Source organism: Streptomyces abyssomicinicus, assembly GCF_008974245.1.
GTDB lineage: Bacteria > Actinomycetota > Actinomycetes > Streptomycetales > Streptomycetaceae > Streptomyces > Streptomyces abyssomicinicus.
Map to the genome: position 1 here is coordinate 115,343 of NZ_BBZI01000008.1, position 56,591 is coordinate 171,933.

Consider the following 56,591-nt stretch of genomic DNA (forward strand, 5'->3'; position numbering starts at 1 on the left):
CTCGGGCAGCTGCGGATGCAGAACGTGCTGTTCCGGCTCTCCGCGACACCCGGCGCGGTCCGCTGGGCGGGGCGGCCGCACGGGGCCGACACGGAGGCGGTGCTGGGCGAGGCGGGGCTGGATGCGGACGAGATCGCCGCGCTGCGGCGGGAGGGGGTCGTATGAGCGCCGCGAGGCCGCCGCTGACCTGGCTCTACGCACCCGGTGACCGGCCCGCGGTGGTCGCCAAGGCGCTGCGGGCCGGGGCGGACGTGGTGATCGTCGACCTGGAGGACGCGGTCGCGCCGGAGCGCAAGGAGTACGCGCGGGACGCCACCGCGGAGCTGCTCGCGCAGCGGCAGGCCGTCCCCCTGCACGTGCGGGTGAACGCCCTGTCCTCGCCGGAGGGCGTCGCCGACCTGAAGACGCTGCTGCCCTGCGACGGGCCGTCGGGGGTGCGGCTGCCCAAGGTCGTCTCCCCGCGGGAGGTGGTGCGGGTGGCCCGGCAGGCCGCGGCCCTCGGCCGGGCGGGCCTGCGGCTGTACCCACTGCTGGAGAGCGCGCTGGGCATCGAGGAGGCGTTCCGTATCGCCCGCGCGGACCCGTCGGTGGGCGGGCTCGCGCTGGGCGAGGCGGACCTGCGGGCCGACCTCGGGGTGCGGGTGGACGCGGGGCTGGACTGGTGCCGGTCGCGCGTGGTGGTGGCCGCGCGGGCGGCGGGGCTGGCGCCGCCGGCGCAGTCGGTGCACCCGGACGTGCGGGACCTGGACGGGCTGGCGGCGGGGTGCGCGCGGGGGCGGGCGCTGGGGTTCCTGGGGCGCGCGGCGATCCATCCGCGGCAGCTGCCGGTGATCGAGCGGGCGTATCTCCCCACGGCGCGGGAGGTCGAGGAGGCCGAGGAGGTCGTCGAGGCGGCCCGTCGCTCCGGGCCCGGGGCGCAGGCCCTGCCCGACGGCCGCTTCGTCGACGCCGCCGTCCTCACCGCCGCCCACCGCACCCTCGCCCTCGCCACCCCCCGCTGACCCGCGGCACCCAGGCACCCCCTGCGGACGCGCACGCCACCCGCCCCGCGGACGGGCACACCCCACCGTCCCGCGGGCGACACGCCCCACCGCTCTGCGGGCGCGGCACGCCCCGCCGTTCTGCGGGCGGCTGGGCCGCCCAGAGGGCGATGGGGGTCCTCCACCAGACTCCGTCCGGGGGCACCCCCACCTGCTCGAGCGAAGCCGAGAGCTTGAGGGAGGGCGGGCGCAGGGCGGCGCCCTCGCGGCAAGCGGTCCGCTCCACCGTCCCGCGGGCGGCACGCCCCGCCGCTCTGCAGGCGCCACGCCCCGCCGTTCTGCGGGCGCGGCACGCCCCGCCGGTCTGCGGGCGCGGCACGCCCCGCCGTTCTGCGGGCGCGGCACGCCCCGCCGTTCTGCGGGCGCGGCACGCCCCGCCGTTCTGCGGGCGGCTGGGCCGCCCAGAGGGCGGCACGGGCGGGCGCAGGGCGGCGCCCTCGCGGCAAGCGGTCCGCTCCACCAGGCCCGAGCAGGCTGCACCTTACGCACGTGACCTCACTGCGGCGCGCCCAAGCCCCGCCCCGGGCGGACAGCACTGTTCATCCCCCGACCCGCCCCCTTCCCAGAGGGGCTCAACTTCCGCGGAGCGAGCCGTCACGTGCGTACGTGAGGCCTGCGCCCACCCGTGCCGCCCTTAGCGGCACGATTGCCCGCAGAGGTACGGGCCGGGCCTGGCCGGGCCGGGCCAGGACCGCAAGGGGTGCCAGGGCCGCGGGGGGACATGCGACGGCGCCGCGCCCCGGGGATACGGGACGCGGCGCCGTGCCGCATGGTGCCTTCGCGAGGTGAGGTTACTTGCCCTTGGCGTCCGTCCGGCCCGCCGCCTCGGCGGACCCACTCCCGCCGCCCGGCCCCGCGCCCTCACCGGAGCCGGAGTCCGCATCGGAATCGGCGTCCGAGCCGGCGTCGGAGCCGGAGTCGGAGCCCGCACCGGAGTCGGAGCCGGAGTCGGAGTCGGAGTCGTCGTCCCCCGCTCCCGGCTCGACGACCGCCTCCCGCCCCGGCCGCTTCCGCGCCGACAGCACGAAATACAGCACGGCCAGCAGGAACACCACCACGGCCGTCCAGTTGTTCAGCCGCAGGCCGAGGATCTCGTGGGCCTCGTCGACCCGCATGTACTCGATCCAGAACCGCCCGGCGCAGTACGCGGCGACGTACAGCGCGAACGCCCGCCCGTGCCCGAGCTTGAACCTGCGGTCCGCCCAGATGACCAGCAGCGCGACGCCGACGCACCACAGCGACTCGTAGAGGAAGGTCGGGTGGTAGTAGCCCGGCACGCGGCCGTCCAGCGAGGAGGTGATGTGGACGGCCCACGGAAGGTCCGTCTCGCGCCCGTACAGCTCCTGGTTGAACCAGTTGCCCCAGCGGCCGATGGCCTGGGCGAGGGCGATGCCCGGCGCGACCGCGTCGGCGTACGCCGGCAGCGGGATGCCCCGGCGGCGCGCGCCGATCCAGGCGCCGACCGCGCCGAAGGCGATCGCGCCCCAGATGCCGAGACCGCCCTCCCATACCTTGAAGGCGTCCACCCAGTCACGGCCCGCGCCGAAGTACAGCTGGTAGTCCGTGATCACGTGGTAGAGGCGGCCGCCGACCAGGCCGAACGGCACGGCCCACACCGCGACGTCGGCGACCGTGCCCGGCCGTCCGCCACGGGCGACCCAGCGCCGGTTGCCGAGCCAGATGGCGACGAAGACGCCGATGATGATGCAGAACGCATAGCCGCGCAGCGGGACGGGACCGAGGTACAGCACCCCGCGCGACGGGCTGGGAATGTAGGCAAGTTCCATGGCAGGGTCGACGCTACCGTGCCGGGCCACCGGGAAGGCGGGCGGCCCGGCAACGGCTCCATAACGGGGCGCGGCCGCGAGGACGGCTAACGGCCGGCCTTCGCCTCCACCATCTGCTGGAACTTGGCCGGTGTCATCGAACGGTCCTGGTAGATGTTCTTGCCGTTGAGCAGGACCGTCGGCGTACCGCTGAAGCCGCCGGATCGGAAGGCCTCGTTGGATTCGCGGACCCAGCTGTCGTGGGTGCCGTCGTTGACGCAGGCGCGGAAGGCGGGGGTGTCGAGGCCCTGGACCTTGCCGGCCAGTTCGATCAGCTTCCCGTTGTCGGCGAGGGCGTCGTCCGTCTCCGCGGGCTGGGCGTCGAAGAGGACGTCGTGGTAGGCGGGGAACTTACCGGCGTCCTGCGCGCAGGCGGCGGCGTTCGCCGAGCGCAGGGAGCCGCTGCCGCCGAGGTTGCCGTCGATCAGCGTGACCAGGTGGTACTCGGCCTTGAGGGAGCCCGCCTCGGTCAGTTCGTTGATCGTGGACCGGTAGGCCGTCTCGAATGCCTTGCAGGCCGGGCAGCGGAAGTCCTCCCAGACCACGAGCGTGGAGGGGGCGTCGGGGCTGCCGACGGGCACGGCCAGTTTCTTCTCGCCGCCCGCGCCGGAGGGGGCCACGGCCGGGCCCTCGGCGTCGCTGGTGTCCCCGCCGGAGTTGGCGGCCAGCACGCCGACGACAGCCGCGAGACCGAGGACGCAGACCACGGCCCCGCCGACGATCAGGGCACGGCGGCGTTTCTCCGCTGCCTTCTGCTTCTCGCGCTCCACCGCCAGGCGCTGGCGGGCGCTGCGCTTTCCGTCTCGGTTCTTCTCACTCACATGGGGCAGAACGAACCGGGGAGGCGCAACGCGCCTCCCCGGTCCCATGTCCACCCGTTCGAGTGAGCGGCCCTGTTCCCCTGACCCTCCGCGGGGCCGGGTACGGGGCCTGGCGGGCCTACGCCCGCCCGCGCACGCCTTCCGCCAGGTCGGCGGCGAGCGCCCGGACCGCCTCGCGGCGGGCGTCCGCGTCGTCGCCCGCGTCGAGCATCCCCTGCACGAAGGCCGAGCCGACGATCACGCCGTCGGCGAAGCCCGCCACCTCGGCCGCCTGGGCGCGGTTGGAGACGCCGAGACCCACGCAGACCGGCAGGTCGGTGGTGGCGCGGGTGCGCCGCACCAGTTCCTGGGCCTGCTCGCCGACGGACGCGCGGGTGCCGGTGACGCCCATCAGCGAGGCCGCGTAGACGAAGCCGCTGCCCGCCTCGGTGATCTCCGCGAGCCGCGCGTCCTGGCTGGACGGGGCGACCACGAAGACGGTGGCCAGGTCGTGCTTCTCAGCGTGCTCACGCCACAGCGCGGATTCCTGGACCGGAAGGTCGGGCAGGATGCAGCCCGCGCCGCCGGCCTCGGCGAGCTCCGCGGTGAACCGCTCGACGCCGTAGCGGTCGATCGGGTTCCAGTAGGTCATCACCAGCACCGGCTTCCCGGTGGCCTCGTGTGCCTCGCGGACCGTGCGCATCACGTCGGCGATCTTCACCCCGCCGCGCAGCGCGATGTCGTCGGCGGTCTGGATGACCGGGCCGTCCAGCACCGGGTCGCTGTGCGGAAGGCCCACCTCGACGACGTCGGCGCCGCCGTCGAAGGCCGCCTTGATCGCGTCGATGCCGCCCTCGACGGTCGGGAAGCCCGCCGGAAGATAAGCGATGAGCGCGGACCGGCCCTCGGCCTTCGTGGCCGCGAGAGTGTCGCTCAACAGCTGTCGGTTACCGGTCACTTGGCGTCCCCCTCGATCTCCGCGACGTCGCCGGCCTGGTCGGCGGCGACCGACGCGTCGGCATCATACAACCCGAAGTAACGGGCTGCCGTGTCCATGTCCTTGTCCCCCCGGCCGGAGAGATTGACCACGATCAGGCCCTCCGGGCCCAGCTCGCGGCCGACCTCGAGCGCGCCGGCCAGGGCGTGCGCCGACTCGATCGCCGGGATGATGCCCTCGGTGCGCGACAGCAGGCGCAGCGCCTGCATGGCGGCGTCGTCGGTGACCGCGCGGTACTCGCCGCGGCCGCTGTCCTTGAGGTAGGCGTGCTCCGGGCCGATGCCCGGGTAGTCCAGACCCGCGGAGATGGAGTAGGGCTCGGTGATCTGGCCCTCCTCGTCCTGGAGGACGTAGGAGCGGGAGCCGTGCAGGATGCCGGGCTCGCCGACGGTGAGGGTGGCGGCGTGCTCGCCGGTCTCCAGGCCGTGGCCGGCCGGCTCGCAGCCGATCAGGCGGACGCCCTCGTCGGGGATGAAGGCGTGGAAGAGGCCGATGGCGTTGGAGCCGCCGCCGACGCAGGCGACCGCCGCGTCGGGCAGCCGGCCGGCGCTCTCCAGCAGCTGCCTGCGCGCCTCGACACCGATGACGCGGTGGAAGTCGCGCACCATCGCCGGGAAGGGGTGCGGGCCGGCGACCGTGCCGAACAGGTAGTGGGTGTCGTCCACGTTGGCGACCCAGTCGCGGAACGCCTCGTTGATGGCGTCCTTGAGGGTGCGGCTGCCGGACTTCACCGCGACCACCTCGGCGCCCAGCATGCGCATCCGGGCGACGTTGAGGGCCTGGCGCTGGGTGTCGATCTCGCCCATGTAGATGGTGCAGTCGAGGCCGAACAGCGCGCAGGCGGTGGCGGTGGCCACGCCGTGCTGTCCGGCGCCGGTCTCGGCGATGACGCGGGTCTTGCCCATCCGCCGGGTCAGCAGGGCCTGGCCCAGCACGTTGTTGATCTTGTGCGAGCCGGTGTGGTTGAGGTCCTCGCGCTTGAGGAAGATCCGCGCGCCGCCGGCGTGCCCGGCGAAGCGGGGCACCTCGGTCAGGGCGCTGGGACGGCCGGTGTAGTGCACCAGCAGGGCCTCGAGCTCGCGGGCGAACTCGGGGTCCGACTTGGCCTTGTCGTACTCGACGGCGACCTCGTCGACGGCGGCGACGAGCGCCTCCGGGATGAACTTGCCGCCGAAGGCGCCGAAGTAGCCGGCGGCGCTGGGGACGTGCCCGTCCGGATCGGGCACGAAGAACTGACTGGACATGCGAAGAGTCACCTCACAGGTGGTCACGGGTGATGTCGGATCGGCGTGGGGCTTCGCCCCCGCGCCATCGCATCCCGTTCACCTGTCCCGGCTCGTCCCCTATGACGTACCGGACCCTGCGGCCCCGCACCCGCCGGGCCGGCGCCCTGCACCCGCGCGGCTTGCAGCCGCGCGCCAGTCGCGCGAAGCGCTCCTCGGCGGGCTCCGCCGGGCACGCCTGACCCGCGCACGGCTCCGGGGTGCGGGCCGTTCGGCACGCACCCGCGGATCCGCGGCACTCGGCGGGCTGCGGCTCGGCGGACATCACCTCAGGCTACCCGGCCTCAGGCGCGCCCGTGCCGGATTGCGGGGTGTTCCCCCGCGGCCACCAGGTCGGCCACGGCCGTTCTGGGGTCCTTGCCGGTCACCAGCGACTCGCCGACCAGGACGGCGTCCGCCCCGGCGTTGGCGTAGGCGATCAGGTCGTGCGGCCCGCGGACACCGGACTCGGCGACCTTGACGATGTGCGGCGGGATCTCCGGCAGCACCCGCTCGATGGTGGAGCGGTCCACCTCGAGCGTCTTGAGGTTCCGCGCGTTGACGCCGACGACCTTGGCGCCCGCGTCCAGCGCGCGCTCCACCTCGTCCTCGTCGTGCGCCTCGACCAGGGCGGTGAGCCCGATGGACTCGGCCCGCTCGATCAGCGACTCCAGGGCCGGCTGCTCGAGGGCGGCGACGATCAGGAGGGCGAGGTCGGCGCCGTGGGCCCGCGCCTCCCAGAGCTGGTAGGAGGAGACGATGAAGTCCTTGCGCAGCACCGGGATGTCCACCCGGGCCCGGACCGCCTCGAGGTCGTCCAGCGATCCGCCGAACCGGTGCTTCTCGGTCAGCACGGAGATTACCGCGGCGCCGCCCGCCTCGTAGTCGGCGGCGAGGGCCGCCGGGTCGGCGATGGCGGCCAGCGCGCCCTTGGAGGGGCTGGACCGCTTGACCTCGCAGATGACCTTGACGCCGTCACCGCGCAGTGCGGCGGCGCCGTCCTTGGCGGCGGGGGCCTTGGCCGCGCGCTCCTTGAGCTCGTCGAGGCCGACGCGCGCCTGCCGCTCCGCGAGGTCGGCCCGCACTCCGTCGATGATCTCGTCGAGCACACTCACGCGAGCGGCCCCCTTCCGTGACGGTGGTCGGTTCCGTTCGATACCGATGGTCACTGGCGATGGTATCCGCAGGCGGCCCCCGCTCCCGCATCCGGCGCCGCCGGTCCCACTACCTGGACGTTTCCGTGCGGGAGGCATCAGGTGTGCGCGAAGGGCCTCATGGGTGCAGCCAGTGACCGAACGGGAGGTTCCTGACGACGGTGAACACGGCCAGCACCGCGCCGAACGTCCACAGCTGGGCCGGGCGTGGCTCGAACCGCACGGGCAGCCCCCGGGCCGCCCGCACCGCCCAGACGGCCCACAGGACGGCGAAGAGCAGGTAGCCCACGACGGCCGGCGCGTTGGAATGGAGCGCGGCGGCCAGGTCGCCGTGGACGAAGGCGTGGGCGCTGCGCAGGCCGCCGCAGCCGGGGCAGTAGAGGCCGGTCACGCTGAGCAGCGGGCAGGCCGGGTAGTGCCCGGGTTCGTTGGGGTCCACGGCGCCGACGTAGGCGAAGGCGCCCGCGACCGCGGCGAGCACCGCGACGGGGGCGGCCAGCCGCCGCCACGCCGAGCGCGCCGGCGCCCGCAGGAGCCCCGGCCCGCGGCCCGCGGGCCCGGGAGACACAAGCTGGGCCGCCTGGCCACCGGAGGCGTCCGGGGCTGCCGAGGCGTCGGGGACGGCGAGGGCGTCCGGGGAGGCCGGGTCTGTCGGGGCCGCAGGGCCGCCAGAGGCGTCTGAAGCTGCCAGGGCGTCCGGGGTGGCCAGGGCCGCTGGGACTGCCGAGACGTCCGGGGAGGCCAGAACAGTGGGGGCCGCAGGGCCGCCAGAGGCGTCTGAAGCTGCCGAGGCGTCCGGGGTGGCCAGGGCGTCCGCGACTGCCGAGGCGTCCGGGATTGCCAGGGCGTCCGGGGAGGCCAGGACTGTTGGAGCCGCCGGGCCGCCAGAGGTGTCTGGGGCTGCCGAGGCGTCGGAGGTGGCCAGGGCCGCCGGGACGGCCAAGGATGCCAAGGCGTCCGGGGCTGCCGGGGATGCCGAGGTGACTGGGGCTGCCGGGGCTGCCGAGGTGTCTGGGGCGTCCGGGGCTGCCGGGTTGCCCCGGGTGGCGGCGGAGGGCCGGGGCGGCGGGGGTGGTGTGGTGGGGGGCGGGGTCCCGGTGGTCACCCCCGCATTGTGCCCGGTGCGGAGGACGCGCGCGGCCCGGGGACGCGTCAGGGGCGGCCCGGTGCTTCCGGGCCGCCCCTGGACGGCGGTGTCGACGAGGCGTGCCGACGGGCGCCGCGGCGCCCGGTGGCGGCTCAGGCGTTCTCGGTGACCTTGTGGACCGGGTGCACGTTCTCCGCCTGGCCGAGGCCCGCGCGCCGCATCAGCCCGCCGACGACCGCGCCGAGCAGCGTCAGACCGATGCCGACCCAGAAGCCGACCGGCTCGGCCATCACGATGAAGACGGATGCTACGCAGAACCCGACGAAGGCGATGATGACGCCGGTCCAGGCGGCCGGGGTGTGACCGTGGTTGCTGCCCGCCATGACTTGCTCCTCGTTGACGCGTGTACGTGTGGTGAGCGGGGCGCTCACGTCACATTCTTCCCCACCCGTGCCACGGGGCGCGTCCCGGGGTGGCCGGGATCAGGCCCCGGTGGGGTCCTCGCCGCGGTCGAGCGCCTTCCACATGTCCTCCGGACGCTCGGGGCCGGCGGGCGCGGCGCCCTCGGCCCGCCGGGGGCGGGGGACGCCGGCGCCGCGCTCGTAGCGGGCCGACATGCCGGGCCAGCGGCTGCCGCGCCACAGCGCCAGCAGGCCGGCGGTGAGGATCAGCGCGCCGCCGAAGGCGGCGGCGTACGGCCAGGAGGTGTGGGACAGGCCGGTCACCGCGGCGGAGGCGTCGCCGGAGACCTGGGCGGCCTTCTCGTCGAGCGCGGCCCGGTCTGCCACGCCGAACAGCGCGGCGGCCACCGTGCCCGCGCCGCACAGCGCGAGCAGGGCGGCGACCAGGACGCGCCCGGCGCGGCGGACGGCGAAGACGGCGACCAGGGAGGCCAGGCCCACTATGGCGAGGGCGGCCGGCGCGCCGGTGACGTCGCTGCCGGTGGCGGTCAGCGGGAACGCGCCGCCGGCCACCTCCGCGGAACCCTCGGCCCAGGTCTGCCGGCTGGCGAGCAGCGCGACGGCGGCGCCCAGGGCCCCGCTGAGCAGGGCGACGGCGAGACTGCGGCGGCCCGTGCGGGCGGGTGCGGCGGTGTCGGGACGGGAGTCAGCACTGGAGGTCACCCCTCCACTATGGCCCCGCACCCGCCGCCGCGAGGACCCGGGCGGGCCGCACGAGGGGCAGGTGAGAGCGACATCACGCCTGCGCGCCCGGCCGTTCGGCGGCCCTCAGCCGGTTGGCGCTGTGGACGGCCCGGAGGACGGCGGCGGCCTTGTTGCGGCACTCGGTGTCCTCGGCCACCGGGTCGGAGTCGGCGACCACACCGGCCCCGGCCTGCACGTAGGCGGTTCCGCCGCGCAGCAGCGCGGTGCGGATGGCGATGGCCGTGTCGGAATCCCCGGCGAAGTCGAGGTAGCCCACGCAGCCGCCGTACAGGCCGCGCCGGGAGGGCTCGAGTTCGTCGATGATCCGCAGCGCGCTCGGCTTGGGCGCGCCGGACAGGGTGCCGGCCGGGAAGCAGGCGGTGAGCACGTCGAAGGCGGTGCGGCCGGGGGCGACGCGGCCGGTGACGGTGGAGACGATGTGCATCACGTGCGAGTACCGCTCGATCGACATGAAGTCGACGACCTCCACCGAGCCCGGCTCGCAGACCCGGCCCAGGTCGTTGCGGCCGAGGTCGACGAGCATCAGGTGCTCGGCCCGCTCCTTGGGGTCGGCCATCAGCTCCTCGGCGAGCGCCTGGTCCTCCTGCGGTGTGGCGCCGCGGTGCCGGGTCCCGGCGATGGGGTGGAGGACGGCCCGGCCGTCCTCCACCTTGACCAGCGCCTCGGGGCTGGAGCCCACCACGTCGAAGCCGTCGAACCGGAAGAGGTACATGTACGGCGACGGGTTGGTGGCGCGCAGCACCCGGTAGACGTCCAGCGCGCTCGCCGTGCAGGGCGTCTCGAACCGCTGCGAGGGGACCACCTGGAAGGCGTCGCCGGCCCGGATGCGCTCCTTGATGTCCTCGACGGCCTTCTGGTAGTCGGCGCCGCCCCACAGCGCGGTGTACTCGGGCAGCTCGGCGTCGGGCAGGGCGACCGGCGGCTGGGCGAGCGGGCGGGCGAGGTCGGCCTCCATGGCGTCGAGCCGGGTGACCGCGTCGGCGTACGCCTCGTCGACGCCGGTGTCGAGGTCGTTGTGGTTGATCGCGTTGGCGATCAGCAGGACCGTGCCGTCCCAGTGGTCGAGGACGGCGAGGTCGCTGGTGAGGAGCATGGTCAGCTCGGGCAGCTTGAGGTCGTCGCGCTCGCCGGGGCCGATCTTCTCCAGGCGGCGCACGATGTCGTAGCCGAGGTAGCCGACCATGCCGCCGGTGAACGGCGGCAGCCCTTCCTGGCGGGGGGTGTGCAGGGTCTCCACGGTGGCCCGCAGCGCGGCCAGCGGGTCGCCCTCCTCGGGGACGCCGACGGGCGGGGCGCCGGTCCAGTGCGCCTGGCCGCCGCGTTCGGTCAGGGTGGCGTCGCTGCGGACGCCGACGAAGGAGTAGCGGGACCAGGAGCGGCCGTTCTCGGCGGATTCCAGCAGGAAGGTGCCGGTGCGCTCGGCGGCGAGTTTGCGGTAGAGCGCGAGCGGGGTGTCTCCGTCGGCGAGCAGCTTGCGGGTGACCGGGATGACACGCCGGTCTGCGGCGAGGGTGCGGAACGTCTCGAGGTCCATGGCCGTGGACCCTACTGATCCGCGGAGGTCCCCGCCCGCGCGTCTTCCTCCTTGAGCAGCGCGTCGGCCTCCTCGAGCAGCACGTCGGCGTCGAAGCAGGTGCGGTCGCCGGTGTGGCAGGCGGCGCCGGTCTGGTCGACGCGGACCAGCAGGGTGTCGCCGTCGCAGTCGAGGGCGACGGACCTGACGTGCTGGACGTGGCCGGAGGTGTCGCCCTTGACCCAGTACTCCTGGCGGCTGCGCGACCAGTAGGTGCAGCGGCCGGTGGTGAGGGTGCGGTGCAGGGCCTCGTCGTCCATCCAGCCGAGCATCAGCACCTCGCCCGTGTCGTACTGCTGGGCGATGGCGGGGACCAGGCCGTCGGCGGTGCGCTTGAGGCGGGCGGCGACGGCGGGGTCGAGGCCGGCGGAGGGTGCGGGGGTGGCGCTGCTGCTCATGGTGTCCATTCTGCCGCGCCCGCCGGGTGGCCCCGGGCGGGTGTCCACGGGGCGGACCCGTGACGTCTTCGGGTGTGCGGCGTCCTGTGCGGTGGGGCCGGTCGGTCGTAGGGTGGGGGCATGTCGACGTTTGCCAAGCGTGAACGGCTGCTTCTGGCCGACCTGTTGGAGACGGCGGGCCCGGAGGCGGCCACGTTGTGCGGGGAATGGACGGCCCGCGACCTGGCGGCGCACGTGGTCGTGCGCGAGCGCCGGGCGGACGCGGCGGGCGGCATCCTGATCAAGGCGCTGGCCGAGCGGCTGGAGCGGGTGCGGGCGGAGTTCGCCGCGAAGCCGTACGAGGAGCTGATCCAGCTGATCCGTACCGGGCCGCCGCGGATGTCGCCGTTCTCGCTGAAGCAGGTGGACGAGGCCTCGAACACGGTGGAGTTCTACGTCCACACCGAGGACGTGCGGCGGGCGGCGCCCGACTGGACGCCGCGGGAGCTGGATCCCGTCTTCCAGGACGCGCTCTGGAGCCGGCTGGAGCGGATGGCCCGGCTGCTGGGGCGGCGGTCGCCGGCGGGGCTGGTGCTGCGGCGGCCGGACGGCCGAACGGCGGTGGCGAACCGGGGGGCGCCGGTGGTGACGGTCACCGGTGAGCCGTCCGAGCTGCTGCTCTTCGCCTTCGGGCGCCAGCGTGTCGCCGACGTCACCCTCGACGGCGACCCCGACGCCATCGCCAAGACGCAGGACTCCCCGCACCTCGGGCTCTGATCCACGGCGGTCCCGGTCCCTCGGACGGCCCGCCCGAGGGAGCGGGCCGAAGTCCGGGCCGAGGGCCGGGCCGCCGCCACCCGGTCGCCTCCGGGCGGGGTCAGCGGACGGGGTGGCCGGCGGAGCGCAGGGCGGACTTGACCTCGCCGATGCGGAGGTCGCCGAAGTGGAAGACGGAGGCGGCCAGCACCGCGTCCGCGCCCGCCCGCACCGCGGGGGCGAAGTCGTCGAGCCGCCCCGCACCGCCGGAGGCGATGACCGGCACGGTCACGTGCTTGCGCACCGCGGCGATCATCTCCAGGTCGTAGCCGTCCTTCGTCCCGTCGGCGTCCATGGAGTTGAGCAGGATCTCCCCCGCGCCCAGCTCCGCCGCCCGGTGGGCCCACTCGACGGCGTCGATGCCGGTCCCGCGTCGCCCGCCGTGCGTGGTGACCTCGAAGGACCCGCCCTCCGTGCGGCGCGCGTCGACCGACAGCACCAGGACCTGACGCCCGAACCGCTCGGCGATCTCCCGGATCAGCTCGGGCCGCGCGATGGCCGCCGTGTTGACGCCCACCTTGTCGGCCCCGGCCCGCAGCAGCTTGTCCACGTCGTCGGCCGTGCGCACGCCGCCGCCGACGGTCAGCGGGATGAACACCTGCTCCGCCGTGCGCCGGACCACGTCGTAGGTGGTCTCCCGGTCGCCGGAGGATGCGGTGATGTCCAGGAAGGTCAACTCGTCGGCGCCCTCGGCGTCGTAGACCTTCGCCATCTCCACCGGGTCCCCGGCGTCGCGCAGGTTCTGGAAGTTGACGCCCTTGACGACCCGGCCGTTGTCGACGTCCAGGCAGGGGATGACTCGGACCGCCAGGGTCATGAATCCACGGCTCCTCGAAGAATCGGAAAAAGGGAAAAGCTACTGGGCTCGGTATGCCTCGAGTTCGACCTCGACCAGGATCCGCGGATCGACGAACCCCTCGACGACCACCAGCGTCGTCACCGGCCGTACCGGGCCGAAGACCTCCTGATGGGCGCGGCCCACCGCCTCCACGTCGCGGCGGTGGGTCAGGTAGAGGCGCGTGCGGATCACCGACTGCGCGCCGAGCCCGAACTCCTCGAGGGCGCGCAGCGCGTTGCCGATGGCGGCACGGGTCTGCTGGTAGGGGTCACCTTCGCCGGTGAGCACCCCGCCCCGGAAGGCGGTGGTGCCGCCCACCAGAACCCGGTCGCCCGCCGCGACGGCGCGGGCGAAGCCGATCTCCTCCTCCCAGGGGGTGGGTTCCGGACTCTGCACGCGCCGCACGGCCTCGGTCATCGGGAAACGGCCTCCAGTGCCTCTTCCAGGGTGAACGCCTTGGCGTAGAGCGCCTTGCCCACGATGGAGCCCTCGACGCCGAGCGGGACCAGCTCCGCGATGGCGCGCAGGTCGTCCAGCGAGGAGACGCCGCCGGAGGCGACCACCGGCCGGTCGGTGCGGGCGCAGACGTCCTTGAGCAGCTCCAGGTTGGGGCCCTGCAGCGTGCCGTCCTTGGCGATGTCGGTCACGACGTACCGGGCGCAGCCCTCGGAGTCCAGGCGGGCCAGGGTCTCCCAGAGGTCGCCGCCGTCGCGGGTCCAGCCGCGGCCGCGCAGCGTGGTGCCGCGCACGTCCAGGCCGACGGCGATCTTGTCGCCGTGCTCCGCGATGATCTTGGCGACCCACTCGGGGTCCTCCATCGCGGCGGTGCCGATGTTGACGCGGGTGGCGCCGGTGGCGAGGGCGGCGGCGAGCGAGGCGTCGTCGCGGATGCCGCCGGAGAGCTCCACCTTGATGTCCATGGCGCGCGCCACCTCGGAGATCAGCTCCCGGTTGTCGCCGGTGCCGAAGGCGGCGTCCAGGTCGACCAGGTGGAGCCACTCGGCGCCGGCCGACTGCCAGGCGAGGGCGGCCTGGAGCGGGGAGCCGTAGGAGGTCTCGGTGCCGGACTCGCCGTGGACGAGGCGGACGGCCTGGCCGTCGCGCACGTCGACGGCGGGGAGCAGTTCGAGCTTGGCCATGTCTACAGGGTTCCGATCCAGTTGGTGAGCAGCTGCGCTCCGGCGTCGCCGGACTTCTCGGGGTGGAACTGGGTGGCCCACAGCGCGCCGTTCTCGACGGCGGCGACGAACGGCCTGCCGTGGGTGGACCAGGTCACCCTGGGGGCGGCGATCGACGGGTTGTGCGACTCGAGCGACCAGTCGTGGACGGCGTACGAGTGGACGAAGTAGAACCGCTCCGCGGGGTCGACCCCGGCGAACAGTTCGGTGTCCTCGGGCGCCTGGACGGTGTTCCAGCCCATGTGGGGGACGACCTCGGCCTGGAGCGGCTCGACGGTGCCGGGCCACTCGTCGAGGCCCTCGGCCTCGACGCCGTGCTCGATGCCGCGGGCGAAGAGGATCTGCATGCCGACGCAGATACCCATGACGGGGCGGCCGCCGGAGAGCCGGCGGCCCACGATCCAGTCGCCGCGGGCCTCCTTGAGGCCCTTCATGCAGGCGGCGAAGGCGCCGACGCCGGGGACCAGCAGGCCGTCGGCGTTCATGGCCCTGTCGTAGTCGCGGGTGATCTCGACGTCCGCTCCGGTCCGGGCGAGCGCCCGCTCGGCGGAGCGGACGTTGCCGAACCCGTAGTCGAAGACGACGACCTTCTTGGGGCTGCTCATGCTCCTACTTCCAGTACATGACGCCGGCGACGATGCTCATGGCGGCGCCTATGGAGAGGACGGCGATCAGGTTCTTCGGCATCTTCTGCTTGGCGAAGGAGATCACTCCGCCGAGCAGGAAGAGGCCGAGGATGATCAGTGCGGTGGAGAGACCGTTCATCGGGGTTACAGCGCGCCCTTCGTGGACGGCAGGATGCCCTCGGCGCGCGGGTCGCGCTCGGAGGCGTAGCGCAGGGCCCGGGCCAGGGCCTTGAACTGGCACTCCACGATGTGGTGGGCGTTGCGCCCGTACGGCACGTGGACGTGGAGCGCGATCTGCGCCTGGGCGACGAAGGACTCCAGGATGTGGCGGGTCATCGTGGTGTCGTAGGAGCCGATCATCGGCGCCATGTTCTCCGGCTCGGTGTGCACCAGGTAGGGGCGGCCGGAGAGGTCCACGGTGACCTGGGCGAGCGACTCGTCCAGCGGCACGGTGCAGTTGCCGAACCGGTAGATGCCGACCTTGTCGCCGAGCGCCTGCTTGAAGGCGGCGCCGAGGGCGAGGGCGGTGTCCTCGATGGTGTGGTGCGAGTCGATGTGGAGGTCGCCCTCGGTCTTCACGGTCAGGTCGAAGAGGCCGTGCCGGCCGAGCTGGTCCAGCATGTGGTCCCAGAAGCCGACGCCGGTGGAGATCTCCGTGCGTCCGGTCCCGTCGAGGTCGATCTCGACCAGGACGGAGGTCTCCTTGGTGGTGCGCTCCACGCGTCCGCGGCGGCTCATGCGTTGTGCTCCTCGTTCTTCTTCACGTTGTTCCTGGCGAGCCCGGGGTCCTTGGCGAGCGTGCGTACCGCTTCGAGGAACGCGTCGTTCTCCGCGGGCGTGCCCGCGGTCACCCGCAGCCATCCGGGGACGCCGTTGTCCCTGACCAGCACGCCCTGGTCGAGGATGCGGCGCCAGGCGGCGTGCGTGTCCTCGAACCGGCCGAACTGGACGAAGTTGGCGTCGGAGTCGGTCACCTCGTAACCGAGTCCGCGGAGTTCGGCGACCAGGCGGTCGCGCTCGTCCTTGAGCTGCTCGACGTAGCCGAGCAGGGTGGCGGTGTGTTCCAGGGCGGCGAGCGCCGTGGCCTGGGTGACCGCCGACAGGTGGTAGGGCAGCCGGACCAGCTGCACGGCGTCGACCACGGCCGGGTGGGCGGCGAGGTAGCCGAGCCGCAGGCCCGCGGCGCCGAACGCCTTCGACATGGTCCGGGAGATCACCAGGTGCGGGCGGCCCTCCAGCAACGGCAGCAGCGAGGCGCCGTGGCTGAACTCGACGTAGGCCTCGTCGACCACCACGATCGACGGCTTGGCGGCCTGCGCCGCGTCGTAGAGGGTGAGCACGGCCTCGGCGGGCACCGCGTTGCCGGTGGGGTTGTTGGGGGTCGTCACGAAGACGACGTCGGGCCGGTGCTCGGCGATGGCCTTCTCGGCGGCCTCGACGTCGATGGTGAAGTCGTCGTGGCGCGGCCCGGAGATCCAGCCGGTGCCGGTGCCGCGGGCGATCAGGGCGTGCATCGAGTACGAGGGCTCGAAGCCGATCGCGGTGCGGCCGGGCCCGCCGAAGGTCTGCAGCAGCTGCTGGAGGACCTCGTTGGAGCCGTTGGCGGCCCAGACGTTCTCCTTGCCGATCCACTGCCCGGCGGCGCCGGCCGTGTCGTTCAGGTACGCGGCGAGGCGGGTGCGCAGCTCGACCGCGTCCCGGTCGGGGTAGCGGTTGAGGTGGCGGGCGGCCTCGCGGACGCGCTCGGCGATGCGCTCGACCAGCGCGTCGGGCAGCGGGTAGGGGTTCTCGTTGGTGTTCAGGCGCACCGGCACGTCGAGCTGGGGCGCGCCGTAGGGGGACTTGCCCCGCAGCTCCTCGCGTACGGGCAGGTCGTCAATGCGGATCTCGCTCACTTGCTGTCCGGCACCTTCCAGTCGAACCGCGCCTTGATCGCCGCGCCGTGCGCCGGGAGGTCCTCGGCCTCGGCGAGGGTGACCACGGTGCGCGCCACGTCGGCCAGCGCGTCGCGGCTGTAGTCGACAATGTGGATGCCGCGCAGGAAGGACTGCACGGACAGGCCGGAGGAGTGGCAGGCGCAGCCGCCGGTGGGCAGCACGTGGTTGGAGCCGGCCGCGTAGTCGCCCAGCGAGACCGGGGACCAGGGGCCGACGAAGACGGCGCCCGCGTTCGTTACGCGGTCGGCGACGGCGGCGGCGTCGGCGGTCTGGATCTCCAGGTGCTCGGCGCCGTAGGCGTCGACCACCCTCAGGCCCTCCTCCAGGCCGTCGGTCAGGACGATCGCGGACTGCCGGCCGGCCAGCGCCGGGGTGATCCGCTCGGTGACGTGCTTGCTCGCCTCGACCTGCGGCTTGAGTTCGCGCTCGACGGCCTCGGCCAGCGCCTCGGAGTCGGTGACCAGCACGGCGGCGGCCAGCGGGTCGTGCTCGGCCTGGCTGATCAGGTCGGCGGCGACGTGGACCGGGTCGGCGGTGTCGTCGGCGAGGATGGCGATCTCGGTCGGGCCGGCCTCGGCGTCGATGCCGATCTTTCCGGTGAAGTACCGCTTGGCGGCGGCGACCCAGATGTTGCCGGGGCCGGTGACCATGTCGGCGGGCGGGCAGGACTCGGTGCCGTACGCGAACATCGCGACGGCGGTGGCGCCGCCGGCCGCGTACACCTCGTCGACGCCGAGCAGGGCGCAGGCGGCGAGGATGGTCGGGTGCGGCAGGCCGCCGAACTCCTTCTGGGCGGGCGAGGCGACGGCGAGCGAGGGCACGCCGGCCTCCTGCGCGGGCACCACGTTCATCACCACGGACGACGGGTACACCGAGCGTCCGCCGGGCACGTAGAGACCGACCCGCTGGACCGGCACCCACTTCTCGGTGACCGAGCCGCCGGGGACGACCTGGGTGGTGTGCGTGGTGCGGCGCTGGGCGCGGTGCACCATGCGGGAGCGGCGGATCGACTCCTCGAGGGCGGCGCGGACCTCGGGGTCCAGCTCCCGCAACGCCTCGGTGAGCGCGGCGGCCGGGACGCGCACGGTCTCCAGGCGCACCCCGTCGAACTTCTCGGCGAAGTCGATCAGTGCCGCGTCGCCACGATGATGCACGTCCTCGCAGATCGGCCGCACCTTCTCCAGGGCGACGGACACGTCGAAGTCGGCTCGGGGCAGCAGGGCGCGCAGGGCGGGACCCTCGGGGAGGGCGTCGCCGCGCAGATCGATTCGGGAGATCACGCCCCCAATTCTCTCAGACCCGCGGAGGGACCGGCGTCACGTATCAGCGGCTGATACGGGCGCGCGCGGGGCGGCGGTCCGCGCGCCGTCGCGCGGCGGACCCCCTCGGGACCCCCTCGGCCGTCCGGCGGACAAAGTTCACCGTCACCCAAGGTGTTCATATGGTCACGTTCGGGCATGACCCGCAGTAACACCGATGAACGCGGGTCCATCAGCGTGTGTCCGGAGGAGGGTGTGAGTGCCGTGACCGAGAATGGCGCCGTCTTCCCCGACGGAGGGATCCGGGCCGACGGACTGCCCGGGGACCTCACGGCGGCCGAGTCGGGGATGTGGCAGGCCTTCCGCGACGGCAGCGTCTACGACCTGCGTCACGGAGACCCGGTGGTGGACGATCCGCACGGGCGCCACCCCTGGGGTCCGGAGCGCTCCGTCCGTGCCCGCATCGTCTGCTGGCTGCTGCTGGACGGCCCGCCGGCGCTGGCGGGCCGGGTGTCGGCGCTGAAGCTGGTGGGGGTGCGGGTCACCGGCCCGCTCGACCTGGCGGGCGGCACGGTCGAGCCGTACGTGCAGATGGAGGACTGCCGGTTCGACCAGGAGATCCTGCTCCCGGAGGCCAGGTTCACCACCGTGCGGCTGGAGAACTGCGCGGTCCCCCGGCTGGAGGCGGCCCGCCTGCACACCGAGGGCGACCTGCACCTGCCGCGCTGCCGCTTCGCCCGCGGGATCCGCCTCTCCGACGCCCGCATCGGCACCGACCTGCTGCTCAGCCAGGCGGTGGTGCGCCACGACCGGCACGGGCGCTCGCTGTCCGCGGACGGCATGACGGTGGGGCAGGACCTCCAGGCCGACCTGCTGGAGTCGCACGGCGAGCTGGGCATGCGTTCAGCGGAGGTGGGCGCCTCGCTGAGCCTGCGCGGCGCCCGGCTGGCCAACCCCTACGCCCGGCTCGCCCTCAACGCCCCCCAGCTGACCGTGGGCCGCGCCCTCTACCTGACGCCCGCGGGGGTCGGCGCGGGGCAGCCGGGCGGGGTCACCCCGGCGCGCGGCACCCGGGTCCAGCCCTTCGAGTGCCTGGGCGGGGTGCGGCTGGACGACGGGCGGTTCGGCGACTCGGTGGACCTGCGGGCCGCCCGGTTCGACCTCACCGCCGAACAGGAGCTGTCGCTGCGCCGGGTGCAGACGCCGGAGCTGCGCTTCCTCCCGGTGCGGCCGCGGCGGGGACGGGTGGTGCTGTCCGGGGCCCGGGTGGGCAATCTGGTCGACCGGGCGGAGAGCTGGCCAGGGCCGGGCCGCCTGCACATGGGCGGGTTCGCCTACGAGAACCTGGTCCCGCAGGGCCCGTTCACCCTGGAGCAGCGTCTGGAGTGGCTGGCCGCGGCGACCCCCGAGTACAGCCCGGAGCCGTACGAACTGCTGGCCACGGTGCTGCGCGGCGGCGGCGAGGACGAGGACGCCCGGGAGGTGCTGCTGGCCAAGCAGCGCCGCCGCCGGGAGACGCTGCCACCGGCGGCCAAGGTCTGGGGGTACGCGCAGGACATCACCGTCGCCTACGGCTACCGCCCGGCCCGGGCGGCGGTGTGGATGGCCGTCCTGTGGGCGGCGAGCACGGTGCTGTTCTCCCAGGCCGATCCGACACCGGCCCGGCTCGACGAGCACCCGCCCTGGAGCGCGGCGCTCTTCTCCCTGGACCTGCTGCTGCCGGTGATCGACCTCGGACACGCCACGGCCTGGCACCTGCAGGGGGTGTGGCAGTGGATGGCCTCCGTGCTGATCCTGCTGGGCTGGGGTCTGGCCACGGCGGTGGCGGCCGGGGCCACCCGCCTGCTGGGCCGGCACTGACCGCCTCCCGCCCGCGGGCCTGCGACCGCGGCGCGGGTCCGGCGGCCGCGCGCATTAGGCTTTTGCGCCGTGACCACCCTGCGGCTGCCGCTGTTTCCCCTGAACATGGTCCTGTTCCCCGGGCTCGTGCTTCCTCTGAACGTCTTCGAGGAGCGGTACCGGGCCATGATGCGCGATCTGCTCCTGGTGCCCGAGGAGGCGCCGCGCCGGTTCGCCGTGGTCGCCATCCGGGACGGCCACGAGGTGGCGCCGAGCGCTCCCGGCATGCCGGACCCGACGGCGCTCCCCGAGCGCGGCCCGGCCGCGGGCTTCGCCGCGGACCCGGCGAACTCCTTCCACTCGGTGTGCTGCGTGGCCGACGTGGCGACGATCCGGGAGCGCGAGGACGGGACCTACGAGGTGCTGGCCACCGGCACCAGGCGGGCCAGGCTGCGCTCCGTGGACGCCTCCGGCCCCTACCTCACGGGCGAGCTGGAGGAGCTGCCCGAGGAGGAGGGCGACGGGGCCGGGGCGCTCGCGGAGGGCGTGCTGCGGTCGTTCCGGCAGTACCAGAAGCGGCTGGCGGGCGCGAGCGAGCGGTCGCTGTCCTCGGCGGCCGAGCTCCCGGACGAGCCGTCGGTGGTCTCGTACCTGGTGGCGGCGGCCATGGTGCTGGACACGCCGACCAAGCAGCGGCTGCTGCAGACCCCGGACACGGCGTCCCGGCTCCGGGACGAGCTGCGGCTGCTGCGGCAGGAGGCCTCGATCATCCGCAGCCTTCCCTCCCTCCCGGCCGGCGACCTCACCCGGACCCCGACCAGCCTGAACTGACCCGGCGCCGGACCGAGCGGCCCGCCCCGGCCCTCCCGCCACCCGCACGGGCGTGGTCGTGGCCGGCAGCCCGCACGGCTCCGTGCACGGCCGCCCGCACGGCCTGGGCGGCCGTGCACCCGATCACCGTCACAGGGCCCCACCGGCCCCCTGGCCGCCACCCACCAGGGCACACGACCACACCGACACGCACCGCCCGTGCCCTGCACACGGCCCCGCGCCGCCCGCGCCCGTGCGCGCAGCGCCCGCACGGCGAGGGCGGCCCGCACCGGATGACCACCCGCGGGCACCGCCCGTGCCCCCACCGGCCTCCTGGCCCCGCCGCACCGGCCCGCGAACGCATCGGCCCCCACCACCCACCCACCCCACACCCCGCACACAGGCCCCGCGCCGCCCGACCCCGTGCGCGCAGCGCCCGCACGGCCGCGGGCTTGGGTGGCATACACGCGGATGACCGCCCATGCCCATGCCCGTACCCCCACCGGCCCCTGGCCCCCCGCACCGGCGCACCGGTTGGCGCACCAGCGCATCGGCACCGCCGCCTATGCCCTGAACGCAGGCCGTCAGCCGCCGTGGGGGCCGACTCCGTGCGCCGCCCGCGCGGGCGCGCGGCGGCCCGGCCATCACCGGACGCCCCACAGGGCCCCACCGGCCCCCTGGCCGCCACCCACCAGGGCAATACGACCGCGTCGGCGCGCACCGCCCGCACCCTGCCCGCAGCCCCCGTCCCGGCCGGCCCCGCGCGCTGCCCGCATGAGGCACGGACAGGGCCACCCTCCACCGGATGACCGCCCACAGAGCCCCGCCCGCACCCCGCCAGGGGCCCGTCCGCTCCCGGCCGGCGCCCTGAATGCCGCCGCCGCACGGCGCACGACCGCATCGGCACACCCGTCCAGGCCCTCGACGCAGGCCGTCGGCAGCATGCCGACCCACGCCCGTACGCGCCGCGCGCACGGGCGTGGGCGGCCCGGATGGCCGCCCGCAGGCGCCGCCCATGCCCCCACCGGCTCCCTGACGGCCGCACGCACGGCCGCACGCCGGCCGGCTCGCCATGCCGGCACCCGTCACCCGGGGCCCGGGTGACGCCGCCCGGGCACCCTGGGGCGCCGGGCCGGCGGTTCGGGGCCGTGGCCGCCGTCGCGGACCGGACCGGAAGGGCCCCGCCGCCCGGGGCGGGGAAGGCCGGGGGTACCACCGCGGCGCGGATCATCCTCCGGACGACGTCGCCGCCCCCGGCGGCCCCGCACTACGCTGCGGACCGGCCCACCCCGGCCTCCACCGCCCCACGGTGGACCCCGCGGCGGAAGACAGGAAGATGGCGAAGAAGTCGAAGAAGCAGCAGTCCGGCGGAACGCCCGCCACGGTCGCCCTGACCGATGCCGGGGTGCCGTTCACCGTGCACGCCTACGAACACGACCCCGCCCACCCCTCCTACGGCGAGGAGGCCGCCGAGGCGATGGGGGTGTCCCCGGACCGGGTGTTCAAGACGCTGGTCGCGGACGTCGACGGCTCGCTGGTGGTGGCCGTCGTGCCGGTGGCCGGGTCGCTGGACCTGAAGGCGCTGGCCTCCGCGGTGGGCGGCAAGCGGGCGGCGATGGCGGACCCCGCGCTGGCCGAGCGGACCACGGGCTACGTGCGGGGCGGGATCTCCCCGCTGGGCCAGCGCAAGAAGCTGCCGACGGTGCTCGACGCGTCCGCGGAGGGTCACGGGACGATCTGCGTCTCGGCCGGGCGGCGCGGTCTCGAGGTGGAGCTGGCCCCGGCGGACCTGGCGTCGCTCACCTCCGCGGCGCTGGCGCCGATCGGTCGCGCCTAGGGCCGCGAGGCCGTCGCGGGGTGTGTACCGGCCGCCGCGGGGCCGGGTCCGCCGCCCCGCCTCACTTGGCGGGCCGGGCGTCCTCCGCGTCGCCCTCGGCGGGTTCCGCCGCCCACCGCTCCGCGTCGGTCTCGTCGCGCGGCACCAGCAGGGCCGTCAGCGCCAGGTGCACCAGCAGGGCCACCACCGGCCAGGCCACCAGCGCGCTGACCGCGTGGAGTTCCAGCGGGGCGTCGAACCGCACGCCCGCTCCCACCTCACGGGCGTGCGCCGCCACGTCCGCGGTGGGGCCGAGGGAGGCGCCGGCCTGCCAGGCCACCAGTGACCCGAGCAGCCCGCCGGCGCACAGTCCGGCCGCCACCGGCACACCGCCCCGCCGCACGAGCAGGAACACCAGCCCGCCGCTGAGGAGTCCGAAGCCGGCGGCGAGCAGGGTGAACGTTCCGTCCGCGCCGACCGCCTGTTCGCCCTCGATCTCCGCGAGGTAGGCGACCCATCTGCCGTCGGACACCTCGCCGACCAGCGGCACCCGCGGCGCCAGCCAGACCCAGAGCAGCCCCAGCAGCAGTCCCGCGGCGGTGAGCGCGGCGAGGACCAGCGCGGCCTGGCGCAGCTCGGTCCGCAGACCGGGGCCGCCCTCCAGGTAGGCCCGCAGCGCGGAGCGGGGGGCGAACCGGTGGGAGCCGCCGGCACCGGCCGTCGCGCCCGCGGAGCCGCCGCCGGAGCCGTCGCCGGAGCCGTCGCCCTGCGCGGCGGGCTGCGCCCCGCCGGGGGTCCGGTCGGCGCCGTGGGCCGTGGCCCCCTGCGCGGTGGCGTTGTGAGACTCGGACTGCGGGTGCGGCGGAGGAGTCAGAGGTGCGGTCACCCTGACATCGTGCCAGGCGTCGGCGGCCGGCGCGTCACCGGACGGCGGCCCTGCGGTAGGCCCAGGTGGCCACGGCCAGCGAGACCACGCCGACGGCGGCGCAGACGGTGAGGTCGCCGAGCACCCGTGCCCAGTCCGGCCGCGCCCCGAAGGAGCGGGTGAACGCCTCCACCGCGTAGGTGGACGGCAGCAGGTCCCGGGCCAGGGCCACCACCTGCGGCATCCGGGAGGCGGGCAGCACGCCCAGCAGGAGCGCCCCCGACATGCCGAGCTGCCCCAGCAGGGTGGCCAGCTCCGGCCGGGGCGCGAGCAGCCCGCAGGCCGCCCCGAGCCCGGCCAGCGCGGCCCCGGCGAGCGGGATGACCGCGGCCAGCACCCACAGATGGGTGAGCGGCAGCCCGAACAGCAGACAGCCGAAGACCGCGGTGACCACGGTGCCGGGCACGGTGAACGAGGCGTAGGCCGCCGCCGCTCCCAGCACCACCGCGGCGGGCGGCACCGGCAGGGTGGCGTAGTGGTCGAGTCCGCCGCTGGCCCGCAGCTGCCCGAAGTACTGGGAGAGCAGGTTGAGCGCGACGAAGGCGACGACCAGCACGGAGGAGCCCGCCACCACGGCCCGCGCCTCGGCGCCGCCGTCCACCACGCCCCGCATCAGGATCATGATGCCGACGGACTGGAAGGTGGCCACGAAGAGGAGCGGGATCCGCGCCACCCGCGCCCGGGAGAGCTGGGCCCGGTAGACGGCGCCCAGGGCGGGCCACAGCCGGGCCCGCGGCCCCAGCTCGGCGACGGCCTCCGCGGCGCCCTCCGCCCGCGGGGCCGCGGGCGGCGCCGGAGCCGTGCCCGGCAGGGTCTCGGCGGGTACGACGCTCACAGGCTGCTCCTCATCGTCCACACGGTCGGCTCGTCCACACGGTCGGCCACGCCCGCCTCATGCCTTCACCAGCCCGCGCGCCTCGCCGCCGAGCGCCAGGTAGACGTCCTCCAGACTGGGCGTGGCCAGCGTGAAGTCGTCCAGGGCGGCGAAGGCGGCCCCGCCGGTGACCGCGCCGACGGCGGCCCGCGCCTCCTCGGGGGCGAGCCGCAGCGTCCAGCGGCGGCCCGACTCGACGGCCCGGCCGCGCAGCGCCGCCACCTCGGGCACGTGCAGCGGCGCCCGTTCGCGCCAGACGAGGTCGACGCGGACCTCGTCGGCGACGCGTTCCTTGAGTCCGGAGGGCGAGTCGCAGGCGATGACCCGGCCCCGGTCGAGCACGGCGACCCGGTCCAGCACGGTCTCCGCCTCGATGACGTTGTGGGTGACCAGCAGCACCGTCGCCCCGTGCTCGGCGCGGCGGCGGTCGACGGCGGACCAGACGGCGCGGCGGGCGACCGGGTCCATGCCGGTGGTGGGCTCGTCGAGGACCAGCAGCGGCCGCTCGCCGACCAGGGCGGTGGCGAAGCAGGCGAGCCGGCGCTGGCCTCCGGAGAGCTTGCGCAGCGGGCGCCCGGCGATCGGGCCGAGGCCGAGTTCGTCGAGGACGGCGTCGCGCTCCGCGCGGGCGGTGCGGGTGTCCAGGCCGCGCAGCCGGCCGGTGGTCTCCGCGGCCAGCGAGACGGTCAGCTCGTCGAGGGCGGTGGACTCCTGGCCGAGGTAGGCGAGGAGCCGCGAGGCGCGCTCGGGGTGGCGGACGACGTCGTGGCCGTAGAGGGTGACGCTGCCGCGGTCGGGCCGCATCAGGCCGGTGATCTGCCGGACCAGGGTGGACTTGCCGGCGCCGTTGGGGCCGAGCAGGCCGAAGATCTCGCCCCGGTGGACGTCCAGGCTGACGGCGTCGGTGGCCCGCACCTCGGGCGTGCCGGGCGCGCCGCGGCGGCCCCGGCCGGCCGGATAGGTCTTGGTGAGGTCACGCACCGCGCACACGACCTCAGGACGCGGGGACGGCGGTGCGGGGCGTTCGTTCACGAGGGATGAGCCTACGGGGTGCCCGACTCGGCCCGAAATCCGACCCGGCTCCCCCGGGTCCGCCTCGTCACTCGGCCACGGCGGGGCGTTCCGCGCCGGTGTGGCTGTCGACCTCCCGCCAGAAGCCCGCCCGGATGGCGTAGCGGTCGTGTTCGTCGATCTGGTCGTCCTTGTGCGCGAGGAGTCCGAAGCGGGCCGCGTAGCGCAGGAGTTCGCCGTCGACGCGGTGCGGGATGCGGGGGTACTCGGCGGAGAGCTTGTCCAGGCAGGAGGGGTCGGTGACGCGCTGGATCCAGCGGCGGGCGAAGACCTGGCCGACCTCGTAGGCGTCGCCGCCGACGCTGGTGATGTCCTCCTCGTGGTCGGCCCACCGCTGCTCGGCGCTGGTGAGCTGGGCGAGGGTGGGCAGGGTGGCCGCCTCGGCCGACTCGGGGGGCGTGCCGGGGCGCTCGACCCAGCCCCGGTCGGAGGACCAGCGCAGGGTGGCGGTGGTCGTGGGCTGCGGGGCGGGCGCGGTGGCGGTCTGCGGGCCGGGGGCGCGCAGCGCGGCGAGGTCCTTGGGGGTGGGCACGCCCTTGGGCGCGGGCACCCGGTCGGGGCCGCCGTTCTCGCCGTTGCCGTTGACGCCGCCGTTGACGGAGGCGGTGTGGGCGGACTCGTGGGCGGGGGCCTGCCGGTCGCCCTGGGTGTGGGGGTCGCCGGGCGGGGCGGAGAGGATGGCGGCGATCTCCGGGCGCGGTGCGGGCGGCGGCGGGCACGCTCCGGCGAGGTCGCGGGCGCGGACGGCCTGGGTGATCCAGGCCCGGTCGAGCACGCGGCGTTCGTCGGCCTCGGCGACCAGGTCCTCGGACTGGTTGTAGTTGTTGTCGGCGGCCTGCACGGCCCACAGGTGGACGGCGACGCCGTGCTCCTTGGCGGACATCATCCCGGGCAGCAGATCGCCGTCGCCGGTGACGAGCACGATGTCGGAACAGGCGCGGTTGCGGGCGAGTTCGGTGAGTTCGGCGTGCATGGCGGCGTCGACGCCCTTCTGCGCCCAGCGTCCGTCGGAGCGGGTGAGGGCGCCGAGGCGGACGGTGACCCGGGGCATCACCCGCAGCCGGCGGTGCTCGGGCTGCGGGACCCGGTCGGGGGCGCCGTCGAACCAGTAGATGCGCAGCAGGGGTTGCCGCGTGTCCGCCTCGGCGCGTTCCCGGAGGCCTTGGATGAGGGCGGCGTGGTCGACGGTGATGCGGGACCGCGAGGGCTCTCCGGCGAGGAGGCTGGCGGCGGCACCCAGCAGATATCCGGCGTCCACCAGGACGATGCAGCGGTCCACGCGGTCACCCTCTTTCCTCTGTCCGGGGAGGTGTGCTTCGGGTTCGCTTCGAGTCTGCCCCAGCCCGGGGGTCCAGACGGCCCGAACTCGATCTTCGGCGTGGCGTTTGCCCGTCGGGAGCGGCCCGCGCCCCAACGACCATGTGACGCACGGTAGTCGTCCGACATGCGTGCGTGAGCGGCGTGTGTGAGTCTGAACTCGGCTCTGGCACACCGATCACGATCCCCCTCAGGAGGAAGATCACCATGGCCAAGAACAAGAACACCCGCAAGCCCGCCCAGCGCGCCACGCAGTCCGACCGCCCGCAGCACCGTCCGGACGAGGCGGCGCAGCACCAGTCCACGGTCGCGCAGGTCCAGGGCAGCCCCGCGGACGTGGCGCGCAACAAGCAGCGCCGCTTCGGCCACAACTGACGCGCGCCGCGCCCGTAGGGGGCCTGCCCGAGTTCGCGGAAGCGAGCTCCGGGGCGGGCCCCTGGCGCGTTCCGGGGTGGCCGGCCGGTGGCCGGCCCGCGAGGCCGCCCCGCGAGGTCAGCCCGCGAGGCAGGACGGGCCGAGCAGGACCTTGAGGTCGCCGTAGAGGGCGGGGTCGGGCTTCACCCGGTGCCGGTCCAGGCGCAGCACCGTCGTCTTGCGCGGGCCCTGCAGCTTGATCCGTACCTCGCTGTCGCCCTTGTGGCTGGCGAGGATCTCCCCGAGGCGGGTCACCATCGGCGGGGTGACCTTGAGCGCGGGGATGGTGAGGATCACGGGCGCGTTGGTCCCGGCGTTGGACAGGTCGGGGACCATCAGCTCCATCGCGACCAGCCGCGGTACGTCCTCCCGCTTGTCGAGCCGGCCCTTGACGAACACGACGGCGTCCTCGACGAGCTGGGTGGAGACCAGCTGGTAGGTGGCGGGGAAGAACATGCAGTCGATGGAGCCGGCCAGGTCCTCGACGGTGGCGATGGCCCAGGCGTTGCCCTGCTTGGTCATCTTGCGCTGGATGCCGGAGATGATGCCGCCGATGGTGACGACCGCGCCGTCCCCGTAGTCGCCGCCGGTGAGCTGGGCGATGCCCGCGTCCGCCTTGTCGGAGAGGACGTTCTCCAGGCCGAAGAGCGGGTGGTCGGAGACGTAGAGGCCGAGCATCTCCCGTTCCTGGGCGAGCAGGTAGGTCTTGTCCCACTCGTCGGTGGAGAACTCGACGTCCAGGCCGAAGCCCGGCTCGTCGGCGCCCTCGTCGCCCATGCCGCCGAAGAGGTCGAACTGCCCCTCGGCCTCCTTGCGCTTGACCTGGACCACGTTGTCGATCATCGGCTCGTACTGGGCGATCAAGCCCTTGCGGGTGTGCCCGAGGGAGTCGAAGGCGCCGGCTTTGATCAGCGACTCGGTGGTGCGCTTGTTGCAGACCACGGCCTCGACCTTGTCGAGGTAGTCGGGGAAGGAGGAGAACTTGCCCTTGCCCTTGCGGGTGCGGATGACCGAGTCGACGACGTTGGAGCCGACGTTGCGGACCGCGGAGAGGCCGAAGAGGATCACGTCGTCGCCCTGGGCGGCGAAGTTGGGCTCGGACTCGTTGACGTTCGGCGGGAGCACCTTGATGCCCATGCGGCGGCACTCGTTGAGGTAGACCGCCGACTTGTCCTTGTCGTCCTTGACCGAGGTGAGCAGGCCCGCCATGTACTCGGCGGGGTGGTTGGCCTTGAGGTAGGCGGTCCAGTAGGAGACCAGGCCGTAGGCGGCGGAGTGCGCCTTGTTGAAGGCGTAGCCGGCGAACGGGACCAGGACGTCCCAGAGCGCCTGGATGGCTTCGTCGCTGTAGTTGTTCTTGCGGGCGCCGGCCTGGAAGATGGTGAAGTTCTTGGCCAGTTCGTCGGGCTTCTTCTTGCCCATCACGCGGCGGAGGATGTCGGCCTCGCCGAGCGAGTAGCCGGCGATGATCTGGGCGGCCTTCTGCACCTGCTCCTGGTACACGATCAGGCCGTAGGTGACGCTCAGCACCTCCTTGAGCGGCTCCTCCAGCTCCGGGTGGATCGGCGTGATCTCCTGCTGGCCGTTCTTGCGCAGCGCGTAGTTGATGTGCGAGTTCATGCCCATCGGGCCCGGCCGGTACAGGGCCGAGACGGCGGAGATGTCCTCGAAGTTGTCGGGCTTCATCATGCGCAGCAGGGAGCGCATGGGGCCGCCGTCGAACTGGAAGACGCCGAGGGTGTCTCCCCGCTGGAGGAGTTCGAAGGTGGTGGGGTCGTCGAGCGGGAGGCCCAGGAGATCGATGTCGATCCCCTTGTTGGCCTTCACCATCTTGACGGCGTCGTCCATGATCGTCAGGTTGCGGAGACCCAGGAAGTCCATCTTCAGCAGGCCGAGCGACTCGCAGCTCGGGTAGTCCCACTGCGTGATGGTGACGCCGTCGGTGTGCCGGACCCAGACCGGGACGTGGTCGGTGATGGTCTCGCTGGACATGATGACGCCGGCGGCGTGCACGCCCATCTGCCGGACCAGGCCCTCGACGCCCTTGGCGGTGTCGATGACCTTCTTGACGTCCGGCTCGTTCTCGTACATCCCGCGGATCTCGCCGGCCTCCGAGTACCGGGGGTGCTTCGGGTCGGTGATGCCGGAGAGCGGGATGCCCTTGCCGAGGACGTCGGCGGGCATCGCCTTGGTGAGGCGGTCGCCCATCGCGTACGGGTAACCGAGGACGCGGGCGGAGTCCTTGATGGCGTTCTTGGCCTTGATGGTGCCGTAGGTGCCGATCATGGCGACCTTGTCGGCGCCGTACTTCTCGGTGACGTACCGGATCACCTCGACGCGCCTGCGCTCGTCGAAGTCGATGTCGACATCGGGCATGGAGACGCGCTCGGGGTTGAGGAAGCGCTCGAAGATCAGGCCGTGCGGGATGGGGTCGAGGTCGGTGATGCCCATCGCGTAGGCGACGATCGAGCCGGCGGCGGAGCCTCGGCCGGGGCCGACCGCGATGCCGTTGCTCTTGGCCCAGTTGATGAAGTCGGCGACGACGAGGAAGTAGCCCGGGAACCCCATCTGGATGATGACGTTCATCTCGTAGTCGGCCTGCGCCTGCCGGTCCTCGGGGATGCCGCCCGGGTAGCGGCGCTCCATGCCGCGGCGGACCTCCTCCTGGAACCAGGTGATCTCGGTGTAGCCCTCCGGGATGTCGAACTTCGGCATCAGGTCGCGCTTCTCGAACATCCCGGTGGTGTCGATCTGCTCGGCGACCAGGAGGGTGTTGCGGCAGCCCTCCTGCCAGGCGTCGGAGGAGTCGATGGCGTACATCTCGTCCGTCGACTTCAGGTAGTAGCCGGTGCCGTCGAACCGGAAGCGGTCGGGGTCGGAGAGGTTCTTGCCGGTCTGGATGCACAGCAGCGCGTCGTGGGCGGTGGCCTCGTGCGCGTAGGTGTAGTGCGAGTCGTTGGTGACCAGCGGCGGGATGCCGAGCTTCTTGCCGATCTCCAGCAGGCCTTCGCGGACCCGGTGCTCGATGTCGATGCCGTGGTCCATCAGTTCCAGGAAGTACCGGTCCTTGCCGAAGATGTCCTGGTAGTCGGCGGCCGCCTTCACCGCCTCGTCGAACTGGCCGAGGCGCAGGCGGGTCTGGACCTCGCCGGAGGGGCAGCCGGTGGAGGCGATCAGGCCCTCGGACCACTGGGAGATGGTCTCCTTGTCCATCCGGGGCCACTTCTGCAGCCAGCCCTCGGCGTAGGCGTCGGAGGAGAGCCGGAAGAGGTTGTGCAGCCCGGTGGCGTTCGCCGCCCAGATGGTCTTGTGGGTGTAACCGCCGGAACCGGAGACGTCGTCGCGCTTCTGGTGCGGCTGGCCCCACTGGATCTTGCGCTTGTTGCGCCGCGACTCGGGGGCGACGTAGGCCTCGATGCCGATGATCGGCGTGATCCCGGACTTCTTCGCGGTGTGGAAGAAGTCGTACGCGCCGTGCAGGTTGCCGTGGTCGGACATGGCGATGTGCGTCATGCCCATCTCGTTGCACGCGTTGAACATGTCCTTGAGCCGCGCGGCACCGTCCAGCAGCGAGTACTGGGTGTGGACGTGCAGGTGCGTGAAGGGCGGCTTGGACACGGGTGGGGCCTCCTGGGAAACACGGGGCGGGGGGTGCGCGTGGTCCGGGTTGTCGGTCTCGAAGTCTATGCCCCCGGGCCGACAAGCCGGGGCATCGGGAACCTTCCCGGCCGGGTGGGGTGGCCGCCGTCACCTTTTACCAGGTCTTTAACCTCGGGCGTGCCAGACTCTCCGCGAGATGGACATGTCCGGGACCCCCCTCAGAGCCGCGCGCGCGGTGCTCTTCACGGCACTGGCCGTGACCGTAGGCACCGCGTCCCACGTGCTGCTCTCGGGCGCGCCGCTCCCGGTGTCCACGGTGGCCGCGGTCTGCGCCGTCGTCTTCGTGACGGCGTACGCGCTGGCCGGGCGGGAGCGCCGTTTCGGCCCGATCGCCGCCCTCCTGGTCCCGCTGGAACTCGCCGCCGACACGGTCTTCACCGCCGGCCAGCACGCCTGCTACGGCGCGGCCGGCGGCCCGGTGACCGGCCCCCTGCACTCCGTCGGCCTGGACCTGCTCTGCGGCGGGACGCCGGTGGGCGGCCCCCTCGCGCGGGCGGCCGCCCCGGAGGGCGCCGCCGCGCTGCTCTCCGAGAGCGGCCCGGGCGCGGCCTGGGCACTGCTCGCCTGCCACGTCGGGGTGGGGCTGCTGGCCGCCGCCTGGCTGAGCCGCGGCGAGCAGGCGCTGGCCCAGGTGCTGCGCGCCGTCGCCGCCACCACCTTCCGCCCGCTGCTGGTGGCGTTCGCCACCGTCTCAGCGCGGGCCGTCCCGGTCCTGCGGACCGCCGCCGGCGCCGCTCCGGCCGCCGCGCCGCGGATGCGGTACCTGGTGCGCTCCCTGGGGCTGCGCGGGCCGCCCGCCCTCCTCTCCGCCGCGGTCTGACCCGCCCCGCGGCCGGGGCCCGCCGACGGCGGCCCCGTCACGTCCCCGGGCACCACCGCGCCCGCGACGCCTCCGCGGCGTCCGCGCGTGCGCGTCGACTTCCCGTACTTCCTTTCCTTCACGACTTCTTCTGGAGAACCCATGAGCCAGCGCAACTCCCAGGCCGCCAAGACCGCCGCCCGCGAGCGGCTGCGCCAGGAGCGCGAGCGCGACGCCAAGCGCGCCAAGGCCCGGCGTCAGGTCGTCGTCGCCGTGTCCGTCGTGGCCGGCCTCGCGATAGCCGGCGGCGTCGCCTACGGCATCGTCCAGGCCAACAAGCCCTCCGCGTGGGAGGCCGCCAAGGACGCCAAGCTGGTGGCGCCCGCCAACACCAGCGGCAAGAACGGCCTCGACGTGATCATCGGCAAGGCCGAGGCCAAGAAGACGCTGGAGGTCTACGAGGACCCGCGCTGCCCCGTCTGCGCCTCCTTCGAGCAGACCGTCGGCGAGGCGGTCAAGAAGGGCATGGACGACGGCCGGTACAAGCTGCAGTTCGTCGGCGCCAGCTTCCTCGACGACCGCCTGACCGGCACGGGCTCGAAGAACGCGCTGAGCGCGCTGGGCGCCGCCCTGGACGTCAGCCCGGAGGCGTTCCTCGACTTCAAGGCCGCGCTGTACTCCGCCGAGTTCCACCCGGAGGAGTCCGCCGACAAGCTGGCCGACGACGCGTACCTGATCAAGATCGCCAACTCGGTGGACGCCCTGAAGGGCAACAAGGACTTCGAGAAGGACGTCAAGGACGGCACCTTCGACAAGTGGGCGCTGGAGATGTCGGAGAAGTTCAGCAACTCCGAGGGCGTCGAGGGCACCCCGACCCTCAAGATGGACGGCAAGGTCGTCACCAGCGCCAACGGCGGCGCGCCGATGACGGTCGAGGAGTTCGAGGCGGCCGTCGGCACCGCGCTGAAGGGCTGATCCGGCCCGGCCTCGGGCCGGTGGCCGAATAACGGCCGAAGAGCGGGCGAACTCTTGTGAGTTCGCTCGCTCTTACATGTACGCGTCAGTAGCCTCCGGCCCATGAGCCGACACAGACCGCACGCCGACGCCTCCGCCCCCGCCACCTCCGCCCCCGCCACCTCTCCCGCCCCCAGCCGCCGCACGGTGGTCAAGGCCGCCGCGGCCGGCGCCGCGCTGGCCGCACCGCTCGCCTCCGCCCTGCCGGCCCGGGCGGCCACCGCCGCACCCGCCTTCCTGCACGGCGTGGCCTCCGGCGACCCGCTGCCCGACGGCGTCCTGCTGTGGACCCGGGTCACCCCCGCCCCCGAGGCGACGCCCGGTTCCGGGGTGGGGCCGGACACCCCGGTCGAGTGGGTGATCGCCACCGACCGAGCCCTGACCGGCGTGGTGGCCCGCGGCACGGTCACGGCGAGGGCGGCCTCCGACCACACCGTCAAGGCCGACGTGCGCGGCCTGCGCCCGGGCACCGACTACTTCTTCCGCTTCACCGCCGGCTCGGTGCACTCCCCCGTGGCGCGCACCCGCACCGCGCCCTCCGCCGACGCCTCGGTGGCCGGACTGCGGTTCGGGGTGGTCTCCTGCGCCAACTACGAGGCCGGTTACTTCTCGCCGTACCGCCACCTCGCCGCCCGCGGCGACCTGGACGCCTGGCTGCACCTGGGCGACTACATCTACGAGTACGCCAGCGGCGGTTACGCCTACGGCGGGGTGGTCCGCACCTACCAGCCCGAGCACGAGGTCCTCACCCTCGCCGACTACCGGATGCGCCACGCCCGGTACAAGACGGACCAGGACCTCCAGGCCCTGCACGCCACCGCCCCGTGCGTCGCGATCTGGGACGACCACGAGATCGCCAACGACACCTGGTCCGGCGGCGCCGAGAACCACACCGAGGGCGCCGAGGGGACCTGGACGGCACGTCAGGCGGCCGCCAAGCAGGCCTACTTCGAGTGGATGCCGGTCCGCCCCGCGATCGCCGGGACCACCTACCGCCGGCTGCGCTTCGGCAGGCTCGCCGACCTCTCCCTGCTGGACCTGCGCAGCTTCCGCTCCCAGCAGGTCTCCTCGGCGGGCGGCGCGGTGGACGACCCGGACCGCACCCTCACCGGCCGCGCCCAGATGGACTGGCTGAAATCCGGCCTCTCCGCCTCGGACACCACCTGGCGGCTGGTCGGCAACTCCGTGATGATCGCGCCGTTCTCGGTGGCCCAGCTCCCGGCGTTCGTCCGCGAGCCCCTGGGCGAGCTGCTCGGCCTGCCGGACCTGGCGATCAGCGTCGACCAGTGGGACGGGTACACCGACGACCGCAAGGAGCTCATCTCCCACCTGCGGTCCCATTCCATCCGCAACACGGTCTTCCTGACCGGCGACGTCCACATGGCCTTCGCCACCGACGTGCCCGTCAACGCGACGACGTACCCGCTGACCGCCTCGGCGGCGACCGAGTTCGTCGTCACCTCGGTGACGTCGGACAACCTCGACGACTACGTGGGCGTGGCCGAGGGCACCATCACGGCGGTCGCCGAACCGGTCATCAAGACCATGAACCGGCACATCAAGTTCGTCGACACCGACCAGCACGGCTACGGCGTGTTCTCGCTGACGCCGGAGCGGGCGCAGATGGACTACTACCGGATCTCGGACCGCGCCGACCCGGCCGCCTCCTCCCACTGGGTCCGCTCCTACCGCACCCTCAGCGGGACGCAGAAGACCGAGCGCACCTACGACCCCGTGTAACACGCAACGCGCGTCGACTACAGGGGCGATTCTCAGCCACTCCGGTGGCCCCAGCTCCTCATGAAGGGCCGATGGCGCGCGTCTTCGGCCGGTGTTTCGCCCCCGAACGAATGCGGACACTCCGGCCGTCCGCGACCACGCCGCGTCACGCCGCCGTCCCGTCCCGACGGGGCGGCGGCGCCTGAGCGCTTCCGATTGCCCCGGTCTGCACCCCACGTGATCAGGCCGGATCCGCACTCCTGACGATTGGGCATGTCCACGTAATGTCCGGGCGGCGGCCAGGAAAGACCCCTGCGCGCCGCGTCTGCCCCGCTCGAGCAAGGAGCTCACATGCGTGCGTTCGCCCGGATATCCCCCCAGCTGCGCCGGCGTCTCCTCGGTGCCGCCGCCGTGGCCGGATCCCTCGTCCTGACCCCGGTCGCGGCCCCCACGACGCTGGCCGCCGCGCCCGCCGCCTCGGTCTCCTCCGCCGAGGCCTGCGACGACACGGCCGGCTCCCTGGCCCGTCAGGCCAAGGGTCACGACCACGACCACGAGGCCGTCGACCCCAACACGGTCACCGCCGCGAAGGCCAAGGCCATGCAGGCCGACCTCGAGAAGCAGCTCGCCGGGCGGCGCGCCGCCGCCCCCTCCGCCGCCGCGGTCTCCGCCACCATCCCGGTGTACTTCCACGTCATCACCGACGGCACCAAGGGCAACCTGACGTCCACCGAGATCAACAACCAGATCAACGTGCTGAACGCCGCCTACGCCGGCCAGGGCACCGGCAACGTCGACACCGGCTTCCAGTTCTCCCTGGCGTCCGTCGACTACACGAACAACGCCTCCTGGTACAACCTGGCCTCCGGCTCCTCCGCCGAGAAGGCCATGAAGACCGCCCTGCGCAAGGGCGGCGCGGGCGCCCTCAACGTCTACACCGCCAACCTCAGCGGCGGCCTGCTCGGCTGGGCGACCTTCCCGACCTCCAAGGTCACGTCCATGGACGGCGTCGTCATCCTGGACGAGTCGCTGCCGGGCGGCTCCGCGGCCAACTACAACCAGGGCGACACCGCCACCCACGAGGTCGGCCACTGGCTGGGCCTCTACCACACCTTCCAGGGCGGCTGCAACGGCAACGGCGACTACGTCTCCGACACCGCCCCCGAGGCCAGCCCGGCCTACGAGTGCCCCACCGGCCGTGACACCTGCGCCAAGTCCGCCGGCGCCGACCCGATCCACAACTTCATGGACTACACGTACGACTCCTGCATGTACCAGTTCACCGGCGGCCAGGTGAGCCGGATGCAGCAGGCCTGGACGGCCTACCGCGCGGGCTGACGCCCGGGCGGTGACCCGCTGCGGCGGGCCCGGCGACCACCGCGGGTCCAGGAGCTACAGCGAGTCGAGGAAGCCGAGCGCCACCCGCCAGGTGGCCTCGGCCGCCTCGGCGTCGTGGTCCGGGAGATCGGGGTCGGTGTAGAGGTGACCGGCTCCGGGGTACCGGAAGATCTCCACGTCCGCGCCGGCCCGGCGCATCTGCAGGTACCAGGCGCTCAGCCAGTCGTCCGTCTCGAACGGGTCGGGCTCCGCCACGTGGAGCTGGACCGGCAGGTCGTCCACCGAGGCGCCCGCCGCGATGTCGGAGGTGCCGTGCAGGAGCAGCAGGCCGCGCGCCCTGTCGTCGCCGAGCGCCAGGGTCTGCGCGGTGGCCGCGCCGAGCGAGAAGCCCGCGTAGACCAGCCCCCGGTCCGCGTAGGGCGCGGCCGCCAGCACGGCCCGCCTGAGCAGTTCGTCCGCGCCGACCGTGGCGTGGTACTCCATGCCGTCCTCGACCGCGTCGAAGACCCTTCCCTCGAAGAGGTCCGGCGTCCACACCTCGTGGCCCGCGGCGCGCAGCCGGTCGGCGGCCTCGCGCACGGCGGGGCGCAGACCGTAGGTCGAGTGGAAGAGCATCACGTTCATGAGTAAATGCTCACACGGTCTCCGCGTTCGTTTCTCCCCGGTCCGGGATAAGCGCGCCCAATGGAGAACGTCATGCGCCCGCTCATCGTCATCGGCGGCTCGGTCCTCCTCACCCTGGTCATCGGGTGGGCCACGGACAAGCTGCTCCGCAAGGCCGACGAGCGCCACCCGGAGACCCCGGCCTGGGGTCTGCTGAGGCGTGCTCGTATCCCGTACCAGATAGCCCTGTGCGTCGCCCTGATCCGCGCCTCCTGGGACGAGGCGCAGGTCGGCGGGTCCTACCGGGTACTGATCGCCCGGATCCTCACGCTGCTCCTGATCGGGGCGACCGCCTGGCTGCTGATCCGGATCGCCGGGGCGGTGGTGGAGGCCTCCTACGACCGGTACGCCAGGGTCCACCGCGACGCGGCGCGGGTCCGCCGGGTGCGGACCCAGGTGGAGCTGATCATGCGCGTGGTCACCGCGATCGTCGGCACGGTCGCCGTGGCCGCCATGCTGCTGACCTTCCCCGCCATGCGCGCGGCCGGCACCTCGCTGCTGGCCTCCGCCGGCGTCCTCGGCATCGTCGCCGGTGTCGCCGCCCAGTCCACGCTGAGCAACGTCTTCGCCGGCCTCCAGATCGCCTTCGGCGACATGGTCCGCATCGGCGACACGGTGGTCGTCGAGGGCGAATGGGGCACCGTCGAGGAGATCACCCTGACCTTCCTGACCGTCCGCACCTGGGACGAGCGCAGCTTCACCATGCCGGTGTCGTACTTCACCTCCAAGCCGTTCGAGAACTGGTCCCGCGGCGGCGCCCAGATGACCGGGGTCGTCTACTGGCACCTGGACCACCGCGCCCCGGTGGAGGCGATGCGGGACAAGCTCCGCGACATCCTGCGCCACTGCCCCTCCTGGGACGGCCGGGCCCACGGCGTGCAGGTCACCGACACCACGCCGACCACCATGGAGGTCCGGGCGCTGGTCACCGCCAAGGACGCGGACGACATCTGGACGGTGCGGGTGACCGTGCGCGAGGAGATGCTCCGCTGGCTGGCGGCCGAGCACCCGTACGCGCTTCCGCGGATCGTCACGGCCACGCCGGAGACGCCGATCAGCCTGCCGGTGCCCACCGCCGAGCAGCCCGGGCAGCGGGCCCGCGCGGCGCGCGAGGGCATGCCGAAGCCCCGGCTCGAGAAGTGAGCCGGGGCCTCGGGGGCCGTCCGGAAACGGCCCGGGGGACTACAGGGCGCGCCGCATCGACCGGTGCGGAATGCCGGCGTCGTCGAAGACCGGGCCGTACGCCTGGTAGCCGAGCCGCTCGTAGAAGCCCGTCGCGTGCACCTGCGCGCCCAGGTCGACCACGCTCAGCCCGCGCTCGCGCGCCGCCTCCTCGATGGCCCGCACCAGCGCCACGCCGACGCCCAGGCCCCGGGCCTCCCGCAGCACCGCGAGTCGCCCCAGCGACCCCACGGCCGGATCGCCGCCGGTCTTCTTCGCGGCGACCTCGCCGAACAGCAGGCGCCCGGTCCCCAGCGGCACGCCGTCCTCACGGACCGCCAGGACGTGCACCGCGTGCGCGTCCAACGCGTCGTACTCGATCTCCTCGGGGACGTTCTGCTCGGCGACGAAGACCTCCTTGCGGACCCGGAAGCACGCCTCCCGGTCGGCGGGGTCCTCGGCGAGGCGCACGGTGACGGCGGGGGCGCTCACGCGTAGGTCTCCTCGCGCACCTTGTCCAGGGCCTTCTGCAGGTCCTCCGGGTAGTCGCTGGTGAACTCCACCCACTCGCCGGTGCCGGGGTGCTCCAGGCCCAGCCGCATGGCGTGCAGCCACTGCCGGGCCAGGCCGAGCCGCTTGGCCAGCGTCGGGTCGGCCCCGTAGGTGAGGTCGCCGACGCAGGGGTGCCGGTGGGCCGACATGTGCACGCGGATCTGGTGGGTGCGGCCGGTCTCCAGCTTGATGTCCAGCAGGGACGCCGCGCGGAAGGCCTCGATCAGGTCGTAGTGGGTGACCGACGGCTTGCCCTCGGCGGTGACCGCCCACTTCCAGTCGCTGCTGGGGTGGCGGCCGATCGGGGCGTCGATGGTGCCGCTGGTCGGGTCGGGGTGGCCCTGCACCAGGGCGTGGTAGCGCTTGTCGACCGTGCGCTCCTTGAACTGGCGCTTCAGCGACGTGTACGCGTGCTCGGACTTGGCGACGACCATCAGGCCGGAGGTGCCGACGTCCAGGCGGTGCACGATGCCCTGGCGCTCGGCGGCGCCGGAGGTGGAGATCCGGTAGCCGGCCGCGGCCAGCCCGCCGATCACGGTCGGGCCCGTCCAGCCCGGCGACGGGTGCGCGGCCACGCCGACCGGCTTGACGATCACGACGATGTCGTCGTCGTCGTGCACGATCTCCATGCCCTCGACGGGCTCGGCGACCACCTGGACGGGGGCGGGCGCCTGCGGCATCTCCACCTCGAGCCAGGCGCCGCCGGAGACGCGCTCGGACTTGCCGACGACCACCCCGTCGACCTGCACCTTGCCCGCCGCGGCCAGCTCGGCCGCCTTGGTACGGGAGAAGCCGAGCATCCGGGAGATGGCGGCGTCGACGCGCTCGCCCTCCAGGCCGTCCGGCACGGGCAGGGTTCGGATCTCGGGAATCGTGCTCACCCGTCGAGTATGCCGGACGGGTGACACGGCGCGGTCCGCGGCCTTGCGCGGCCGGGCCCGCCGCCGCCCCCGCGCGGCCCGCGCGGGTCAGTCCTTGTGGACCGTGCCGTCGGGGTCGAGCCCCTTGAAGGAGAGCAGCACGATCAGGATGCCGCCGCAGACGATCGCCGAGTCCGCCAGGTTGAACACGGCGAAGTGCTTGGGCGCGATGAAGTCGACCACGGCGCCCTCGAAGACGCCCGGCGAGCGGAAGATCCGGTCGGTGAGGTTGCCCAGCGCGCCGCCCAGCAGCAGGCCCAGCGCGACCGCCCACGGGGCGCTGTACAGCTTGCGGGCGAGGCGGAAGATCACCACGATCACGGCGGCCGCGATCACCGTGAAGATGATGGTGAACGCCTCCCCGAAACCGAAGGCCGCGCCCGCGTTGCGGATCACGTCCAGGCGCAGCCACTCGCCGAGCAGCTCGACGGACCGGTTGCCCGGCTCCAGCTCGGCCACCACGATCAGCTTGCTGACCAGGTCGAGGACGTACGCCAGCACGGCGACGAGGATCAGCACGGTCACGCGCCGCTTGCCGCGTGGTGCCCGCTGCTCCTCGTTCTCCTCCGGTACTGCCGTCTCGTCCGGAGTCTCCGGCGTACCGATGATGCGCTCCGCCTCTGCCACGTGAGTCCTTCGGCCTGGGTACCTGACTGGAAGGAGAGCGTACGGCACGACTCCGGCGGACGCTGTGGTCAGTGCCTCCGTTCCTGTTTCTGCTTGCACTCCACACAGAGGGTGGCCCGGGGGAAGGCCTGCATGCGGGCCTTGCCGATGGCCTGGCCGCAGCTCTCGCAGAGGCCGTAGGCCCCGGCCTCCAGGCGTTCCAGGGCGTGCTCGGTCTGGGTCAGCGTCTCGTGCGCGGCCGACGCGAGGGCCAGTTCGTGCTCGCGCGTGATGTTCTTGGCGCCGGTGTCCGCCTGGTCGTCGCCCGCGCCGTCGCCGGAGTCCCGCATCAGGCCGGCGAGGGCGCGTTCCGCCTGCGCGATCTCCGCGCGCAGCCGGGTGGCCTCTCCCTCCAGTTCGCCGCGCGCCTCCTCCACCTCCTCGGGGGTCCACGGGTCCTCCCCGGGCCGGACCGCCAGGTCCCCCGCCTCCACCCGTGCCTTGGGCACCGCCGCGGCCGTGCTCTTCCTCGTCCTCACGCCCCTGCCTCCCGTCTCCGGCGCGGCGACCGCCGCACCACGCTGCCGGCCCGCACCGTTCCCCGCCGCTTCCGCGGCGGCCTGCTTCTTCCCGCGGGCCGCGCTGCCCGCCGGTGGCTCGTTCACGGGTCCCCGCCCGTCCGGGACCGGGTCCGGTGCCTTGCCCGCCGTGGCGCGGCTCCCGGCCGTCCGCCTCACCGGGGCACCGGCGACCGGTGCGCCGTCGACGGGGCCGGTCCCGGCCTTGCGGGACCCGGACGTCTTCACGGTCCCCGGCACGGGGGCCTCCTGCTCCGGGCCGCCGGGCCGCTCCTTCCCGGCCGGGGCCTCGTCCGGGGCGGACGCCTTCGCCGCCCTCCCGCGCCCCGCGGTCCTCCTCACCGCCTTCTTCGTCCCGGCCCGTCCCTCGGCCTCCGCCGCCGGCGTCCGAGGGCCCGCCTCCGGCTCGGCCGGGGGCGCGTCGGGGGAACCGTCCTCCGCCGCCGCGTTCCGGGCCGCCGTCGCCGCCTTCCTCGCGGGGGCGCGCCCGCCGGGGGCCTTCCGCGCCGCCGCCCCGCCGGTGCCCGTCCCCGCGGGAGCGGCGGGCTTGCCCGCGGGAGCGGCGGCCTTGCCCGCCGGGGGTTTCCGCGTCGTCGTCGCGCGGCTGGACCGCGGCTTCGCGTCGGAGGCCTTCCCGGCGCCGCCGGTGGCGGACACGCCGGCCGCATCCTGGGCGGCGGCGGCCGCAGCCGTGCCCGACGCCGACTCACGTTCGGCGGTCTTCCTCGCCACCATGGCCGCGGCCCCTCACATGCTGTGATCCTGCTCGCGAATCGTGCTCGGACGATAAATCGGCCGGACTCCGGCGGCAACGGGGCACGCCGCTGCATGCGTTGTGCCCATCTGCCGCCCCGGTATGCGCGGCACCAGGGCCGAACGGGTGTCTCCGGGGGGCCGGGCGGCGGCGCCCCCGCGCGAAAACCCGTCATCGCCACCCGCCCTCGCCCCTTACACTGGCCGCAGCGACAAGGTGTGGATGGGACGAGTAGCGTCGCCCGCAGCCCAGAGCGACCCGGGGACGGTGGAAGCCCGGGGGCGAGCACGACGTGAAGATCACCCCGGAGCCGCCGGAAGAACGCCCGGAGCCCTCACAGGCAGTACGAAGGGACCCGGGCCGGTAGACCCGGCAGTCGCGACCCGAATGAGGGGGTCACCGGACGCGCACGTGAGGCACGCCGGCGGCCAAGGAGGGTGGTACCGCGGGACCGCGCCGACGGCGCACGGCTCTCGTCCCTCCGACGGAAGGCAGCAATGTCCGTTGGAGGAAGCCGCTGATGACAGCGCCGACGTACCGCCAGGTTCCCGCCCAGGTCGACCTGCCCGCGCTCGAGCACGCCGTGCTCGACTTCTGGCGCGACCAGAAGATCTTCGCCAAGACCCTGGAGCAGTCCGAGGGCCGCCCCGAGTGGGTCTTCTACGAGGGTCCGCCCACCGCCAACGGCATGCCCGGCGCCCACCACATCGAGGCCCGCGTCTTCAAGGACGTCTTCCCCCGCTTCCGCACCATGCGCGGCTACCACGTGGCGCGCAAGGCGGGCTGGGACTGCCACGGTCTGCCCGTGGAGCTCGCCGTCGAGAAGGAACTCGGCTTCACCGGCAAGAAGGACATCGAGAACTACGGCATCGCCGCGTTCAACGCGAAGTGCCGCGAGTCCGTCACCCGCCACACCGACGCCTTCACCGAGCTGACGACCCGCATGGGTTACTGGGTCGACCTCGACGACGCCTACCGCACCATGGACCCCGAGTACGTCGACTCGGTCTGGTGGTCGCTGAAGGAGATCTTCAAGAAGGGCCACCTGGTCCAGGACCACCGGGTCGCCCCCTGGTGCCCGCGCTGCGGCACCGGCCTCTCCGACCACGAGCTGGCCCAGGGCTACGAGACAGTCGTGGACCCCTCGGTCTACGTCCGCTTCCCGCTGACCTCCGGCCCGCTGGCCGGCCGGGCGTCGCTCCTGGTCTGGACGACCACCCCGTGGACCCTGGTCTCCAACACCGCGGTCGCCGCCCACCCCGAGGTGACCTACGTCGTCGCCACGAACGGCGAGGAGAAGCTGGTCGTCGCCGAGCCGCTGGTCGCCAAGGCGCTCGGTGAGGGCTGGGAGACCACCGGTGAGACCTTCACCGGCGCCCAGATGGAGCGCTGGACGTACCAGCGGCCCTTCGAGCTGGTCGAGTTCCCCTCCGAGGCGCACTTCGTCGTCAACGCCGAGTACGTGACCACCGAGGACGGTACGGGTCTGGTCCACCAGTCCCCCGCCTTCGGTGAGGACGACCTCAAGGTTTGCCGCGGCTACGGCCTGCCCGTGGTCAACCCGGTCCGCCCCGACGGCACCTTCGAGGAGGACCTCCCGCTGGTCGGCGGGGTCTTCTTCAAGAAGGCCGACGAGGCGCTCACCGCGGACCTGCAGGAGCGCGGGCTGCTCTTCCTGCACCTGCCGTACGAGCACAGCTACCCGCACTGCTGGCGCTGCCACACCGCGCTCCTCTACTACGCGCAGCCGTCCTGGTACATCCGCACCACCGCGGTCAAGGACCGGCTGATCGAGGAGAACGAGAAGACCAACTGGTTCCCGTCGAGCGTCAAGCACGGCCGCTTCGGCGACTGGCTGAACAACAACATCGACTGGGCGCTCTCCCGCTCCCGCTACTGGGGCACCCCGCTGCCGATCTGGCGCTGCGAGGAGGGCCACCTGACCTGCGTCGGCTCCCGCGCCGAGCTCTCCGAGCTCACCGGCGCCGACCAGTCGGGCCTGGACCCGCACCGCCCGTACATCGACGACGTCACGTTCGCCTGTCCTGGTGGGGGAGGCTGCGCGCACACCGCTGTCCGCGTCCCCGAGGTCATCGACGCCTGGTACGACTCGGGCTCCATGCCGTTCGCCCAGTACGGCTACCCGTACAAGAACAAGGAGCTGTTCGAGAGCCGTTACCCGGCCCAGTTCATCTCCGAGGCGATCGACCAGACCCGCGGCTGGTTCTACACGCTGATGGCGGTCGGCACGCTCGTCTTCGACAGGTCGTCGTACGAGAACGTGGTCTGCCTGGGCCACATCCTCGCCGAGGACGGCCGGAAGATGTCCAAGCACCTGGGCAACATCCTCCAGCCGATCCCGCTGATGGACCAGCACGGCGCCGACGCCGTGCGCTGGTTCATGGCGGCCGGCGGCTCCCCCTGGGCGGCCCGCCGCGTCGGCCACGGCACCATCCAGGAGGTCGTCCGCAAGACGCTCCTCACCTACTGGAACACGGTCGCCTTCCAGGCCCTGTACGCCCGCACCTCCGGCTGGGCGCCGAGCGCGGCCGACCCTGCCCCGGCCGAGCGCCCGATCCTGGACCGCTGGCTCCTCTCCGAGCTGCACGCCCTCACCGACAACGTGACGAAGGCGCTGGAGTCCTACGACACCCAGCGGGCCGGCAAGCTGCTCTCGGCCTTCGTCGACGACCTGTCCAACTGGTACGTCCGCCGCTCCCGCCGCCGGTTCTGGCAGGGCGACAAGGCCGCCCTGCGGACCCTGCACGACGTGGTGGTCACCGTCACCCAGCTGATGGCCCCCCTCACGCCGTTCATCACCGAGCGGGTCTGGCAGGACCTGGTCGTCCCGGTCGTCCCGGACGCCCCCGAGTCGGTCCACCTGTCCGCCTGGCCGGCGGCCGACCTGGACGCGGTGGACGCGGAGCTCTCGCAGCAGATGGCGCTGGTGCGCCGCCTGGTGGAGCTCGGCCGGGCCACCCGTGCCGAGTCCGGCGTCAAGACCCGCCAGCCGCTCTCCCGGGCGCTGGTCGCGGTCTCCGGATTCGAGCGCCTCGGCGGGGAACTGCGCGCGCAGATCGCCGAGGAGCTCAATGTGGCCGCGCTGGCCTCGCTCTCCGAGGTCGGCGGCTCGCTGGTCGACACCACCGCCAAGGCCAACTTCCGTTCCCTGGGAAAGCGGTTCGGCAAGCGGGTGCAGGAGGTCGCCAAGGCCGTCGCCGCGGCGGACGCGGCGGCCCTCTCCGCCTCCCTGCGGGAGACGGGCACCGCCTCGGTGGACGTCGAGGGCGAGACCGTCGCGCTCTCCCCCGAGGAGGTCATCGTCACGGAGACCCCGCGCGAGGGCTGGTCGGTGGCGTCCGACTCCGGCGCGACGGTGGCCCTGGACCTGGAGATCACCGAGGAGCTGCGGCGGGCCGGTCTGGCCCGTGACGCGATCCGCCTGATCCAGGAGGCCCGCAAGAACAGCGGCCTGGACGTCGCGGACCGCATCGCGCTGCGGTGGGACTCCACGGACGCCGCGGTCGCCGAGGCGCTCGGCGCGCACGCGGAACTGGTCGCCGACGAGGTCCTGGCCACGGACTTCGCCCGGGGTGAGGCCGACGACACCTTCGGCGCGGACTTCACCGACGAGGGCCTGTCCCTGACCTTCCGCCTCCGCAAGGCGTAACGCCTCTCACACCCGAGGCCCGGCTCCCCACGAGGGGGCCGGGCCTCGTCTCTTCCCCCACCCCGCCCCTTCCCGAAACCGGGGCTCCGCCCCGGACCCCGGCCCCTCGCGGCGAGCCGCCCCGCAGGTGCGCACCGGCCTGCGCCCACCCGTGCCGCCCGGCGGCACGATTGCCCGCAGGGTGAACGACCCTGCCCGCACCCCCCGCGGGCGGCTGGGCCGCCCAGGGGGCGATGGGGGTCCCCCTGCTCGAGCGAAGCCGAGAGCTTGGGGGTGGGGGTCCCCCGGACGAAGTCTGGGGGAGGCGGGCGCAGGGGCGGCACCTTCGCAGCGGACGGCTCGCTCCGCGAGGGCCCGCACGCGCACGACAAGAGGGCGGTGTCCTGAACCACTGTGGTTCAGGACACCGCCCTCCTACGCCGACGACAGGCGTGCCGTACCGCTCAACCGCGGGCCGTCAGTTGTCGTCCTCGTCGATCAGGAACCCGCGCATCGGCGAGGGAGCCTGGCCCATCGGGCCCGGACCCTGCGGACGCACCGGCGCCATCGGCTGCGTCATGGCCGGCGACATCTGCGGCTGGCCGTTGCCCGAGGGACCACCGCCGAAGGCGGAGGACGGACCCGGGCCGCCGTTCATCCCCGGACCGCCGCCGAAGGCGGACCCGGCACCGGCCGGGGCCATCGACGGAGCGGGCGGCGGAGGCGGCAGCGACGGAGCACCGGTCGGCGCCGGGTTCCGCGGCGGAGCCAGCGTGTCGTCCGCCTGGGACTCCAGCTGACGCAGCTGCGACTCCAGGTAGGACTTCAGCCGCGTGCGGTACTCGCGCTCGAAGCCGCGCAGGTCCTCGACCTTGCGCTCCAGCGTGGCGCGGGCGGACTCCAGGGAGCCCATCGCGACACGGTGCTTCTCCTGCGCGTCCCGCTCCAGGGCGTCGGCCTTGGCACGGGCGTCACGCTCCAGACCCTCGGCGCGGCTGCGGGCCTCGCCGACGATCTTGTTGGCCTCGGAACGGGCCTCGGCGATCGCCTGGTCGGCGGTCTGCTGGGCAAGCGACAGGACGCGCGCGGCGCTGTCGCCACCGGGCCCCTGGCCGGGGCCGCCCATCGGGCCGCCGGGACCGCCCATGGGGCCGCCCATCGGACCGGGACCGTGCATCGGCTGACCCATCGGGCCGGGACCGCCCTGGCCCATGGGACCGGGACCACCCTGACCCATCGGGCCCGGACCGCCCTGGCCCATCGGGCCGGGACCCTGCGGACCGTGTCCGCCGTGGCCCTGGGGACCGCCGTGACCCTGGGGGCCGCCGCCCGGGCCGGCGGGAAGCTGCGGGGCACCGCTCGGCAGCTGCGGCGGGCCACCCATGGGGCCGCCGTGCTGCTGCGGGGGTCCTGATATCCCGGCGGGAACAGGTCCACCCGGACCGCGCATGCCGGGACCCTGGTCCTGGGGGCCGCCAGGACCCTGCGGGCCGCCGGGTCCGTCGGGACCCTTGCGCATGCCCTGCTGGTTCTGCGCGGCGGCACGGGTCGCCGCGGCCAGCTTGGCGCGCAGGTCCTCGTTCTCCCGGAGCAGTCGGGTCAGTTCGGCTTCGACCTCATCGAGGAAGGCATCGACCTCGTCCTCGTCGTAGCCTTCCCTGAGGCGGACGGTCGTGAACTGCTTGTTCCGCACGTCCTCGGGGGTCAACGGCATCTCTTCACCTCAACGTAGTCGTCGGCTTTCGGCAAGAACGTCATTCACATCGCGCTCACAGCCGGCTCACGACGGAGATCAGGATGTAGACGATGATCATCAGTACGAAGAAGGACAGGTCGAGCGCCACGCCCCCGAGACGCAACGGCGGGATGAACCGCCGCAGAAGCTTGAGCGGTGGATCGGTGACAGTGTAGGTGGCCTCCAGAACGACCACCATCGCCCTTCCGGGCTGCCACGAGCGGGCGAACTGGAACACGTAGTCCATGACCAGCCTGAAGATCAGGACAAGGAGGAAACACATCAGCGCGATGTAGACCACGTCCCAGAACACGCTCATGATCTCCTGCTTCCCTCTCCCCTGTGTCTTGCGTCACCCGGTACTTCTCAGCTCTGGTTGAAGAACCCGCCCTCTGCGATGCGGGCCTTGTCCTCCGCCGTGACATCGACGTTAGCAGGAGACAGCAGGAACACCTTCTGCGTCACCCGCTCGATGCTGCCGTGAAGACCAAACACCAGACCGGCCGCGAAGTCGACAAGTCGCTTCGCGTCCGTGTCGTCCATCTCGGTCAGATTCATGATCACCGGCGTGCCCTCACGGAAGTGTTCCCCGATGGTACGGGCTTCGTTGTAGGTCCGCGGGTGAAGGGTGGTGATCCTGTAGGGCTCCCGCTCCGACACGACCTTGGGCATGATCACCGGTGCGCTCTTCTCCAGACTCTGACGTTCCTGTGTGATGGATGCCACGGGGGCGATCCGCGCCGGCCGGCTGGTTTCCACCGCCGGAGCGACGGAGGCGGGAGCCGGTTCACGCGGCGCCGGGGGCTGCACCACTCGCACCGATTCTTCCCTTTGAGGCTGGTGCGAACCGTGGGACGAGTGTGAACTGTGCGACGTGTGTACTGATTCGTGTCGGTGACGGTCACGCTCCGGCTCAGGGTCGAGTTCCGGTTCGAAGTCGTCGTCGGGGTCGAAACCCCGGCCGTCGTACCCATCGTCCTCCACGAGGCCGAGGTAGACCGCCATCTTGCGCATCGCGCCGGCCATGCTCTGAGTCCTCCGCTCTGTGGTGGATCGGCTGACGACTGCCACGTCCCCGCGATCCACGAGGTCGTTCTGCCCGCCATTCGGCGGTAAAGACCATATTTTCTGTTGTGGTCCGACTCTTGGCGACGTTACCGGAGCCCGGGACGGACTCCGAGTACCGCGCTGCCGACGCGTACGTGTGTCGCTCCGGCCGCAACGGCCTCCTCGAGGTCCGCACTCATCCCTGCCGACACCATCGTCGCAGTCGGATGGGCTCGCCGCAGGACAGTCGACAAATCCATCAGCCGGTCGAAAGCGGCCCGTTGACGCCCCGCATATTGTCCGGTGAGCGGGGCGACGGTCATCAGGCCGCCGAGCCGGAGCCCCTCCGAGGAGGCGATCAGGGCCGCCAGTTCCTCGACCCCGCCGGGTGCCACGCCGCCGCGCTCGCCGCGCTCCTTCTCCTCGGCGTCCAGCGCGACCTGGATCAGGCAGCCGATCTCGCGGCCGGTCCGCACCGCCTCCTTGGAGAGCGCGGTGACCAGTCGGGACCGGTCCACGGACTGCACCATTTCGGCATAACCGGCCACAGAGCGGACCTTGTTGGTCTGCAGCTGGCCGACGAAGTGCCACGAAAGCGGCAGATCCGCACAGGCCGCGGCCTTGGGCGCGGCGTCCTGGTCGCGGTTCTCGGCGACGTGCCGCACGCCGAGTCCGGCGAGGATCCGTACGTCGCTCGCCGGATAGGTCTTGGTGACCACGATCAGGGTCACCTCTTCGCGTGCCCGGCCCGCGGCCGCGCAGGCCGCGGCGATCCGGTCCTCCACCCGGGCGAGGTTGGCGGCGAGTTCCTCGCCGCGTTCTTCCACAGCGCGTTCCGTCATGCCTCTTCAGTCCAGCCAGACGTAGCCCGCGAGCCGGCCGGTGGCGCGGTCGCGGCGGTACGAGAAGTGATCGGGCGACTCCATGGTGCACACCGGGGAACGTCCCACGTCACGCACCCCCAGCCGCTCCAACTGGGCGTGCACCCCGGCGGCCACGTCCACCGCGGGAGTGCCCCAGGAGGTCTCGGCGTACGCGGCCGGCTCGACGGCGGCGACCTCGGCGCGCATCCGCTCCGGCACCTCGTAGCACCGCCCGCACACCGACGGGCCGGTGCGGGCCACGATCCGGGAGGGGTCCGCGCCCCGATCGGTCATCGCCTTCACCGCGGCCGGGACCACGCCGGCCACCATGCCCGGCCGCCCCGCGTGCGCCGCGGCGGCGACGCCGGCCACCGGGTCGGCGAGGAGGACCGGAACGCAGTCGGCGGTGAGGACCGCGAGGGCCAGGCCGTCGCGGGCGGTGACCAGGGCGTCGACCGAGGGGATCGCGGTCCCGTCGCCCCACGGCCCGTCCACCTCGGCCACGTCGGCGCCGTGGACCTGGTTCATCCAGACCACCCGGCCGGCGTCCAGGCCGAGCCCGGCCGCGGCCCGCTTGCGGTTGGCGAGCACGGCGGCAGGGTCGTCGCCCACCGCGCCGCCGAGATTGAGCTGCTCATACGGAGCGGCGCTCACCCCGCCCCACCTGTCGGTGAAGGCGAAGTGCGCGCCGCTGACGCTCTCGCGCTGATCTATCACTGGGGCAGTGTCACTTCAGGAAGTCCGGGACGTCCAGCTCCTCGGCCATGCTGTCCGGGTAGGTGCGGGACTGCGGGAGCGGCGGGACCACCGGGGGCACCGGCGCGGGGGCCGGACGCTCGGCGACCGGCTCGGGCGCGGGGGCCGGCGCGGGAGCGGGCACCTCCTCCTTGGGGGTGACGCTGCCGAGCGACCCGAAGGAGGGGCGGGCGGTCTCGGCGGGCCGCGCCGGGGCGGGCTCCTCGCGCTTGGAGGCCGAGCCGAGGACGTTCTCCCGCTTGGCGGGGGGCTGGCCGCCGTCGAACCCGGCAGCGATCACGGTGACCCGGACCTCGTCGCCGAGCGCGTCGTCGATGACCGCGCCGAAGATGATGTTGGCCTCGGGGTGCGCCGCCTCGCTCACCAGCTGGGCCGCCTCGTTGATCTCGAAGAGACCGAGGTCGGAGCCGCCGGAGATGGAGAGCAGGACGCCCCGGGCACCGTCGATGGAGGCCTCGAGCAGGGGCGAGGAGATCGCCATCTCGGCGGCGGCCACCGCGCGGTCGTCGCCGCGGGCGGAGCCGATGCCCATCAGGGCGGAGCCCGCCTCGGACATCACGGACTTGACGTCGGCGAAGTCGAGGTTGATGAGACCGGGGGTGGTGATCAGGTCGGTGATGCCCTGGACACCGGAGAGCAGGACCTGGTCGGCCGACTTGAAGGCGTCCAGGACCGAGACCTGGCGGTCCGAGATGGACAGCAGCCGGTCGTTGGGAATGACGATGAGGGTGTCCACCTCGTTGCGGAGCTCGGCGATGCCGTCCTCCGCCTGGTTGGCGCGGCGGCGCCCCTCGAAGGTGAACGGACGGGTGACCACGCCGATGGTCAGTGCCCCCAGCGAACGCGCGATGTTGGCCACGACGGGCGCGCCGCCGGTACCGGTGCCGCCGCCCTCGCCGGCCGTCACGAAGACCATGTCGGCCCCCTTGAGGACCTCCTCGATCTCCTCGCGGTGGTCCTCGGCGGCCTTGCGGCCGACCGCGGGGTTGGCGCCGGCGCCGAGTCCGCGGGTGAGTTCGCGGCCGACGTCGAGCTTGACGTCGGCGTCGCTCATCAACAGCGCCTGAGCGTCGGTGTTGATGGCGATGAACTCGACGCCCTTGAGACCGACCTCGATCATCCGGTTGATGGCATTGACACCACCGCCGCCGACACCGATGACTTTGATGACTGCGAGGTAGTTCTGCGGTGCTGCCACGTCGAAGGCCTCTCGCCTCGAGTTACGTGCCGGATGCCTCGCGAGTTCCCCGCGAAGCCCCGGCTGATGCCGAATGGGACGGTCCGAACGCCGACCCGAACCCTAACGGTGAAGTTTAGGGTTACCAGTGTGTCTGTTCCCTGGACTATTCCGAACAGGACACTAGGTCGACAAGTGGCGCACGTTCAACGAACACGCCGAACCTCCCGCTTTTCTTTTCACCCTATGTGATCAAGCACGTGAGTGCCCAGTCCGGGTGCTGGCCTGCGCTGATGTGCGTCAACTCGCCGCTGACGCAGGGGCGGAGGGAACACTGACGTCAAAAACACGGGCCTTCGGGGTTGCCTTCATCAGGGCGCGCAGGGTACGGGCCTTCGCCGCGCCCTCCTCCGGACTGCCCCACCGGACGGTGCGGCCGTCCTTCAGTTCCAGCGAGAAGGCGTCGAAGGTACGGACCTTGACCGTGCGGGTGGTGCGGGCGACCGGTTCCGGGATGTCCCGCGCCACCCGGACCGCCTCGCTCACCAGGCGGTCGCGGCCGAACCGGCGCAGCGACGAGGCGGCCGACTTGCCGCTCTCCGGGTCGAGTTCGAGGAGCGGCACGGACTCCGGCGCCCTGCTCAGGGTGGCGAACCGCACGCCCGAGCGGTCGACTTCGACGTATCCGTCCCGTTCCGCGAGGACCAGGACGGCGGTGCGCTCGGTGATCCGCAGCGTGACGCCGTGGGGCCAGTCCCGCTCGGCCTCCACCGACTCGACGCGCGGCAGCGCCTCGCGGATCCGGGCCTCGACGGCCCCGGTGTCCACGGAGGCGAGCGGCAGGCCGTCGGGGAGGCCGGCGGCGCGCCGCACCTCGTCCTCGCCGAGGACGCGGGTGCCGCCGACTCCCACCTCGGCCACCCGCAGCCACGGCGATCCGTACAGCAGCCAGATCAGCCCGGCGGTGAGCAGGGCCGCCGCCGCACCCGCGATCACCAGGGTGCGCGGGCGGGGCGGGGCGGGGAGGCGGCCGCGCCAGGAGGGCCGGGACCGGGGTTCCCCGGCCGGATCCCGGCGGCGTTCACCGCGTTCGGCCGCGGTCGTCGTTCCGGCCACGCTCCCTGCCCTCCGTCGTGCTGCGCGCCGCGTGCCGCGGCCTGTCCCCCGCCGCCCCGCCGACCGTCCGGTCAGGCGCGGCGGGCCTCGGCGATCGCCTCGTACACCATGCCGACGAGCAGTTCGTCGGCGTCCCGGCGGCCGAACTCGGCGGCGGACCGGGACATCTGGTACAGCCGGTGCGGGTCGGTGAGCACCGGGATGACGCTCTGCAGGACCCACTCCGGGGTCAGCTCCGCGTCGTCGACCAGCATGCCGCCGCCGGCCTTGACCACCGGCTGGGCATTGAGCCGCTGTTCGCCGTTGCCGATGGGCAGCGGGACGTAGGCGGCCGGGAGCCCGACGGCGGAGAGTTCGGCGACGGTCATCGCGCCGGCGCGGCAGAGCATCATGTCCGCCGCCGCGTAGGCGAGGTCCATCCGGTCCAGGTAACTCACCGGGATGTACGGGGGCATGCCCGGCATCTGGTGGACCTGCGGCAGTTCGTTCTTGGGGCCGACCGCGTGCAGGATCTGGACGCCGGACTGCTGGAGCCGCGGGGCGACCTGCTGGATCACCTCGTTGAGCCGGCGGGCGCCCTGGGAGCCGCCGGTCACCAGCAGGGTGGGCAGGTTGGGGTCGAGACCGAACGCGGCGCGCGCCTCGGGGCGCACGGCGGCGCGGTCCAGGGTGGCGATGGAGCGGCGCAGCGGGATGCCGATGTAGCGGGCGCCGCGCAGCTTGCTGTCCGGGGTGGCGACGGCGACGCGGGAGGCGTACCGGGAGCCGATCTTGTTGGCCAGGCCGGGCCGGGCGTTGGCCTCGTGGATGACGATCGGCACGCCCAGGCGCTTGGCGGCCAGGTAGCCGGGGAGCGCGACGTAGCCGCCGAAGCCCACCACGGCGTCGGCCTTGGTGCGCTCCAGGACCTCCTCGGCGGCCCGGATGGTGCCGCGCAGCCGGCCGGGGACGGTGATCAGCTCCGGGGTGGGCTTGCGCGGCAGCGGGACCGCCGGGATCAGCGCCAGCTCGTAGCCGCGTTCGGGCACCAGACGGGTCTCCAGGCCTCGTTCCGTGCCCAGGGCCGTGATGCCCACGCTCGGGTCCTGCCTGCGCAGGGCGTCCGCGAGGGCGAGCGCGGGCTCGATGTGGCCCGCGGTTCCTCCGCCGGCGAGTACGACATGCACCGAAATTCACCGCTCTCCGGACGAGCGCGCCGAGGCGCGCCGTCGCATCGTGTTCCATCTGCGGGGTTCCCGGACCGGCCGGTTCCTCCCCGCACGCTTTTTACCAAAGCGGGGTTGGCGCATCGCAAGCGCCGCCCGCGCGGCGGGCTCGTCACGCGCGAACGCGATCAGCAGCCCGACGGCGAACATGGTCGGCAGCAGGGCGGATCCGCCGTACGAGAACAGCGGGAGGGGGACTCCGGCGATCGGCAGCAGACCGAGCACCGCACCGATGTTGATCATGGCCTGGGCCGTGATCCAGGTGGTCACGCCTCCCGCGGCGTACCGTACGAAGGGATCCTCCGTGCGTCCGGCCACGCGGATGCCCGCATAGCCTAGAGCGGCGAAGAGGGCGAGCACCGACAGCGTCCCCGCCAGGCCCAGTTCCTCACCGGTGACGGCGAAGATGAAGTCGGTGTGGGCTTCGGGCAGTTGTCCCCATTTTTCCACACTCGCGCCCAGGCCCGACCCGAACAGGCCACCGGAGGCCAGCGCGTAGAGGCCGTGCAGCGCCTGCCAGCACTGGTCCTGCGGCCCGGGGTCGGTGGCGCCCAGGCAGGCCAGGCGGGCCATCCGGTTGTCACTGCTGGTGATGAAGTAGAGGCCGATGGCGCCCGCGACGGACAGCACGCCGGCGAAGAGCCGGGTGGGGGCCCCGGCCAGCCACAGCAGGCCGAAGAGGACCGCGGTGAGGATGATGGCGGTTCCCATGTCGCCGCCGATCATGATCAGCGCGAGCAGCAGGAAGGCCACCGGGACCAACGGGACCAGCAGGTGCTTCCACTGGCTCAGCAGCCGCTTCTCCTGCTTGCGGGCGAGCAGGTCGGCGCCCCAGAGGACTAGGGCGAGCTTGCCGAACTCGCTGGGCTGGATCTGGAAGCTGCCGCCCAGCGGGATCCAGTTCTGGTTGCCGTTGACCGCCATCCCTATCCCCGGGATCTGCACCAGGATCATCAGGCAGACCGAGCAGGCGAGGATCGGGTAGGCCAGCCCCCGGTGCAGCTTGACCGGCATACGGGAGGCGGCGAGCAGGAGCAGGCCGCCGATGACGGCGGCGAGCAGCTGTTTGCGGAAGAAGTAGGCGCCGGGCAGCGAGTAGCGCAGCGCGGTGATCTGGGAGGCCGAGTAGACCATCACCAGGCCGAGCACGGTGATCAGCGAACTGCCGCCCAGGATCAGGTAGTAGGCGGTCAGCGGGCGGTCCCAGGCCTTGCGGGCCCGGTCGACCGCGCGGCGCAGCGGGTTCTCCCGCGCCGGTCGCGCGCGCGGCGCGGTGGCGGGCGCGGGCACGCGGGCGGTACGGCGGCCCGGGCCGGCGGGCCGCTTCGTCCCGTTGCGTTCCATGGCACCCCTTCCGATCGGCGACCGATCCAACCACGCCTTCCCCGGAGCCCGGGGCCCGACCCGCCGGGCGCGCGGGGCCCCGGCGGGCGCGCGGACGGCGGACAGGATGCGAAAGGGCGGTCGGGGAGGCCCCCGACCGCCCTGTGCGTCAGCCCAGTTCGCGGACCGCCGTCTCGAACGCCTCGCCACGGGCGTTGTAGTTGGCGAACATGTCCATCGACGCGCATGCGGGTGCGAGGAGCACGGTGTCGCCCTGCCGGGCGAGGGCGCGGGCCTCGGCGACCGCGGCGGCCATGGCGCCGTCGTCGGTGCGGTCGAGTTCGACGACCGGTACCTCGGGCGCGTGGCGTTCCAGTGCCTCGCGGATCAGCGCGCGGTCGGCGCCGATCAGCACCACGGCACGCAGCCGCTTCGCGGCCCGGGTGACCAGTTCGTCGAAGGTGGCGCCCTTGGCGAGTCCGCCGGCGATCCACACCACGGACTCGTAGGAGACCAGGGAGGCCTCCGCGGCGTGGGTGTTGGTGGCCTTGGAGTCGTCCACGTAGGCGACGCCGTCGACGTCGGCGACGTGGGCGATGCGGTGGGCGTCGGGCCGGAAGGCGCGCAGGCCGTCGCGGACCGCGGTGGCCGGGACGCCGAAGGCGCGGGCCAGGGCGGCGGCGGCGAGGGCGTTGGCGATGTTGTGCGGCACCGAGGGCTGGACGTCGGTGACCTCGGCGAGCTCCTGCGCGTTCTTCTGCCGGTTCTCGACGAAGGCGCGGTCGACGAGGATGCCGTCGACGACGCCGACCTCGGAGGGGCCGGGGGTGCCGAGGGTGAAGCCGATGGCGCGGCAGCCCTCCTCGACGTCCGCCTCGCGCACCAGGTCCTCGGTGGCCTTGTCGGCCTTGTTGTAGACGCAGGCGACCTGGTTGCCCTCGTAGATCCGGCCCTTGTCGGCCGCGTAGGCCGCCATGGAGCCGTGCCAGTCGAGGTGGTCGGGTGCCAGGTTGAGGACGGTGGCGGAGTGGGCGCGCAGCGAGGGCGCCCAGTGCAGCTGGTAGCTGGAGAGCTCGACGGCGAGGACGTCGTACTCGGTGTCGCCGAGCACGGCGTCCAGCAGCGAGACCCCGATGTTGCCGACGGCGGCGGTGCGCAGTCCGGCGGCCTCCAGGATGGAGGCGAGCATCCGGGTGGTGGTGGTCTTGCCGTTGGTTCCGGTGACGCAGAGCCAGGGGGCGGGGGTGCGGCCGTCCAGGTCGCGCAGGCGCCAGGCGAGTTCGACGTCGCCCCAGACCGGCACGCCGGCCTGGTCGGCGGCGGCGAACAGCGGCTTGTCGGGCCGCCAGCCGGGCGCGGTGACGATCAGCTCGGTGCCGTCGGGGAGGTCCGCGGCGGAGCCGCTGTCGGATGCCGTGCCGTCGCCGAGGCGGACGGTGACGCCCAGTTCGGCGAGCTCGGCCGCCTGGGCGCGGGCGCGCTCGTCGTCGCCGTCGTTGACGACGGTGACGTGCGCGCCCAGGCCCACGAGGACCTTGGCCGCCGGGACGCCGGACACTCCGAGCCCGGCGACGGTGACGTTCTTCCCCCGCAGGTCTTCCCCCCGCCACTCCTGGCCGTGGGTCACTTGTTGGCCGCCCATCCCGCGTAGAAGATGCCCAGTCCGACGATCACGCACATGCCCTGGATGATCCAGAAGCGGACCACGACCAGGACCTCGGACCAGCCCTTGAGTTCGAAGTGGTGCTGAAGTGGCGCCATCCGGAAGACCCGCTTGCCGGTCAGCTTGAACGAGCCGACCTGGATGACCACCGACATGGTGATGAGGACGAACAGACCGCCCAGCAGCGCGAGCAGCAGCTCGGTGCGGGAGCAGATCGCGAGGCCGGCCAACGCGCCGCCGAGGGCCAGCGAACCGGTGTCGCCCATGAAGATCTTCGCCGGGGAGGTGTTCCACCACAGGAAGCCGAAGCAGGAGCCCATCAGCGCGGCGGAGACCACCGCGAGGTCGAGCGGGTCGCGTACCTCGAAACAGGCGCTGGGGTTGGTGAGGGTGCCCGCGTTGGCGCAGGACTCCTGGAACTGCCAGATGCCGATGTAGGTGTAGGCGCCGAAGACCATCACCGAGGCGCCGGTGGCGAGGCCGTCGAGGCCGTCGGTGAGGTTCACGCCGTTCGACATGGCGAGGATCATGAACAGCGCCCAGACCACGAAGAGGACCGGGCCGATCGACCAGCCGAAGTCCTCGACGAAGGAGATCCGGGTGGACGCCGGGGTGTTGCCCCGGATGTCGGCGAACTGCAGCGAGAGCACCGCGAAGGCGATGCCCACGATGAGCTGGCCGGCCATCTTCGCCTTGGCCCGCAGGCCGAGCGAACGCCTCTTGACGATCTTGATGTAGTCGTCGAGGAAGCCGACCAGGCCCATGCCGGCCATCAGTCCGAGGACCAGCAGGCCGGAGAGCGTGGGCTCGTAGCCGGTGATCAGCTTGGCCGCGAAGTACGCGATGACCGTCGCCAGGATGAAGGCGATGCCGCCCATGGTGGGCGTACCGCGCTTGCTGTGGTGCTCGCGCGGTCCGTCGTCGCGGATGTACTGGCCGTATCCCTTCTTGGCCAGCAGCTTGATCAGCAGCGGGGTGCCGATCAGGGTCAGGAAGAGGCCGATGACTCCCGCGAACAGGATCTGCTTCATCATCGGGCGGCGACCTCACCCTCGAGCAGCGCCTCGGCGACCTTCTCGAGCCCCACCGACCGGGACGCCTTCACCAGGACGACGTCCCCCGGTCGCAGCTCGCTGCGCAACAGGTCGATCGCCGCCTCTGCGTCGGACACGTGCACCGACTCCTCACCCCACGAACCCTCGTTGTATGCGCCCAGTTGCAGCCAGCGGGCCTCCTGGCCACCGACCGCGACGAGCTTGCCGACATTGAGCCGGACGGCGAGCCGTCCGAC

55 protein-coding genes (2 of these 55 running past the window's edge) are annotated in these 56,591 nt (G+C 73.1%); 14 read left to right on the plus strand and 41 right to left on the minus strand.

Annotated features, from left to right (window positions below):
* Both GBN72_RS17460 and GBN72_RS17465 read left to right on the plus strand, forming a co-directional pair.
* Positions 1-165: the 3' end of a CaiB/BaiF CoA transferase family protein gene (locus GBN72_RS17460; protein WP_151772778.1), read on the plus strand. 1,050 nt of this gene lie to the left of the window's left edge; only the last 165 of its 1,215 coding nucleotides appear in the window; its start codon lies off the left edge, out of view; the stop codon is at positions 163-165.
* Positions 162-1,001 (plus strand): HpcH/HpaI aldolase/citrate lyase family protein, encoded by an 840-nt coding sequence (locus GBN72_RS17465; RefSeq protein ID WP_151772779.1) that lies wholly within the window; start codon positions 162-164, stop codon positions 999-1,001. Before GBN72_RS17460 ends, GBN72_RS17465 begins: the two co-directional genes overlap by 4 nt.
* Before the next feature lie 830 nt (positions 1,002-1,831).
* Here GBN72_RS17465 and lgt read toward each other — a convergent pair.
* From lgt to hisI, 11 genes are all read right to left on the minus strand, one after another.
* A complete protein-coding gene (gene lgt, locus GBN72_RS17470) occupies positions 1,832-2,827 on the minus strand; it encodes a prolipoprotein diacylglyceryl transferase (RefSeq protein ID WP_151772780.1) in 996 nt (331 codons plus the stop codon).
* 86 nt (positions 2,828-2,913) lie between these two features.
* The gene (locus tag GBN72_RS17475) at positions 2,914-3,687 is read right to left on the minus strand and encodes a DsbA family protein (protein ID WP_151772781.1); all 774 of its coding nucleotides are present in this window, start codon (positions 3,685-3,687) and stop codon (positions 2,914-2,916) included.
* A gap of 118 nt (positions 3,688-3,805) precedes the next feature.
* Entirely contained in the window at positions 3,806-4,624 is an 819-nt protein-coding gene (trpA, locus tag GBN72_RS17480) for a tryptophan synthase subunit alpha (RefSeq protein WP_151772782.1), read from the minus strand.
* The gene (trpB, locus tag GBN72_RS17485) at positions 4,621-5,907 is read right to left on the minus strand and encodes a tryptophan synthase subunit beta (protein ID WP_151772783.1); all 1,287 of its coding nucleotides are present in this window, start codon (positions 5,905-5,907) and stop codon (positions 4,621-4,623) included. The genes trpA and trpB overlap by 4 nt, the downstream gene beginning before the upstream one ends.
* Positions 5,908-5,920: 13 nt before the next feature.
* Entirely contained in the window at positions 5,921-6,211 is a 291-nt protein-coding gene (gene trpM / locus GBN72_RS36050) for a tryptophan biosynthesis modulator TrpM (protein WP_151772784.1), read from the minus strand.
* A gap of 19 nt (positions 6,212-6,230) precedes the next feature.
* A complete protein-coding gene (gene trpC, locus GBN72_RS17495) occupies positions 6,231-7,040 on the minus strand; it encodes an indole-3-glycerol phosphate synthase TrpC (RefSeq protein ID WP_151772785.1) in 810 nt (269 codons plus the stop codon).
* Positions 7,041-7,197: 157 nt separating this feature from the next.
* Positions 7,198-7,611, minus strand: a complete 414-nt coding sequence (locus tag GBN72_RS17500; protein WP_246212666.1) for a DUF2752 domain-containing protein — start codon at positions 7,609-7,611, stop codon at positions 7,198-7,200.
* A 707-nt stretch (positions 7,612-8,318) separates the two neighbouring features.
* Positions 8,319-8,549 (minus strand): HGxxPAAW family protein, encoded by a 231-nt coding sequence (locus GBN72_RS17505; protein WP_151772787.1) that lies wholly within the window; start codon positions 8,547-8,549, stop codon positions 8,319-8,321.
* A 99-nt stretch (positions 8,550-8,648) separates the two neighbouring features.
* Positions 8,649-9,290: a TIGR02234 family membrane protein gene (locus GBN72_RS17510; RefSeq protein ID WP_151772788.1), complete on the minus strand. Its 642-nt coding sequence runs from the start codon at positions 9,288-9,290 to the stop codon at positions 8,649-8,651.
* A 73-nt stretch (positions 9,291-9,363) separates the two neighbouring features.
* Entirely contained in the window at positions 9,364-10,866 is a 1,503-nt protein-coding gene (locus GBN72_RS17515; RefSeq protein ID WP_151772789.1) for an anthranilate synthase component I, read from the minus strand.
* Between the two features lie 11 nt (positions 10,867-10,877).
* Entirely contained in the window at positions 10,878-11,312 is a 435-nt protein-coding gene (hisI, locus tag GBN72_RS17520) for a phosphoribosyl-AMP cyclohydrolase (protein ID WP_439959777.1), read from the minus strand.
* Between the two features lie 111 nt (positions 11,313-11,423).
* Here hisI and GBN72_RS17525 point away from each other — a divergent pair, with 111 nt between their 5' ends.
* Positions 11,424-12,059: a TIGR03085 family metal-binding protein gene (locus GBN72_RS17525; RefSeq protein WP_151772791.1), complete on the plus strand. Its 636-nt coding sequence runs from the start codon at positions 11,424-11,426 to the stop codon at positions 12,057-12,059.
* A gap of 100 nt (positions 12,060-12,159) precedes the next feature.
* On the opposite strand, the gene hisF is transcribed toward GBN72_RS17525, so the two are convergent.
* Genes hisF through hisD form a run of 8 tightly spaced genes read right to left on the minus strand, consistent with a single transcriptional unit; the run spans position 12,160 to position 17,957 of the window.
* Positions 12,160-12,915 (minus strand): imidazole glycerol phosphate synthase subunit HisF, encoded by a 756-nt coding sequence (gene hisF / locus GBN72_RS17530; protein WP_151772792.1) that lies wholly within the window; start codon positions 12,913-12,915, stop codon positions 12,160-12,162.
* A gap of 39 nt (positions 12,916-12,954) precedes the next feature.
* Positions 12,955-13,353 carry a RidA family protein gene (locus GBN72_RS17535; protein ID WP_151772793.1) on the minus strand — a complete coding sequence of 133 codons (399 nt, stop codon included), beginning with the start codon at positions 13,351-13,353 and terminating at the stop codon, positions 12,955-12,957.
* On the minus strand, positions 13,350-14,075 hold the full coding sequence (gene priA / locus GBN72_RS17540) for a bifunctional 1-(5-phosphoribosyl)-5-((5-phosphoribosylamino)methylideneamino)imidazole-4-carboxamide isomerase/phosphoribosylanthranilate isomerase PriA (RefSeq protein ID WP_151772794.1): 726 nt from the start codon (positions 14,073-14,075) through the stop codon (positions 13,350-13,352). Before priA ends, GBN72_RS17535 begins: the two co-directional genes overlap by 4 nt.
* Positions 14,076-14,077: 2 nt before the next feature.
* Entirely contained in the window at positions 14,078-14,719 is a 642-nt protein-coding gene (gene hisH / locus GBN72_RS17545) for an imidazole glycerol phosphate synthase subunit HisH (protein WP_151772795.1), read from the minus strand.
* A 4-nt stretch (positions 14,720-14,723) separates the two neighbouring features.
* Positions 14,724-14,879 (minus strand): CG2302 family histidine operon protein, encoded by a 156-nt coding sequence (locus GBN72_RS34150; protein ID WP_164540704.1) that lies wholly within the window; start codon positions 14,877-14,879, stop codon positions 14,724-14,726.
* A gap of 5 nt (positions 14,880-14,884) precedes the next feature.
* Positions 14,885-15,478 (minus strand): imidazoleglycerol-phosphate dehydratase HisB, encoded by a 594-nt coding sequence (hisB, locus tag GBN72_RS17550; protein ID WP_151772796.1) that lies wholly within the window; start codon positions 15,476-15,478, stop codon positions 14,885-14,887.
* Positions 15,475-16,635: a histidinol-phosphate transaminase gene (locus GBN72_RS17555; RefSeq protein ID WP_151772797.1), complete on the minus strand. Its 1,161-nt coding sequence runs from the start codon at positions 16,633-16,635 to the stop codon at positions 15,475-15,477. The genes hisB and GBN72_RS17555 overlap by 4 nt, the downstream gene beginning before the upstream one ends.
* Positions 16,632-17,957, minus strand: a complete 1,326-nt coding sequence (gene hisD / locus GBN72_RS17560; protein ID WP_151772798.1) for a histidinol dehydrogenase — start codon at positions 17,955-17,957, stop codon at positions 16,632-16,634. The genes GBN72_RS17555 and hisD overlap by 4 nt, the downstream gene beginning before the upstream one ends.
* Before the next feature lie 243 nt (positions 17,958-18,200).
* On the opposite strand from hisD, the gene GBN72_RS17565 reads away from it, so the two are divergent.
* The 3 genes from GBN72_RS17565 to ybaK all read left to right on the plus strand — a co-directional run bounded on the left by GBN72_RS17565 (position 18,201) and on the right by ybaK (position 22,422).
* Positions 18,201-19,796, plus strand: coding sequence for an oxidoreductase (locus GBN72_RS17565; protein ID WP_246212615.1), 1,596 nt, complete (start codon positions 18,201-18,203; stop codon positions 19,794-19,796).
* Between the two features lie 69 nt (positions 19,797-19,865).
* Positions 19,866-20,606, plus strand: a complete 741-nt coding sequence (locus GBN72_RS17570) for an LON peptidase substrate-binding domain-containing protein (protein WP_151772799.1) — start codon at positions 19,866-19,868, stop codon at positions 20,604-20,606.
* Between the two features lie 1,315 nt (positions 20,607-21,921).
* Positions 21,922-22,422 carry a Cys-tRNA(Pro) deacylase gene (gene ybaK, locus GBN72_RS17575; protein ID WP_151772800.1) on the plus strand — a complete coding sequence of 167 codons (501 nt, stop codon included), beginning with the start codon at positions 21,922-21,924 and terminating at the stop codon, positions 22,420-22,422.
* Between the two features lie 61 nt (positions 22,423-22,483).
* On the opposite strand, the gene GBN72_RS17580 is transcribed toward ybaK, so the two are convergent.
* The 4 genes from GBN72_RS17580 to GBN72_RS17595 form a co-directional block, all read right to left on the minus strand.
* Positions 22,484-23,287: a hypothetical protein gene (locus GBN72_RS17580; RefSeq protein WP_174887154.1), complete on the minus strand. Its 804-nt coding sequence runs from the start codon at positions 23,285-23,287 to the stop codon at positions 22,484-22,486.
* Positions 23,288-23,321: 34 nt separating this feature from the next.
* The gene (locus GBN72_RS17585) at positions 23,322-24,161 is read right to left on the minus strand and encodes an ABC transporter permease (protein ID WP_151772801.1); all 840 of its coding nucleotides are present in this window, start codon (positions 24,159-24,161) and stop codon (positions 23,322-23,324) included.
* A gap of 57 nt (positions 24,162-24,218) precedes the next feature.
* The gene (locus tag GBN72_RS17590; RefSeq protein WP_151773288.1) at positions 24,219-25,190 is read right to left on the minus strand and encodes an ABC transporter ATP-binding protein; all 972 of its coding nucleotides are present in this window, start codon (positions 25,188-25,190) and stop codon (positions 24,219-24,221) included.
* A gap of 109 nt (positions 25,191-25,299) precedes the next feature.
* Positions 25,300-26,550, minus strand: a complete 1,251-nt coding sequence (locus tag GBN72_RS17595; protein ID WP_151772802.1) for an NYN domain-containing protein — start codon at positions 26,548-26,550, stop codon at positions 25,300-25,302.
* A 245-nt stretch (positions 26,551-26,795) separates the two neighbouring features.
* Between GBN72_RS17595 and GBN72_RS34155 the strand changes: the two genes are divergently transcribed.
* Positions 26,796-26,963, plus strand: coding sequence for a hypothetical protein (locus GBN72_RS34155; RefSeq protein ID WP_164540706.1), 168 nt, complete (start codon positions 26,796-26,798; stop codon positions 26,961-26,963).
* Positions 26,964-27,080: 117 nt separating this feature from the next.
* On the opposite strand, the gene dnaE is transcribed toward GBN72_RS34155, so the two are convergent.
* Positions 27,081-30,620 carry a DNA polymerase III subunit alpha gene (gene dnaE / locus GBN72_RS17600; RefSeq protein WP_151772803.1) on the minus strand — a complete coding sequence of 1,180 codons (3,540 nt, stop codon included), beginning with the start codon at positions 30,618-30,620 and terminating at the stop codon, positions 27,081-27,083.
* A 178-nt stretch (positions 30,621-30,798) separates the two neighbouring features.
* Between dnaE and GBN72_RS17605 the strand changes: the two genes are divergently transcribed.
* The 4 genes from GBN72_RS17605 to GBN72_RS17620 all read left to right on the plus strand — a co-directional run bounded on the left by GBN72_RS17605 (position 30,799) and on the right by GBN72_RS17620 (position 35,532).
* On the plus strand, positions 30,799-31,482 hold the full coding sequence (locus tag GBN72_RS17605) for a hypothetical protein (RefSeq protein ID WP_151772804.1): 684 nt from the start codon (positions 30,799-30,801) through the stop codon (positions 31,480-31,482).
* A 141-nt stretch (positions 31,483-31,623) separates the two neighbouring features.
* Positions 31,624-32,436, plus strand: a complete 813-nt coding sequence (locus GBN72_RS17610) for a thioredoxin domain-containing protein (protein WP_151772805.1) — start codon at positions 31,624-31,626, stop codon at positions 32,434-32,436.
* Between the two features lie 102 nt (positions 32,437-32,538).
* On the plus strand, positions 32,539-34,215 hold the full coding sequence (locus GBN72_RS17615; RefSeq protein WP_151772806.1) for an alkaline phosphatase D family protein: 1,677 nt from the start codon (positions 32,539-32,541) through the stop codon (positions 34,213-34,215).
* Positions 34,216-34,545: 330 nt separating this feature from the next.
* Positions 34,546-35,532 carry a zinc metalloprotease gene (locus GBN72_RS17620; RefSeq protein ID WP_151772807.1) on the plus strand — a complete coding sequence of 329 codons (987 nt, stop codon included), beginning with the start codon at positions 34,546-34,548 and terminating at the stop codon, positions 35,530-35,532.
* 54 nt (positions 35,533-35,586) lie between these two features.
* Here GBN72_RS17620 and GBN72_RS17625 read toward each other — a convergent pair whose 3' ends face one another.
* Positions 35,587-36,156: a dienelactone hydrolase family protein gene (locus GBN72_RS17625; RefSeq protein WP_151772808.1), complete on the minus strand. Its 570-nt coding sequence runs from the start codon at positions 36,154-36,156 to the stop codon at positions 35,587-35,589.
* A 60-nt stretch (positions 36,157-36,216) separates the two neighbouring features.
* Between GBN72_RS17625 and GBN72_RS17630 the strand changes: the two genes are divergently transcribed.
* Entirely contained in the window at positions 36,217-37,338 is a 1,122-nt protein-coding gene (locus GBN72_RS17630; RefSeq protein WP_151772809.1) for a mechanosensitive ion channel family protein, read from the plus strand.
* Positions 37,339-37,377: 39 nt separating this feature from the next.
* Here the strand turns inward: GBN72_RS17630 and GBN72_RS17635 are convergent, their stop codons facing one another.
* The 4 genes from GBN72_RS17635 to GBN72_RS36055 form a co-directional block, all read right to left on the minus strand.
* The gene (locus GBN72_RS17635) at positions 37,378-37,848 is read right to left on the minus strand and encodes a GNAT family N-acetyltransferase (RefSeq protein WP_151772810.1); all 471 of its coding nucleotides are present in this window, start codon (positions 37,846-37,848) and stop codon (positions 37,378-37,380) included.
* Positions 37,845-38,789: an RluA family pseudouridine synthase gene (locus GBN72_RS17640; RefSeq protein WP_151772811.1), complete on the minus strand. Its 945-nt coding sequence runs from the start codon at positions 38,787-38,789 to the stop codon at positions 37,845-37,847. The genes GBN72_RS17635 and GBN72_RS17640 overlap by 4 nt, the downstream gene beginning before the upstream one ends.
* An 87-nt stretch (positions 38,790-38,876) precedes the next feature.
* Positions 38,877-39,455: a signal peptidase II gene (gene lspA, locus GBN72_RS17645; protein WP_151772812.1), complete on the minus strand. Its 579-nt coding sequence runs from the start codon at positions 39,453-39,455 to the stop codon at positions 38,877-38,879.
* A 68-nt stretch (positions 39,456-39,523) separates the two neighbouring features.
* Entirely contained in the window at positions 39,524-39,973 is a 450-nt protein-coding gene (locus GBN72_RS36055; RefSeq protein WP_369695889.1) for a TraR/DksA family transcriptional regulator, read from the minus strand.
* 169 nt (positions 39,974-40,142) lie between these two features.
* On the opposite strand from GBN72_RS36055, the gene GBN72_RS36060 reads away from it, so the two are divergent.
* Positions 40,143-40,772: a hypothetical protein gene (locus GBN72_RS36060; RefSeq protein ID WP_369695890.1), complete on the plus strand. Its 630-nt coding sequence runs from the start codon at positions 40,143-40,145 to the stop codon at positions 40,770-40,772.
* Between the two features lie 514 nt (positions 40,773-41,286).
* Positions 41,287-44,436 (plus strand): isoleucine--tRNA ligase, encoded by a 3,150-nt coding sequence (gene ileS / locus GBN72_RS17660; protein WP_151772814.1) that lies wholly within the window; start codon positions 41,287-41,289, stop codon positions 44,434-44,436.
* A 457-nt stretch (positions 44,437-44,893) separates the two neighbouring features.
* Here ileS and GBN72_RS17665 read toward each other — a convergent pair whose 3' ends face one another.
* The 12 genes from GBN72_RS17665 to GBN72_RS17720 all read right to left on the minus strand — a co-directional run.
* Positions 44,894-46,129 carry a DivIVA domain-containing protein gene (locus GBN72_RS17665; RefSeq protein WP_151772815.1) on the minus strand — a complete coding sequence of 412 codons (1,236 nt, stop codon included), beginning with the start codon at positions 46,127-46,129 and terminating at the stop codon, positions 44,894-44,896.
* A 55-nt stretch (positions 46,130-46,184) separates the two neighbouring features.
* Positions 46,185-46,469, minus strand: coding sequence for a YggT family protein (locus GBN72_RS17670; RefSeq protein WP_108953862.1), 285 nt, complete (start codon positions 46,467-46,469; stop codon positions 46,185-46,187).
* Between the two features lie 47 nt (positions 46,470-46,516).
* A complete protein-coding gene (locus GBN72_RS17675) occupies positions 46,517-47,176 on the minus strand; it encodes a cell division protein SepF (protein WP_151772816.1) in 660 nt (219 codons plus the stop codon).
* 128 nt (positions 47,177-47,304) lie between these two features.
* Complete coding sequence (locus tag GBN72_RS17680; RefSeq protein ID WP_439959778.1) at positions 47,305-48,039, minus strand: YggS family pyridoxal phosphate-dependent enzyme; 735 nt, start codon at positions 48,037-48,039, stop codon at positions 47,305-47,307.
* Between the two features lie 6 nt (positions 48,040-48,045).
* A complete protein-coding gene (gene pgeF / locus GBN72_RS17685; protein WP_151772817.1) occupies positions 48,046-48,777 on the minus strand; it encodes a peptidoglycan editing factor PgeF in 732 nt (243 codons plus the stop codon).
* Positions 48,778-48,787: 10 nt separating this feature from the next.
* On the minus strand, positions 48,788-50,014 hold the full coding sequence (ftsZ, locus tag GBN72_RS17690) for a cell division protein FtsZ (RefSeq protein ID WP_151772818.1): 1,227 nt from the start codon (positions 50,012-50,014) through the stop codon (positions 48,788-48,790).
* Positions 50,015-50,293: 279 nt separating this feature from the next.
* Positions 50,294-51,109: a cell division protein FtsQ/DivIB gene (locus GBN72_RS17695; RefSeq protein ID WP_151772819.1), complete on the minus strand. Its 816-nt coding sequence runs from the start codon at positions 51,107-51,109 to the stop codon at positions 50,294-50,296.
* Between the two features lie 71 nt (positions 51,110-51,180).
* Positions 51,181-52,275, minus strand: coding sequence for an undecaprenyldiphospho-muramoylpentapeptide beta-N-acetylglucosaminyltransferase (gene murG / locus GBN72_RS17700; protein ID WP_151772820.1), 1,095 nt, complete (start codon positions 52,273-52,275; stop codon positions 51,181-51,183).
* 6 nt (positions 52,276-52,281) lie between these two features.
* Positions 52,282-53,658, minus strand: a complete 1,377-nt coding sequence (gene ftsW, locus GBN72_RS17705) for a putative lipid II flippase FtsW (protein ID WP_151772821.1) — start codon at positions 53,656-53,658, stop codon at positions 52,282-52,284.
* Positions 53,659-53,806: 148 nt separating this feature from the next.
* Positions 53,807-55,279 carry a UDP-N-acetylmuramoyl-L-alanine--D-glutamate ligase gene (gene murD, locus GBN72_RS17710; protein ID WP_151772822.1) on the minus strand — a complete coding sequence of 491 codons (1,473 nt, stop codon included), beginning with the start codon at positions 55,277-55,279 and terminating at the stop codon, positions 53,807-53,809.
* Positions 55,261-56,334 carry a phospho-N-acetylmuramoyl-pentapeptide-transferase gene (gene mraY / locus GBN72_RS17715; RefSeq protein ID WP_151772823.1) on the minus strand — a complete coding sequence of 358 codons (1,074 nt, stop codon included), beginning with the start codon at positions 56,332-56,334 and terminating at the stop codon, positions 55,261-55,263. Before mraY ends, murD begins: the two co-directional genes overlap by 19 nt.
* Positions 56,331-56,591, minus strand: the 3' portion of a protein-coding gene (locus GBN72_RS17720) for a UDP-N-acetylmuramoyl-tripeptide--D-alanyl-D-alanine ligase (RefSeq protein ID WP_151772824.1). The gene runs 1,158 nt beyond the window's last position; only the last 261 of its 1,419 coding nucleotides appear in the window; its start codon lies beyond the right edge, outside the window; its stop codon occupies positions 56,331-56,333. Before GBN72_RS17720 ends, mraY begins: the two co-directional genes overlap by 4 nt.

Bases quoted from the DNA above. Each gene is read 5' to 3' on its own strand.
- hisF (WP_151772792.1), bottom strand. From the start codon at position 12,915: ATGACCCTGGCGGTCCGAGTCATCCCCTGCCTGGACGTCGACAACGGC.
- GBN72_RS17615 (WP_151772806.1), top strand. From the start codon at position 32,539: ATGAGCCGACACAGACCGCACGCCGACGCCTCCGCCCCCGCCACCTCC.
- hisH (WP_151772795.1), bottom strand. From the start codon at position 14,719: ATGAGCAGCCCCAAGAAGGTCGTCGTCTTCGACTACGGGTTCGGCAAC.
- GBN72_RS17620 (WP_151772807.1), top strand. From the start codon at position 34,546: ATGCGTGCGTTCGCCCGGATATCCCCCCAGCTGCGCCGGCGTCTCCTC.
- murD (WP_151772822.1), bottom strand. From the start codon at position 55,279: ATGGGCGGCCAACAAGTGACCCACGGCCAGGAGTGGCGGGGGGAAGAC.
- GBN72_RS17605 (WP_151772804.1), top strand. From the start codon at position 30,799: ATGGACATGTCCGGGACCCCCCTCAGAGCCGCGCGCGCGGTGCTCTTC.
- GBN72_RS17610 (WP_151772805.1), top strand. From the start codon at position 31,624: ATGAGCCAGCGCAACTCCCAGGCCGCCAAGACCGCCGCCCGCGAGCGG.
- ileS (WP_151772814.1), top strand. From the start codon at position 41,287: ATGACAGCGCCGACGTACCGCCAGGTTCCCGCCCAGGTCGACCTGCCC.
- GBN72_RS34150 (WP_164540704.1), bottom strand. From the start codon at position 14,879: ATGAACGGTCTCTCCACCGCACTGATCATCCTCGGCCTCTTCCTGCTC.
- hisB (WP_151772796.1), bottom strand. From the start codon at position 15,478: ATGAGCCGCCGCGGACGCGTGGAGCGCACCACCAAGGAGACCTCCGTC.
- GBN72_RS17675 (WP_151772816.1), bottom strand. From the start codon at position 47,176: ATGGCCGGCGCGATGCGCAAGATGGCGGTCTACCTCGGCCTCGTGGAG.
- GBN72_RS17505 (WP_151772787.1), bottom strand. From the start codon at position 8,549: ATGGCGGGCAGCAACCACGGTCACACCCCGGCCGCCTGGACCGGCGTC.
- GBN72_RS34155 (WP_164540706.1), top strand. From the start codon at position 26,796: ATGGCCAAGAACAAGAACACCCGCAAGCCCGCCCAGCGCGCCACGCAG.
- GBN72_RS17535 (WP_151772793.1), bottom strand. From the start codon at position 13,353: ATGACCGAGGCCGTGCGGCGCGTGCAGAGTCCGGAACCCACCCCCTGG.
- GBN72_RS17630 (WP_151772809.1), top strand. From the start codon at position 36,217: ATGGAGAACGTCATGCGCCCGCTCATCGTCATCGGCGGCTCGGTCCTC.
- GBN72_RS17465 (WP_151772779.1), top strand. From the start codon at position 162: ATGAGCGCCGCGAGGCCGCCGCTGACCTGGCTCTACGCACCCGGTGAC.
- trpB (WP_151772783.1), bottom strand. From the start codon at position 5,907: ATGTCCAGTCAGTTCTTCGTGCCCGATCCGGACGGGCACGTCCCCAGC.
- GBN72_RS17665 (WP_151772815.1), bottom strand. From the start codon at position 46,129: ATGCCGTTGACCCCCGAGGACGTGCGGAACAAGCAGTTCACGACCGTC.
- GBN72_RS17680 (WP_439959778.1), bottom strand. From the start codon at position 48,039: ATGACGGAACGCGCTGTGGAAGAACGCGGCGAGGAACTCGCCGCCAAC.
- ftsW (WP_151772821.1), bottom strand. From the start codon at position 53,658: ATGGAACGCAACGGGACGAAGCGGCCCGCCGGCCCGGGCCGCCGTACC.
- GBN72_RS17525 (WP_151772791.1), top strand. From the start codon at position 11,424: ATGTCGACGTTTGCCAAGCGTGAACGGCTGCTTCTGGCCGACCTGTTG.
- priA (WP_151772794.1), bottom strand. From the start codon at position 14,075: ATGGCCAAGCTCGAACTGCTCCCCGCCGTCGACGTGCGCGACGGCCAG.
- ybaK (WP_151772800.1), top strand. From the start codon at position 21,922: ATGGCGAAGAAGTCGAAGAAGCAGCAGTCCGGCGGAACGCCCGCCACG.
- GBN72_RS17625 (WP_151772808.1), bottom strand. From the start codon at position 36,156: ATGAACGTGATGCTCTTCCACTCGACCTACGGTCTGCGCCCCGCCGTG.
- trpM (WP_151772784.1), bottom strand. From the start codon at position 6,211: ATGTCCGCCGAGCCGCAGCCCGCCGAGTGCCGCGGATCCGCGGGTGCG.
- GBN72_RS17515 (WP_151772789.1), bottom strand. From the start codon at position 10,866: ATGGACCTCGAGACGTTCCGCACCCTCGCCGCAGACCGGCGTGTCATC.
- lgt (WP_151772780.1), bottom strand. From the start codon at position 2,827: ATGGAACTTGCCTACATTCCCAGCCCGTCGCGCGGGGTGCTGTACCTC.
- hisI (WP_439959777.1), bottom strand. From the start codon at position 11,312: ATGGACACCATGAGCAGCAGCGCCACCCCCGCACCCTCCGCCGGCCTC.
- GBN72_RS17670 (WP_108953862.1), bottom strand. From the start codon at position 46,469: ATGAGCGTGTTCTGGGACGTGGTCTACATCGCGCTGATGTGTTTCCTC.
- mraY (WP_151772823.1), bottom strand. From the start codon at position 56,334: ATGATGAAGCAGATCCTGTTCGCGGGAGTCATCGGCCTCTTCCTGACC.